At 62.0% G+C, this 45,987-nt stretch carries 43 protein-coding genes and 1 pseudogene (1 of these 44 only partly in view); 12 read left to right on the plus strand and 32 right to left on the minus strand.

Features of this window, described 5'->3' with window-relative positions:
• Positions 1 to 1,759 carry the 3' portion of an ABC transporter ATP-binding protein gene (locus N4Q37_RS04010; RefSeq protein ID WP_260955572.1) on the plus strand. The gene continues 74 nt to the left of window position 1, outside the view, so the window shows 1,759 of its 1,833 coding nt (coding positions 75–1,833); its start codon lies off the left edge, out of view; the stop codon is at positions 1,757 to 1,759.
• Between the two features lie 124 nt (positions 1,760 to 1,883).
• Here the strand turns inward: N4Q37_RS04010 and N4Q37_RS04015 are convergent, their stop codons facing one another.
• From N4Q37_RS04015 to aceK, 7 genes are all read right to left on the minus strand, one after another.
• A complete protein-coding gene (locus N4Q37_RS04015; RefSeq protein ID WP_260955574.1) occupies positions 1,884 to 3,008 on the minus strand; it encodes a GNAT family N-acetyltransferase in 1,125 nt (374 codons plus the stop codon).
• 205 nt (positions 3,009 to 3,213) lie between these two features.
• Positions 3,214 to 4,524 (minus strand): OprO/OprP family phosphate-selective porin, encoded by a 1,311-nt coding sequence (locus N4Q37_RS04020; RefSeq protein WP_260955576.1) that lies wholly within the window; start codon positions 4,522 to 4,524, stop codon positions 3,214 to 3,216.
• A 249-nt stretch (positions 4,525 to 4,773) separates the two neighbouring features.
• A complete protein-coding gene (locus tag N4Q37_RS04025) occupies positions 4,774 to 5,010 on the minus strand; it encodes an anti-sigma factor family protein (protein ID WP_260955579.1) in 237 nt (78 codons plus the stop codon).
• A complete protein-coding gene (locus N4Q37_RS04030) occupies positions 5,004 to 5,615 on the minus strand; it encodes an RNA polymerase sigma factor (protein ID WP_260955581.1) in 612 nt (203 codons plus the stop codon). The genes N4Q37_RS04025 and N4Q37_RS04030 overlap by 7 nt, the downstream gene beginning before the upstream one ends.
• 158 nt (positions 5,616 to 5,773) lie before the next feature.
• Positions 5,774 to 6,895 carry a beta-ketoacyl-ACP synthase III gene (locus N4Q37_RS04035; RefSeq protein WP_260955582.1) on the minus strand — a complete coding sequence of 374 codons (1,122 nt, stop codon included), beginning with the start codon at positions 6,893 to 6,895 and terminating at the stop codon, positions 5,774 to 5,776.
• A gap of 256 nt (positions 6,896 to 7,151) precedes the next feature.
• Positions 7,152 to 11,063, minus strand: coding sequence for an ATP-dependent RNA helicase HrpA (gene hrpA, locus N4Q37_RS04040; RefSeq protein WP_260955584.1), 3,912 nt, complete (start codon positions 11,061 to 11,063; stop codon positions 7,152 to 7,154).
• 173 nt (positions 11,064 to 11,236) lie between these two features.
• Positions 11,237 to 12,958 (minus strand): bifunctional isocitrate dehydrogenase kinase/phosphatase, encoded by a 1,722-nt coding sequence (gene aceK / locus N4Q37_RS04045; RefSeq protein WP_260955587.1) that lies wholly within the window; start codon positions 12,956 to 12,958, stop codon positions 11,237 to 11,239.
• Positions 12,959 to 13,088: 130 nt separating this feature from the next.
• Here aceK and N4Q37_RS04050 point away from each other — a divergent pair, with 130 nt between their 5' ends.
• Positions 13,089 to 13,997, plus strand: a complete 909-nt coding sequence (locus N4Q37_RS04050; protein WP_260955589.1) for a DMT family transporter — start codon at positions 13,089 to 13,091, stop codon at positions 13,995 to 13,997.
• 113 nt (positions 13,998 to 14,110) lie between these two features.
• On the opposite strand, the gene N4Q37_RS04055 is transcribed toward N4Q37_RS04050, so the two are convergent.
• Both N4Q37_RS04055 and cysK read right to left on the minus strand, forming a co-directional pair.
• Positions 14,111 to 15,049 (minus strand): aspartyl/asparaginyl beta-hydroxylase domain-containing protein, encoded by a 939-nt coding sequence (locus N4Q37_RS04055; protein WP_260955591.1) that lies wholly within the window; start codon positions 15,047 to 15,049, stop codon positions 14,111 to 14,113.
• A gap of 253 nt (positions 15,050 to 15,302) precedes the next feature.
• Positions 15,303 to 16,277 (minus strand): cysteine synthase A, encoded by a 975-nt coding sequence (gene cysK / locus N4Q37_RS04060; protein ID WP_260955593.1) that lies wholly within the window; start codon positions 16,275 to 16,277, stop codon positions 15,303 to 15,305.
• A 291-nt stretch (positions 16,278 to 16,568) separates the two neighbouring features.
• On the opposite strand from cysK, the gene N4Q37_RS04065 reads away from it, so the two are divergent.
• Positions 16,569 to 17,645 (plus strand): DUF748 domain-containing protein, encoded by a 1,077-nt coding sequence (locus N4Q37_RS04065; RefSeq protein WP_260955595.1) that lies wholly within the window; start codon positions 16,569 to 16,571, stop codon positions 17,643 to 17,645.
• A gap of 188 nt (positions 17,646 to 17,833) precedes the next feature.
• Here N4Q37_RS04065 and N4Q37_RS04070 read toward each other — a convergent pair whose 3' ends face one another.
• Together N4Q37_RS04070 and N4Q37_RS04075 are read right to left on the minus strand one after the other, a co-directional pair.
• Positions 17,834 to 18,331, minus strand: coding sequence for a DUF2442 domain-containing protein (locus N4Q37_RS04070; protein ID WP_260955597.1), 498 nt, complete (start codon positions 18,329 to 18,331; stop codon positions 17,834 to 17,836).
• A gap of 20 nt (positions 18,332 to 18,351) precedes the next feature.
• Complete coding sequence (locus tag N4Q37_RS04075; RefSeq protein ID WP_260955599.1) at positions 18,352 to 18,549, minus strand: DUF4160 domain-containing protein; 198 nt, start codon at positions 18,547 to 18,549, stop codon at positions 18,352 to 18,354.
• A gap of 200 nt (positions 18,550 to 18,749) precedes the next feature.
• Here N4Q37_RS04075 and N4Q37_RS04080 point away from each other — a divergent pair, with 200 nt between their 5' ends.
• Together N4Q37_RS04080 and N4Q37_RS04085 are read left to right on the plus strand one after the other, a co-directional pair.
• Entirely contained in the window at positions 18,750 to 19,595 is an 846-nt protein-coding gene (locus N4Q37_RS04080) for an AAA family ATPase (RefSeq protein WP_025212404.1), read from the plus strand.
• Between the two features lie 34 nt (positions 19,596 to 19,629).
• Positions 19,630 to 20,808 carry a vWA domain-containing protein gene (locus tag N4Q37_RS04085; protein ID WP_260955602.1) on the plus strand — a complete coding sequence of 393 codons (1,179 nt, stop codon included), beginning with the start codon at positions 19,630 to 19,632 and terminating at the stop codon, positions 20,806 to 20,808.
• A gap of 50 nt (positions 20,809 to 20,858) precedes the next feature.
• Here N4Q37_RS04085 and N4Q37_RS04090 read toward each other — a convergent pair whose 3' ends face one another.
• The 7 genes from N4Q37_RS04090 to N4Q37_RS04120 all read right to left on the minus strand — a co-directional run bounded on the left by N4Q37_RS04090 (position 20,859) and on the right by N4Q37_RS04120 (position 26,719).
• A complete protein-coding gene (locus N4Q37_RS04090) occupies positions 20,859 to 21,779 on the minus strand; it encodes a 5-oxoprolinase subunit C family protein (protein ID WP_260955603.1) in 921 nt (306 codons plus the stop codon).
• On the minus strand, positions 21,776 to 22,480 hold the full coding sequence (gene pxpB, locus N4Q37_RS04095; protein WP_260955605.1) for a 5-oxoprolinase subunit PxpB: 705 nt from the start codon (positions 22,478 to 22,480) through the stop codon (positions 21,776 to 21,778). Before pxpB ends, N4Q37_RS04090 begins: the two co-directional genes overlap by 4 nt.
• Entirely contained in the window at positions 22,477 to 23,229 is a 753-nt protein-coding gene (locus tag N4Q37_RS04100) for a 5-oxoprolinase subunit PxpA (RefSeq protein WP_260955606.1), read from the minus strand. The genes pxpB and N4Q37_RS04100 overlap by 4 nt, the downstream gene beginning before the upstream one ends.
• A gap of 64 nt (positions 23,230 to 23,293) precedes the next feature.
• On the minus strand, positions 23,294 to 24,580 hold the full coding sequence (locus N4Q37_RS04105; RefSeq protein WP_260955608.1) for an MFS transporter: 1,287 nt from the start codon (positions 24,578 to 24,580) through the stop codon (positions 23,294 to 23,296).
• 277 nt (positions 24,581 to 24,857) lie between these two features.
• Complete coding sequence (locus N4Q37_RS04110; RefSeq protein ID WP_260955609.1) at positions 24,858 to 25,400, minus strand: DUF2937 family protein; 543 nt, start codon at positions 25,398 to 25,400, stop codon at positions 24,858 to 24,860.
• Between the two features lie 12 nt (positions 25,401 to 25,412).
• Positions 25,413 to 26,189: a class II glutamine amidotransferase gene (locus tag N4Q37_RS04115; RefSeq protein WP_260955610.1), complete on the minus strand. Its 777-nt coding sequence runs from the start codon at positions 26,187 to 26,189 to the stop codon at positions 25,413 to 25,415.
• Positions 26,190 to 26,221: 32 nt separating this feature from the next.
• Positions 26,222 to 26,719, minus strand: a complete 498-nt coding sequence (locus N4Q37_RS04120) for an MFS transporter (protein ID WP_260955611.1) — start codon at positions 26,717 to 26,719, stop codon at positions 26,222 to 26,224.
• 90 nt (positions 26,720 to 26,809) lie between these two features.
• Between N4Q37_RS04120 and N4Q37_RS04125 the strand changes: the two genes are divergently transcribed.
• A complete protein-coding gene (locus N4Q37_RS04125; protein ID WP_260955612.1) occupies positions 26,810 to 28,864 on the plus strand; it encodes a S9 family peptidase in 2,055 nt (684 codons plus the stop codon).
• Between the two features lie 261 nt (positions 28,865 to 29,125).
• Positions 29,126 to 29,599 (plus strand): cyclic nucleotide-binding domain-containing protein, encoded by a 474-nt coding sequence (locus N4Q37_RS04130; protein ID WP_260955613.1) that lies wholly within the window; start codon positions 29,126 to 29,128, stop codon positions 29,597 to 29,599.
• Positions 29,600 to 29,631: 32 nt separating this feature from the next.
• Here N4Q37_RS04130 and N4Q37_RS04135 read toward each other — a convergent pair whose 3' ends face one another.
• Positions 29,632 to 29,919, minus strand: a complete 288-nt coding sequence (locus N4Q37_RS04135) for a hypothetical protein (RefSeq protein ID WP_260955614.1) — start codon at positions 29,917 to 29,919, stop codon at positions 29,632 to 29,634.
• Positions 29,920 to 30,042: 123 nt separating this feature from the next.
• Between N4Q37_RS04135 and N4Q37_RS04140 the strand changes: the two genes are divergently transcribed.
• From N4Q37_RS04140 to N4Q37_RS04150, 3 genes are all read left to right on the plus strand, one after another.
• Positions 30,043 to 30,417 carry a YajD family HNH nuclease gene (locus N4Q37_RS04140; protein ID WP_260955615.1) on the plus strand — a complete coding sequence of 125 codons (375 nt, stop codon included), beginning with the start codon at positions 30,043 to 30,045 and terminating at the stop codon, positions 30,415 to 30,417.
• 109 nt (positions 30,418 to 30,526) lie between these two features.
• Positions 30,527 to 30,997: an RNA methyltransferase gene (locus N4Q37_RS04145; RefSeq protein ID WP_003184248.1), complete on the plus strand. Its 471-nt coding sequence runs from the start codon at positions 30,527 to 30,529 to the stop codon at positions 30,995 to 30,997.
• Positions 30,998 to 31,074: 77 nt separating this feature from the next.
• Complete coding sequence (locus N4Q37_RS04150; RefSeq protein ID WP_260955616.1) at positions 31,075 to 31,449, plus strand: YgaP family membrane protein; 375 nt, start codon at positions 31,075 to 31,077, stop codon at positions 31,447 to 31,449.
• A 114-nt stretch (positions 31,450 to 31,563) separates the two neighbouring features.
• Here the strand turns inward: N4Q37_RS04150 and N4Q37_RS04155 are convergent, their stop codons facing one another.
• From N4Q37_RS04155 to N4Q37_RS04190, 8 genes are all read right to left on the minus strand, one after another.
• Entirely contained in the window at positions 31,564 to 32,793 is a 1,230-nt protein-coding gene (locus N4Q37_RS04155; protein WP_260955617.1) for a hypothetical protein, read from the minus strand.
• A gap of 32 nt (positions 32,794 to 32,825) precedes the next feature.
• Positions 32,826 to 33,275 (minus strand): YcgN family cysteine cluster protein, encoded by a 450-nt coding sequence (locus N4Q37_RS04160; RefSeq protein WP_260955618.1) that lies wholly within the window; start codon positions 33,273 to 33,275, stop codon positions 32,826 to 32,828.
• Positions 33,276 to 33,405: 130 nt separating this feature from the next.
• Positions 33,406 to 34,338, minus strand: coding sequence for a D-2-hydroxyacid dehydrogenase (locus N4Q37_RS04165; protein WP_260955619.1), 933 nt, complete (start codon positions 34,336 to 34,338; stop codon positions 33,406 to 33,408).
• A 120-nt stretch (positions 34,339 to 34,458) separates the two neighbouring features.
• Positions 34,459 to 34,752: a YcgL domain-containing protein gene (locus tag N4Q37_RS04170; protein ID WP_260955620.1), complete on the minus strand. Its 294-nt coding sequence runs from the start codon at positions 34,750 to 34,752 to the stop codon at positions 34,459 to 34,461.
• Positions 34,749 to 35,882 (minus strand): ribonuclease D, encoded by a 1,134-nt coding sequence (gene rnd, locus N4Q37_RS04175; RefSeq protein ID WP_260955621.1) that lies wholly within the window; start codon positions 35,880 to 35,882, stop codon positions 34,749 to 34,751. The genes N4Q37_RS04170 and rnd overlap by 4 nt, the downstream gene beginning before the upstream one ends.
• A gap of 119 nt (positions 35,883 to 36,001) precedes the next feature.
• A complete protein-coding gene (locus N4Q37_RS04180; RefSeq protein WP_260955622.1) occupies positions 36,002 to 36,643 on the minus strand; it encodes a class I SAM-dependent methyltransferase in 642 nt (213 codons plus the stop codon).
• A gap of 71 nt (positions 36,644 to 36,714) precedes the next feature.
• Complete coding sequence (locus N4Q37_RS04185; RefSeq protein ID WP_260955623.1) at positions 36,715 to 38,364, minus strand: phosphoethanolamine transferase; 1,650 nt, start codon at positions 38,362 to 38,364, stop codon at positions 36,715 to 36,717.
• 355 nt (positions 38,365 to 38,719) lie between these two features.
• Positions 38,720 to 40,102: a glutamine synthetase family protein gene (locus N4Q37_RS04190; protein WP_390897887.1), complete on the minus strand. Its 1,383-nt coding sequence runs from the start codon at positions 40,100 to 40,102 to the stop codon at positions 38,720 to 38,722.
• A gap of 440 nt (positions 40,103 to 40,542) precedes the next feature.
• Between N4Q37_RS04190 and N4Q37_RS04195 the strand changes: the two genes are divergently transcribed.
• Entirely contained in the window at positions 40,543 to 41,475 is a 933-nt protein-coding gene (locus N4Q37_RS04195; RefSeq protein ID WP_260955624.1) for a LysR family transcriptional regulator, read from the plus strand.
• A 3-nt stretch (positions 41,476 to 41,478) separates the two neighbouring features.
• Here N4Q37_RS04195 and N4Q37_RS04200 read toward each other — a convergent pair whose 3' ends face one another.
• Positions 41,479 to 41,844: a 5-carboxymethyl-2-hydroxymuconate Delta-isomerase gene (locus N4Q37_RS04200; RefSeq protein ID WP_260955625.1), complete on the minus strand. Its 366-nt coding sequence runs from the start codon at positions 41,842 to 41,844 to the stop codon at positions 41,479 to 41,481.
• A 96-nt stretch (positions 41,845 to 41,940) separates the two neighbouring features.
• Positions 41,941 to 42,855 (minus strand): LysR family transcriptional regulator, encoded by a 915-nt coding sequence (locus tag N4Q37_RS04205; protein WP_260955626.1) that lies wholly within the window; start codon positions 42,853 to 42,855, stop codon positions 41,941 to 41,943.
• A gap of 222 nt (positions 42,856 to 43,077) precedes the next feature.
• On the opposite strand from N4Q37_RS04205, the gene N4Q37_RS04210 reads away from it, so the two are divergent.
• Complete coding sequence (locus N4Q37_RS04210; protein ID WP_260955627.1) at positions 43,078 to 43,269, plus strand: YegP family protein; 192 nt, start codon at positions 43,078 to 43,080, stop codon at positions 43,267 to 43,269.
• Between the two features lie 76 nt (positions 43,270 to 43,345).
• Here N4Q37_RS04210 and N4Q37_RS04215 read toward each other — a convergent pair whose 3' ends face one another.
• The 3 genes and pseudogenes from N4Q37_RS04215 to N4Q37_RS27745 all read right to left on the minus strand — a co-directional run.
• Positions 43,346 to 44,092 carry a phytanoyl-CoA dioxygenase family protein gene (locus N4Q37_RS04215; RefSeq protein WP_260955628.1) on the minus strand — a complete coding sequence of 249 codons (747 nt, stop codon included), beginning with the start codon at positions 44,090 to 44,092 and terminating at the stop codon, positions 43,346 to 43,348.
• Between the two features lie 13 nt (positions 44,093 to 44,105).
• Positions 44,106 to 44,894, minus strand: a complete 789-nt coding sequence (locus N4Q37_RS27740) for a methyl-accepting chemotaxis protein (protein ID WP_390897889.1) — start codon at positions 44,892 to 44,894, stop codon at positions 44,106 to 44,108.
• A gap of 69 nt (positions 44,895 to 44,963) precedes the next feature.
• A pseudogene (locus N4Q37_RS27745) lies at positions 44,964 to 45,740 on the minus strand (MCP four helix bundle domain-containing protein); the annotation flags it as partial.
• Positions 45,741 to 45,987: the final 247 nt, after the last annotated feature.

A 45,987-nucleotide genomic window follows, 5' to 3' on the forward strand; every position in this document is an offset into this window, starting at 1 on the left:
CCTGCCCTTCTACACGTACTACCTGAAACAAGTCTGGCCCAGCTTCGCGGTGCTGCTGGTGGTGGGCCTGATCGGCGCATTGATCGAAGTGGCGCTGTTCAGCTACCTGAGCCGCATCATCGACCTGGCCCAAGCCACGCCCAACGCGGATTTCTTCAAGCTCCACGGCCTCGAGTTGGCGTGGATGGCGGCGGTGACGCTGATCCTGCGGCCCCTCTTCGTCGCCCTGCATGACCTGCTGGTGCACCAGACCCTGAGCCCCGGCATGACCAGCCTGATCCGCTGGCAGAACCACAGCTACGTGCTCAAGCAGAGCTTGAATTTCTTCCAGAACGACTTCGCCGGGCGCATCGCCCAGCGCATCATGCAGACCGGCAACTCCTTGCGCGACTCAGCGGTGCAGGCCGTGGACGCGTTGTGGCACGTGCTGATCTACGCCATCAGCTCCCTGGTGCTGTTCGCCGAAGCCGACTGGCGCCTGATGATCCCGCTGTTGCTCTGGATCGCCGCTTTCATCGGCTCGCTGTATTACTTCGTGCCACGGGTCAAGGAACGCTCGGTGGTGTCGTCCGATGCCCGTTCCAAACTGATGGGACGGATCGTCGACGGCTACACCAACATCACCACCCTGAAGCTGTTCGCCCACACTCACTTCGAACAGCAGTACGCCCGCGAAGCCATCGCCGAGCAGACCGAGAAGGCCCAGTTGGCCGGTCGCGTGGTGACCAGCATGGACGTGGTCATCACCAGCCTGAACGGGTTGCTGATCGTCAGCACCACCGGCCTGGCACTGTGGCTGTGGAGCCAGTCGCTGATCAGCGTCGGCGCCATTGCCCTGGCGACCGGGCTGGTGATCCGCATCGTCAACATGTCTGGCTGGATCATGTGGGTGGTCAACGGCATCTTCGAAAACATCGGCATGGTCCAGGACGGCTTGCAGACCATCGCCCAGCCCGTCAGCGTCACCGACCGCGAGCAGGCCAAGCCCTTGGTGGTGACTCGCGGCGAGGTGCGTTTCGAGCACGTGGACTTTCACTACGGCAAGCCAAGCGGCGTGATCGGCGACCTCGACCTGAGCATCCGGCCGGGGGAGAAAATCGGCCTGATCGGCCCATCCGGCGCCGGTAAGTCCACGTTGGTCAACCTGCTGCTGCGCCTCTATGACGTACAGGGCGGGCGCATTCTCATCGACGACCAGGACATCGCCGGCGTCAGCCAGCAAAGCCTGCGCGAACAGATCGGTATGATCACCCAGGACACCTCGCTGCTGCACCGTTCGATTCGCGACAACCTGCGGTACGGCAAGCCCGACGCCACCGATGCGCAACTCTGGGACGCTGTGCGCAAGGCCCGCGCCGATGAATTCATCCCGCTGCTGTCGGACGCCCAAGGCCGCACCGGCTTCGATGCCCACGTCGGTGAACGCGGCGTGAAGTTGTCCGGTGGCCAGCGCCAGCGCATCGCCATCGCACGGGTACTGCTCAAGGACGCGCCGATCCTGATCATGGACGAAGCGACCTCGGCCCTGGACTCGGAAGTCGAGGCGGCGATCCAGGAAAGCCTCGAGACGCTGATGCAAGGCAAGACGGTGATCGCCATCGCCCACCGCCTCTCCACCATCGCCCGCATGGACCGTTTGGTGGTCCTGGAGAACGGCCGCATCGCCGAAACCGGCAGCCATGCCGAACTGCTGGCGCTTGGGGGGTTGTATGCGCGGTTGTGGCGGCATCAGACGGGTGGGTTTGTGGGGATCGACTAAGCAGCCCGCTGTACTGTGGGGGCAAGGCTTGCTCGCGAAACAGGCGACTCGATTTATGAAAGACCGCGCCGCCTTCATCGCGGGCAAGCCTTGCTCCCACAGGCTTCGGTATCAGCAACAGATATCAGCACTGTCGATACGGCAGTGCTGTCTTGGCCTCTTCGGCATACGCCAATACCCCTTCTTGTTCGCGGACGAGAAAATCCGCGACCGCCGCCTTCAATCCCGGATGACGCAAGTAATGCCACGACCGGGTGATCACCGGCTCGAACCCGCGAATCAACTTGTGCTCGCCCTGGGCACCGGCGTCGAAGCGTTGCAAGCCATGGGCGATGGCGTAGTCCATGCCTTGGTAGAAACAGGTCTCGAAGTGCAGGCGGTCGAACTCCGCCAGGCAACCCCAGTAACGCCCATAGAAACTGTCGCCACCCACCAGGCTGAACGCCATCGCCACCGGCCGTGAACCTTGCTTGGCAAGCACCACGCGAATGGCCTCGGGCATGCGCTCGGCCAGCAGGCTGAAAAACGCCCGGGTCAGGTACGGCGCCTGCCGCCGCACCGCATAGGTATTGGCGTAACAGGCGTAGACAAAATCCCACTGTGCTTCGTCCAGCTGATGACCTTCAAGCCACTCGAACGCAATGCCCTGCCCCACCACTTGCTCGCGCTCCTTGCGCATCTGCTTGCGCTTGCGGGAACTGAGGGCATCGAGAAAATCCTGGAAGTCCCGATAACCGCGATTCTGCCAATGATACTGGCAGCCGATCCGCTGCAACCACCCCGCCTGCCCGGCCAGCGCCGTGTCGGTGAACGCATCGGTAAAGTTGATGTGGGCGCTGGACAGCCCTTCGATCTCTAGATACCCCGGCACGCTGCCCAGCAACGCCAACCCATCCTCCACCCGCGCCGCCAGCAGGCGCGGACCACTGACCGGGCTGAACGGCACCGCCGTCAGCAACTTGGGGTAATAGTCGATACCGGCCCGGGCACACGCGTCGGCCCAGCCGTGGTCGAACACGTACTCGCCGTAGGAATGCCACTTGCGGTAACTGGGCAAGGCGGCCAGCAGACGACCGTCTTCGATGTGCAGCAAATGCTCGGGCTGCCAGCCGGTTTGCGGGCCGAGGCTGGCACTGTCTTCCAGGGAGCTCAGGAAGGCGTGGCGCAGGAACGGCTGATTGGCGGGCACCAGCGCGTCCCATTCTTGCGGCGCGAGGGTGGACAGGTTGTCCAGGACGTGAAGCGGCATGCGGGTCCTCGATAGCCGGACGATGGATGGAGCGAGTATCGCCGATCCTGATCGGACGCACATAAAAAAACCCCGCCAGTGGCGGGGTCGAAATAAGGAGCTTTAACGGATGAAGAAAGAGCTCTGTATCAAATGCGCGATTGAGTGGCCTGTGTGGTCAATTCGTGCACTCAACTTCGAGTACCCGAATTAACCGTACAGGCCACTAGAACACGTACTGGGCACGGACAACCACGCCGCTGCCATCATCGTCGCCGTTGACGTTGGTGACTTTGTCGGTCTTGGCCTTGACGTAGGCGGCGGAGATTTTCACTGCTTCGTTGGCGTACCAGTTCACGCCGAGGTTGTGCACCTTGGCTTCGGCATCGCCCACGTCGCGGGTGGCGGTGGCCGTGGTGATGTTGTCGTCTTCGACGGTCATGCTGTCGTAGCGGTAGAACACTTCCCAGGCGCCAATGGATTTGTTCTGGGGCTTGATCGCGTCGAACTTGCCGACTTTATAGCCACGGGATTCACCGGTGAGGGTGTAGGCGCCCTGGACGTAGAAGCCATGGCCCTTGATGTCTTCGAAGCCATCAGCGTCGGCCTTGGTCTTGCGGGTGATGTATTCACCCTGGATCGACGCCGGGCCCATGGCGAAAGCGGCTTCCAGGCCGAACGCGGTATCGCGGTCGTAGGAACCGGCCGGCGAGTTGTTGGCGCCGCCCAGGACCGGACGGTTGCCGTTAGGGCCGGCGTCGTTGCCGCCCAGGGTTTCCACACCGCGCATGCCCAGGCGAGAGCGATAACGTGCGTCGAACACGGTGTCGGAAACGTCGCGCGAGGCCACGTTCAGACCGAAGTGCAACACGTTGCCGGCGTCATGCATCGGCGCGAACACGAAGCGACCGTTGACTTGCTTGACGCTGTTGCCGTCGGTGTCGTCGGTGTCTTTGCTGAACACACCGGCCGAGGCGTAGAACGAATCGGCGAAGGTGCTGGAAGCTTGCAGGCCCAGGCCGTTCTGGTGGCTGTTGGCCCAGTCGATCAGGTCGTAGGCGGCGTTACGCTCAGGCGCGGTCACCCACTTGGAGCTGGTGGCTTTTTCCAGGCCGAAGTCGGGGTCGAAACGACCGACCTTGATCGAAACTGGCTTGAAGCCGTTGTAGGCCAGGGACGCTTCGTCGAAGTAACCGTTGTCGGAGTCGCCGCTGTTGTGGGACATGTCGTAGTTGATGGTGTAGGCCCAATCCGTGTACAGCACGCCGGACAGTTCCAGGAAGGCGCGACGGATGTAAGCGGCGTCGGCCTTGTCGCCGTTGTCGGTGTAGATGCCGTCGAACTGGCTGTAGTCAGCCTGCAAACGACCGCCAAGCTTGAAGCTGAACTCTTTGTCAGTGGTGGCGACCTCGAGGCCGCCCTTGGTTTTGACCACGATATCGGCGCCGTCGGTGGTGACGGTGCCGGCGAAAGCCTGGGCGGTTACTGCCATCGCCAGTGCGCTGGCGGCAAAACCTGCGAAGTGCTTACGGATCATCGAAGAATTCCCCTGTTGGTAGTCTATGCGTTAGAAAACACGCGGAACTGGGCCCGCTGGTGTTGGGAGGGGATCTTGGCGATGGGTTGTGTCAGGGGAGTTGCTGGCGGATAAAGATTTTATGACAACGGAACTTTTTACTTCGAATGGGAATAACTGCAGCAGCCTGCGATCTTTTGATTCTTCGCTCGATATTCAATCGATAGGGGAAAGATCGCAGCCTCGTTACACTCGTCTGTTCCAACGGGTTTAGCGAATGTTCTTGCGGCGCTCCGCCGCAAGCTTCTCGGCGAGGTGATCCAGGTCGGGAACCGGCGATTTCGGCAGTTTCCTGAGGGTCGCCTGCATCAGGCGCATCTGGCGGATGAACCGACGGCAGTTGGGACAGAACAGCAGGTGATGGCGCACCAGCAGGCGTTCACGAAAGCTCAGTTGTCCGTCGAGATAGTCGCTGGAGCGCGCCACTTGTTCCTTGCAGGTCAGCATTCGCCGGTTTCCTCGAAATGTTCAACAGTCGCGAAGACCTTCAATCGGGCGCGATGCAATAGCACGCGTACATTGGAGAGCGAGATGTCCAGCAGATTACAGATTTCGTCCAGCTCCAGGCCCTGTTGTTCGCGCAAGGTCAGCACGCTGCCTTGCAGTTCCGACAGGCTGAGCAAGGTGTGCTCCAGGCAATCACGCAGTTCACTTTCCGTGAGCAGCGCTTCGGGCGTGTCCTGGTGCCAGGCGAACGGCGCGAGCAACCAATGACCATCGGCGGCGAAACGCTCATCGCCGATCGTGCCGTGGGGTGAAGGCAGGTCATCGAGCAGCACCTCGCGCCGGTTCTGCTTGTAGCGGCCCTTGGCGGTGTTGGCCGTGATGGTCAGCAACCAGGTCTTGAGGCTGGAACGGCCCTGGAACCCGCCGAGGTTGCGCACCACCGACAGCCAGGCGTCCTGCACCACTTCGTCGACATGGCGGTGGCCGACAATGGCATAGGCCACGGCGCGCATCGGCCCCTGGTAGGTGCTGACCAGTTCCTTGTAGGCCTGCTGCTCGCCGGCCAGGAGGCGTTGGAGCAGTTGTGTGTCGTCGGTGGCTGTCATTCAACGCCCTGGTTCTGGATAGATCGCTGTTGTGAGAACAAGACCTGTGGGAGCAAGGCTTGCCCGCGATGGCGATTTCAAGGATGCCATCGCGAGCAAGCTTTGCTCCCACATCCCAGCCTGAATCCCGTCGCCACAACAAACCCCATTGCCGACGATCAACGCTTGCGCAAAATCACACTGCCAATCGAATAACCGGCGCCAAACGAGCTGAGCACGGCCACCGAGCCGCTGGGCAGATCGTCCTGGTACAGGTGGAACGCAATCACCGAGCCGGCCGAACTGGTGTTGGCGTAGCGGTCGAGGATCACCGGCGCTTCCTCTTCGGTGGCTTCGCGGCCCAATAGTTTGCGCACGATCAGGTGGTTCATGCTCAGGTTGGCCTGGTGCAGCCAGAAGCGCTTCACTTCGCCGACGTTCAACTGGTTTTCTTCCAGGTGGACCCCAATCAGCTCGGCCACCATCGGGCAGACGTCGCGGAACACCTTGCGACCTTCCTGGACGAACAGCTTGTCGCGGCTGCCGATGCCCTCTTGCGCGGCGCGGTTGAGGAAGCCGAAGTTGTTGCGGATGTTGTTGGAGAACTGGGTAAGCAGCTTGGTGCTGACCACGTCGAACTGGTACGGCGAGGTCGCCTGGTCCGCGCGCTCGATGATCACCGCGGTGGCCGCATCGCCAAAGATGAAATGGCTGTCACGGTCGCGAAAGTTCAGGTGACCGGTGCAGACTTCCGGGTTGACCATCAGGATCGCCCGGGCCTGGCCCAGTTGCACGCTGTTGGCTGCGGCCTGGATACCGAACGTTGCCGAGGAACAGGCCACGTTCATGTCGAACCCGAAGCCCTCGATGCCCAGGGCTTGCTGGACTTCGATGGCGATGGCCGGGTACGGGCGCTGCAGGTTGGAACAGGCGACGATCACCCCATCGATGTCGGCGGCGCTGCGACCGGCGCGCTCCAACGCCTGCTTCGCGGCGCCGACGGCCATTTCGCACAGCACCGACCACTCTTCGTTGGAGCGCTCGGGCAGGCGCGGGGTCATGCGTTGCGGGTCGAGGATGCCGTCCTTGTCCATGACAAAGCGACTCTTGATACCGGAAGCCTTTTCGATGAACGCGGCGTTGGACTCGGTCAATGCCTCGACTTCGCCGCGCTCGATGGCCGCGGCGTTGTCGGTATTGAACTGCGCGACGTAGGTGTTGAAAGAGTGCACCAGCTCTTCGTTGGAGATGCTGTTGGCCGGGGTGTACAGGCCGGTGCCGCTGATGACAACGTTATGCATGGGTCGTGTCTCTGATCTGTTCAGGCAGAAAGCATTGGCACCGACGTACCAATACACAAAGGGTCTTTTCCCATCCAGGGGAAGCAGACCTGGCAGCGCTTTATTCCAGTCCGCCCGGGGAAGTGAAGCTCAAAACCACGAGGCCGGCATTTATAGCCGCGAAGTTTGCCATAAACGCGGGGGTTGGCCCATTGTCCATTCACGACACCACAAACCCCGCGGGAGCTTGCTCGCTCCCACGGCAGGCCAGTGGCATTCAAGCCTCCACCAACCCCCACTGCTTGCCCAGGCGCTTGTCCGAGATCGGCACCTTGGTGCCCAGTTGCTGGGCGAACAGCGATACGCGGTATTCCTCCAGCCACCAGCGGTACAGCTCCAGTTGCGGATCGCGCTTGCCTTCCTGGGCGTGTTTGCCGGCGCGGGCCTGGTATTGCGTCCAGAGGTTCGCCAGTTCGCCGCTCCAGACCCGGTCTTTCTGCACCTGGCTGCCGAGTTTCTCGAAGCGCTGCTCAATGGCCTTGAGGTAGCGCGGCAATTCCTTGAGCCACTGATGCGGGGTTTCACGGACGAAACCCGGGTACACCAGGTGACTGAGTTGCTGCTTGATGTCGTTCAGCGCCACGGCCTGGGCCAGGTCGATCTTGCCCTTGAAGCGTTTTTGCAAACCATGCCAGAGCTTGAGGATGTCGAGCGTCAGCTTCGCCAGGCGCTCGGCGTGTTCGGTCCAACCGCCACGCTTGCGCTCGGCCAGGGAAGCCAGCGCAGCGCCGTCCCGGGGCAGGCTCGCTTCGCCTTCGAGCACACAACTGTCGAGGCTGACCAACAGGATATCTTCCACCAGGCTGTCGACGCGACCCAGGTCGCGGTACAGCAGGCCCAGCTCCGTCAGCCCTGGCAGCTTGCCACGGAGGAACTTCGCCGATTCGGCCAATTGCTGCATCAGCAAGCGCTGCAAAGCGCGGCGATGCTGGAACTCGGCTTCGGCCGGCGTCGGGAAACGCCCTTCCTTGACCACGCCGCCCTCTTCCACCAACGCCGGGTAGACCGTCATCGACAGCCCGGCGATCTTCTGTTGGGTTTTCTCGGCCACCGGCGCGAACACCTTCGCCTCCACCGGCGCCTGGCTCTTCGCCGTTTGCGGCACGGCCAGGGCAGCCTGGCTGGCCTCGGCAAAGCGCGCCGTCAACTCGGCCAGGTCACGGCCCTCGCCGAGGAACTTGCCCTGGCCGTCGACAATCTCCAGGTTCATGCGCAGGTGGCTTTCCACCTGCTGCGCAGATTCTGCCCAGGCTTCGTCACTGACCCGCGCGCCGGTCATGCGCAGCAGCTCACGGCCCAGGGACTGCGGCAACGAACCCTCGGCGAAGGTGATGCGTTGCAGCGCCGCCTTGACGAAATCCGGCACCGGCACGAAGTTCTTGCGCAGGGCCTTGGGCAGGTTGCGCACCAGGGCGATGCACTTGGCTTCGATCATCCCGGGCACCAGCCATTCCAGCCGCTCGGGTGGCAGCATCGGCAGCAGTGGCGCCGGCACTCGCAACGTCACGCCGTCGCGCGGGTGGTTGGGCTCGAAGTGATAGCTCAGCGGCAAGGTCAGGTCGCCCACCCGCAAGGTATCCGGGTAGTGCGCGGCGGTGACTTCGCTGGCTTCGCGGGCCAGCACGTCTTCTTCGCGCATGATCAGCAATTGCGGGTCTTTCTGGCTGTTGATCCGGTACCAGCTGTCGAACGTCGCACTCTGGTGGATCTCGGCCGGCAAGCGCGCGTCGTAGAAGGCAAACAGGGTTTCCTCGTCCGCCAGGATGTCACGCCGCCGCGCCTTGGCTTCCAGCTCGTCCAGCTGTTCCAGCAAGCGGGTATTGGCGCCCAGGCACTTGGCCTTGGACTGGATCTCGCCGCGCACCAAGGCCTCGCGGATGAACAACTCACGGGACACCACCGGGTCCACCGGGCCGTAGTGCACCGGCCGGCGCCCGACGACGATCAGCCCGAACAGGGTGATCTGTTCATACGCCACCACTTGCCCGCGCTTTTTCTCCCAATGGGGTTCGAAGTGGTTTTTCTTGATCAGGTGGCCGGCCAACGGCTCGATCCAGTCCGGTTCGATCTTGGCCACCATGCGCGCGTACAGCTTGGTGGTTTCCACCAGTTCGGCGGTCATCAGCCACTGCGGACGCTTCTTGCCCAGGCCCGACGACGGGTGGACCCAGAATCGCCGCTGGCGCGCGCCGAGGTAGTCGCCTTCTTCGGTTTTCTGACCGATCTGGCTCAGCAGGCCCGAGAGCACCGCTTTGTGCAGTTTCGGGTAATCGGCCGGCTCTTTGTTGAGGCTCAACTGCAGATCGCGGCAGATCAGGCTCAACTGGCGATGGGAATCGCGCCACTCACGCAAGCGCAGGTAATTGAGGAAGTTCTTGCGGCACCAGTTGCGCAACGGGTTGGCGGTGAGGGCCTGGCGCTGCTCCTCGAAACCGCGCCACAGATTGACCAGCCCGGCGAAATCCGAGTCTGCGTCCTTCCATTGGGCGTGAGCCTGGTCGGCAGCCTGCTGGCGCTCGGGCGGACGCTCGCGCGGGTCCTGGATCGACATGGCGCTGGCGACGATCAGCACTTCCTGCAAGCTGCCCAGCTTCGCCGCTTCCAACAGCATGCGGCCCATGCGCGGGTCCACCGGCAGGCGCGCCAACTGCCGACCGAGCGGCGTCAGCTGGCTGTTGCGATCCACCGCCGAGAGTTCTTGCAGCAGGTTGAAACCGTCGCTGATGGCCTTGCCATCCGGCGGCTCAATGAACGGGAAATCGGTGATCTCGCCCAGGCGCAGGTGCAGCATTTGCAGGATCACCGCCGCCAGGTTGGTGCGCAGGATTTCGGGGTCGGTGAATTCCGGCCGGCCAAGGAAATCCTCTTCGCTGTACAGCCGCACGCAAATCCCCGGCTCGACCCGCCCGCAGCGGCCCTTGCGCTGGTTGGCGCTGGCCTGGGAAATGGCTTCGATGGGCAGGCGCTGGACCTTGGCGCGGTAGCTGTAGCGGCTGATGCGCGCGGTGCCGCTGTCGATCACGTAGCGGATGCCCGGCACGGTCAGCGAGGTCTCGGCAACGTTGGTCGCCAGCACCACGCGACGGCCCGGGTGGGACTGGAAGATCCGCTGCTGCTCGGCCGGCGACAGGCGCGCATACAGCGGCAGGATCTCGGTGTGCTTGAGCTGAGCCTTGCGCAGCATCTCCGCCGCATCGCGGATCTCGCGTTCGCCCGGCAAGAACACCAGCACATCCCCCGGACTGCGGCGCTCGCTGCGCTCGTAGGCGGCGATTTCATCGAGGGTGGCAAGAATCGCCTGGTCGATGGTCAGGTCGTCCTCGACCCGGTTGCCCTCCTCGTCCTGCTCCAGGGTCAGCGGCCGGTACCAGGTTTCCACCGGGAACGTCCGGCCGGAGACTTCAACGATGGGGGCGTTGCCGAAATGCTTGGAGAAACGCTCCAGGTCGATGGTCGCCGAGGTGATGATGACCTTCAGGTCCGGACGGCGTGGCAGCAGGGTCTTGAGGTAGCCGAGCAGGAAGTCGATGTTCAGGCTGCGCTCGTGGGCTTCGTCGACGATGATCGTGTCGTAGCGTTCGAGGTAACGGTCGTTCTGGGTCTCGGCCAGCAGGATGCCATCGGTCATCAGCTTGATCAGGGTGTTGGCGTCGCTCTGGTCCTCGAACCGCACCTGATAACCCACCAACGCCCCCAACGGCGTCGCCAGTTCCTCGGCCACACGACTGGCCACACTGCGCGCGGCGATCCGGCGCGGTTGGGTATGGCCGATCAAGCCGTGCTGGCCGCGACCGATTTCCAGGCAGATCTTCGGCAACTGGGTGGTTTTGCCCGAGCCGGTCTCGCCGGCGATGATCAGCACCTGATGCTTGAGCAACGCCTCCTTGATTTCGTCGCGCTTGGCGGCGATCGGCAAATTGTCGTCGTAGCGAATCAGCGGCAGGCTGGCCTTGCGCGCCTGCACCAGATCGCACGACGCCTGCATACGCGCCACCCACTGGGCCAGCCTGGCCTCGTCGGGTTTCTTGCGCAGCTCGAGCAGCTGGCGCCGCAACCGGTGACGGTCGGCGAGCATGGCGTGGTCGAGGTTCTTCAGCAGTTTGTCGATAGCGGGGGCTTGGTCAGTCATCAGGCAGGCAAGGGTCGTCGTTTTTGAGCAGGGGGCGATTGTCGCAGATTTGCGCACATGTAGGAGCAAGCCTTGCTGTGGAAGCAAGGCTTGCCCCAATGCCGGTCAGTTAAGCCGCAACCCGGTGGGAGCAAAGCTTTGCTCCCACCGGGGTCTTGCACAAATTCTAAAGGTCACTCGCTACCCCGATCCTTGCGCCGATACGGAAACACATCGATCACCTTGCCCGCCCGGATCGCCTCTTGCAGGCCTTTCCAGTAGTCGGCGTTGTACAGCTCGCCGTGCAACTGGTCGAACAGCTTGCGTTGTCCGGCGTCGGCGAACAGGAACGGCGGGAATTCTTCGGGGAAGACGTCCAGCGGGCCGATGGAGTACCAGGGCTCGGAAGCCATTTCGTCTTCTGGCGTGCGCGGCGCGGGGATGTGGCGGAAGTTGGCTTCGGTCAGGAAGCAGATTTCGTCGTAGTCGTAGAACACCACACGGCCATGGCGGGTCACGCCGAAGTTCTTGAGCAGCATGTCGCCGGGAAAGATATTGGCCGCCGCCAGTTGCTTGATGGCCAGGCCATAGTCTTCCAGGGCTTCGCGCACCTGGGCCTCGCTGGCGTTTTCCAGATAAAGATTCAGTGGTGTCATGCGCCGTTCGGTCCAGCAGTGGCGAATCAGCACGGTGTCGCCTTCCACCGACACCGTGGACGGCGCCACTTGCAGCAATTCTTCCAGGCACGCCGGCTCGAATTTGCTCAGGGGGAAGCGGAAATCGGCGAACTCCTGGGTGTCGGCCATGCGCCCGACCCGGTCGACGCTTTTCACCAGGCGGTACTTCTCGATCACCGTGGCCCGGTCGACGTTCTTCGACGGCGAGAAGCGATCCTTGATGATCTTGAATACCGTGTTGAAGCCCGGCAGGGTGAACACGCTCATGACCATGCCGCGTACGCCCGGCGCCATGATGAACTGGTCGTCGGTGTTCGCCAGGTGGTTGATCAGCGCCCGGTAGAACTCCGACTTGCCGTGCTTGTAGAAACCGATGGAGGTGTACAGCTCGGCAATGTGCTTGCCCGGCAGGATGCGCTTGAGAAAACCGATGAACTCCGCCGGCACCGGCACGTCCACCATGAAGTACGAACGGGTGAAGGAGAAGATGATCGACACCTGCGCCTCGTCGGTGATCAACGCGTCGATCTGGATGCCCCGGCCCTCGCGGTGCAGCAGCGGGATCACCAGTGGCCATTGGTCGCCCGGGGTGTAGATCCGCCCCACCAGGTAGGCGCCCTTGTTGCGGTACAGCACTGAGGAAAACAACTCCACCGTCAGTTCCGGATCCTTGCAGACCCAATCCGGCAGGTTCTCGCGCAGTTGGGCTTCGAGGCGCTGCAAGTCGCCTGGCAGATCGGCGTAGTCCTCGCTGAAGCGGTAATCGGCAAAGATGCTCGCGAGCATCCGGTCCAGTTGTCCCTGGGGCTTGTAGCTGCGGGTCTGGGCGGCGCGGGCCCGGCGCAGGCTCGGCCGGGTGGTGTGGATAAACATGGTGCCGTCGCTGATCAGGTCATGGCTGAACAGCCCGCAGAAGATCGAGTTGTACCAGGTCTCCGACAGTTCATCGTCGAAGCGCAGGTCGATCAGGCTGATGTAGGCGCTTTTGACCAGCGGCCAGCAACCGACGTCCATCAGTGTTTCGGCGTCGAAAGTCTTGTGCAGCCTGGCGACGGTTTCGAAGACTTTCTCTTCATACAAGTTGATGCGCGCCGCCGAGGCCGTTTGCGCTTCCAGCCATCGGGCCTGCTCGAACCGGGCGCGGGCGCCATCGGTGATCTGGCGGAAATGCTCACGATAATCGTCGAAGCCGTCGAGGATCGAGCGGGCGATATCGATGGCGGGCCATGGCTGCGGCATAGGGTTAACCTCGGCGGGTCATGCTTGTTATTGGCGACTGAGCTTAGAGGCCAATCACGCGGCAAGGCAACCATTGCCATCGCTATTGCGGACGGCGACACTTGCCGTCCCATCAAGGAAGGAGTGACTCGTGAACCTCATCGATTCCCTGCGTTTACTGTCACTGGCCGCCATCTGGGGCGCCAGCTTCCTGTTCATGCGCATCATTGCCCCTGTCCTTGGCACCCTCCCCACCGCGTTCTTCCGTGTGTCCATCGCCTTCGTCGGCTTGTTGGTGATCCTGGCGATGATGCGCATCGACTGGAATTTTCGCGGCAAGCTCAAAGTGGTGATGGGGCTGGGGCTGATCAACTCCGGTATTCCGGCCACCTTCTACTCCCTGGCGGCCCAGGTGCTGCCGGCCGGTTACTCGGCGATCTTCAACGCCACCACGCCACTGATGGGCGTGCTGATCGGTGGTTTGTTCTTCAGCGAAAAACTCACCACGGCCAAGGTCAGCGGTGTGTTCCTCGGGCTGCTCGGCGTCGGCATCCTCACCCGCGCAGGTCCGGTGGCCTTCGACCTGCCCTTGCTGATGGGCGCCCTCGCCTGCCTGATGGCCACCACCTGCTACGGCTTCGCCGGCTTCCTCACCCGCCGTTGGCTGGATCATCAAGGTGGGCTCGACAGTCGCCTTTCGGCCCTGGGCAGCATGTTGGGGGCCACGGTGTTCCTGTTGCCGCTGTTTGGCTACAGCGTCATCAGCCAACCGCCGGCCAGTTGGGGTGGCTGGAGCGTGTGGTTGTCGCTGCTGGGACTGGGGCTGGTGTGTACCGCGCTGGCGTACATTCTTTATTTCCGCCTGCTCAGTTCCATCGGCCCGGTCAAATCCATGACGGTGACCTTCCTGATCCCGCCGTTCGGCGTGCTGTGGGGCGCGTTGCTGCTGGATGAGCCGCTGGGGATGGCGCATCTGTATGGCGGCGTGTTGATCGCGGTGGCGTTGTGGTTGGTGTTGAAGCCTGCGGCGGTGGAGCCGGCTGAGGTGTCTGCCCGGTAGTCCATAGGTGTGGCTGAGGACGTCATCGCGGGCAAGCCTTGCTCCCACAGGGCATATGCGGTTCTTGTGGGAACAAGGCTTGCCCGCGATAGCGATATGACAGATGTCGGCGATTAACCGAACAACCAATAACCCAGCGCCGTCAGCACCGCCACCGCCAACACCGGACGCAACGCCCGGTACGCCTTGGGATGCTTGCGCTTGAATTGCTTGACCCGGCCGCTGATGCCATCACTGAACGACTTGCTCCAGGCGTACGCCCGGTTGATGCCGCCGACATGTTCATCATCCAGGTTCTGCGGCGCGGTGGCGCGACCGAGGAAAGCGCTGACGGTGCGGTTGATGCGGGTCATCAGCCGGTTACTCAATGGCCGCTCGACGTCGCAGAACAGGATCACCCGCGTCTGCGGCGTTTCGTTCTTGACCCAGTGCACATAGGTCTCATCGAACATGACGTCCTCGCCATCGCGCCAGGCATAGACCTGGCCATCGACGAAGATCCGGCAGTCATCGGAATTGGGTGTGGACAGCCCCAGGTGATAGCGCAACGAACCGGCGAACGGGTCACGATGTGGATTGAGGTGGCTGTCGCCCGGCAACAGGGCAAACATCGCCCCGCGCACGTTGGGAATACGGTTGACCAGCTCGACTGTCCTGGGACACAGCAGCTCGGCCGATGGCAGCGCTTTGTCGTACCACTTGAGGTAGAAGCGCTTCCAGCCTTTCTTGAAGAACGAGCCGAAACCAGCGTCGTTGTTCTTTTCAGCGGCGCGGATGTACCCCTCATCGAACAGGTGCATGGCCTCGTCGCGGATGACCTGCCAGTTGTCCTTGAGCACATCCAGCTCGGGGAATTTGCTGCGGTCCAGGTAGGGCTTGGACGGTACGCCGGAAAACAAATACATCAAGCTGTTATAAGGCGCGAACAACGCCGAATGGTTGACGAACTGGCGCAATACCGGCAACCGCGCCTTGCCGCGCAGGTGGACATAAAGCGTACTGCCCAGGAATAGCAGCAGTACCGAGGCCTTGGCGACAAACGAAACGGTCATTCACAACTCCTTGTTGGAAAACAACACACACGATGCCGACGACACGGCGCGAGGGGCGCTCATGTTATAGGTCGTGACCTGGCTGGGGAACCGCCGAGTCGAAACATTCACCTTTGAGCTGTGGAGCAGAGTTCGCTCGCGAAACAGGCGCCTCGATACTTCAGAGACCGCGTCGTCTTCATCGCGGGCAAGCCTTGCTCCCACAGATTGATCCCTGGCCACAAAAGCGCCTCTGCCCTCCTGCTTTAGGCGCTTACTGCTGAGTCTCCTGCTCGGTAAACAAATCACTGAACAGCATGCTCGACAAGTACCGCTCACCCGAATCCGGCAGTACCACCACGAGGGTCTTGCCCTGCATTTCGGGTTTTTCCGCCAGGCGCACGGCCACGGCCATCGCCGCGCCGCAGGAAATCCCGCAGAGAATGCCCTCCTCCTGCATCAAGCGCAGGGCCATGGCCTTGGATTCCTCATCGGTGACCTGCTCGACCTGGTCGACAATCGACAGGTCGAGATTCTTCGGCACGAACCCGGCGCCGATCCCCTGGATCTTGTGCGGGCTGGGCTTGATCTCCTGCCCCGCCATCGCCTGGCTGATCACCGGCGAGCTCTGCGGCTCCACCGCCACCGACAGGATCGGCTTGCCGCACGTGTTCTTGATGTATCGCGACACCCCGGTAATGGTTCCACCCGTACCTACACCTGCCACCAGCACGTCCACGGCGCCATCGGTGTCGTTCCAGATTTCCGGACCGGTGGTTTTTTCATGGATCGCCGGGTTCGCCGGGTTATCGAATTGCTGCGGCATGAAGTACTGGGCGGGGTCACCGGCCTGGATCTCGGCGGCCTTCTCGATGGCGCCTTTCATGCCCTTGGCCGGATCGGTGAGCACCAGCTCCGCGCCGAGGGCCTTGAGCACCTTGCGCCGCTCGATGCTCATGGACGCTGGCATCGTCAGCATCAGCTTGTAGCCACGGGCAGCGGCCACGAACGCCAGGCCGATACCGGTGTTGCCGGAGGTGGGCTCGATAATGGTCATGCCGGGCTTGAGCTTGCCCGAGCTTTCAGCGTCCCAGATCATGTTCGCGCCGATCCGGCACTTGACCGAATACCCCGGGTTACGTCCTTCGATCTTGGCCAGGATGGTCACCCCGCGCGGGGCGATGCGGTTGATCTGCACCAGTGGCGTATTGCCTATGGAATGGGCGTTGTCAGCGAATATGCGGCTCATGACTGGGGTCCTTGATGCAGTGGAATTCAGGCGTTCAAAGGTAAGCCTGTTGCCCATGGGCGTCCAGTTGCACCGAACGTTCCAGCGGCTACGACAGTCAATGGCTTTAGGCTTTGTACGAAAAGTGCCTGCGCGACGATCATGCTTCGTTGAAAACAGGCTCGTGCGCGAGTCCGATCGGAATGCTCATTGACAACCAGTCAACTCCGCTTCCTCGCCTGTTTTCGCCTTGCCTGATCGCCGCTCGGCGACTTTTCGTACAAACCCTAACAACGCTGGAGACTGACAAACATGAAGCGTCGATACAGCTGGCCACTGTGGATTTTCGCCGTCGTCGTTGCGTTGCTGGTGGCCCTGCATTTGAGCCTGCCCTATCTGGTACGCGACTACCTGAACGACAGGCTGGCCGACATGGGCGATTATCGCGGCCAGGTCACCGATGTGGACCTGGCGCTCTGGCGCGGCGCCTACCGGATCAACGGCCTGAAAATCGTCAAGGTCGAGGCCAAGATCCCGGTGCCGTTCGTCGATGCGCCGCGGGTGGATCTGTCCGTCAGTTGGCACTCCTTGTGGTACGACAATGCGGTCGTGGCCGAAGTGGAGTTCAGCCGGCCCGAAGTCAACTTCGTCGACGGTGGCGCCAATCGCCAGGACTCCCAGACCGGTCAAGGCACCAACTGGCGTGAGCAACTGAGCAAGCTGATGCCGATTACCTTCAACGAAGTGCGGATCCGGGACGGCAAGGTCACCTTCCGCAATTTCAACTCCAAGCCGCCGGTCAACCTGCGGGCCACCGAGGTCAATGCCAGCTTCTATAACCTGACCAACGTGGTGGACACCGAAGGCAAGCGCGACGCCCGTTTCGAGGGCAAGGCTTTGGTGGCCGAGCATGCACCGCTGGAAACACAGGCCACGTTCGACCCGTTGAGCGATTTCAAGGATTTCAGCTTCCGCCTGCGCGCCAGGAACATCGAACTCAAGCGCCTCAACGATTTCGCCGCGGCCTACGGCAAGTTCGATTTCAATGCCGGCCACGGCGACCTGGTGATCGAGGCAGAAGCCAACAACGCCAAACTCAGCGGCTACATCAAACCCCTGCTAAGGGACGTGGACGTGTTCGATTGGCAGCAGGATGTGGAAAACGAGAAAAAGAACATCTTCCGCTCAGTCTGGGAAGCACTGGTCGGCACGGGCGAAACAGCCCTCAAGAACCAACGCAAGAACCAGTTCGCCACCCGGGTGGAGCTGCACGGCAACGTTCATCAACAAGACATCAGTGCCTTCGAAGCCTTCCTGCAGATATTGCGCAACGGTTTCATCGAGGCCTTCAATGCCCGTTATGAGCGACCGGCGCCTTCGAACGACTAGGCTCTGTCTGAAAAGCCTTGATACTCGGTGATGCTGCGTTAAAAACCGCCTCGGAATGCTCATTTACTCCAGTAAACTCCGCTTCCTCGGCGGTTTTCGCCTTGCCTCACCTTCGTCTCAAGACTTTTCAAACAGAGCCTAGTGGCCTGTACGGTTAATTTGGATAAACGAATTAGCCACACAGGCCACTAGGGTTTGCGCGTGACGGTATAACGGCCCTTCTGCTCAGCCACCATACCCGCCTCTCGTTGCAGCGAATCCCAGCCCAGGCAAGCCAGGGCAAGCGAGCGTGGTACCGCTTCGCGACCACGGCTGTAGCGACTGATGCTGCGGGTACTGACCCCCAGCGCCTCGGCTGCCTTGTGCAAAGGCAACCCGGTGCGGGCGCGCCAATCGATGAAGATGCGGGTATTTTCATCCACGGCGCTCTGCGCCAAGGCGTCCAGGTACAAGGTATCGGCACCGATCTGGATGTCCAGTTCGGGCCATTCCACGCTCCAACCATCGTCGCCCAGCGCCGCGCATTCAAACGCGCCCGCGTCGAGCAGCGGCTGCAAGCCGGGAAAACGTTGCACATCGGCGCTCAAATCCAGCATCAGTCGCTGCCCGTCGATAAACGTCATATCCAGGCTGAAGGGCAGCAACGCCTGCACGGCCAGGAGCCTGGGTCGTTTCATGGGTAACATCGTTTCCAATCCTCCAACAGTTACACCTGGTGAATCCTGACCCAGTCCAGCGCTTCCTTGATGATCAACGGCGGCGCCCGGCCCATCATCACCTCGACGGTTTCCAGGCTCAACACCACATCCACCCCACCACCAGTGAGGTGGACATGGGGCGGCGGGTGATCCCTTTCGCGCAGTTGAATGCGGTAGGTGTTCTTGAATCGATATTTGGTAGACATGCCACCGAAACTATCGCCAAATTGGCGATATGCAATACTGGCAAGCGGCCGAGACTGAGTCAACATGTGACGCTCCATTCAGAGACTGAATACTGCGTCTGCGTTCACAGTCGGCGCGGCACCGCGTTATAGTCGGGCACGCTATTTATTTCGTACGCCCCGCCTCGCCAGGCCGGCGACACCGTTCGAGGAATTTGCAGATGAAGTTCGAAGGCACCCGCGCCTACGTCGCCACCGATGACCTGAAGCTGGCCGTCAACGCCGCCATCACTCTGGAGCGACCGTTGCTGGTCAAGGGCGAACCGGGCACCGGCAAGACCATGCTGGCCGAACAACTGGCCGAGTCCTTCGGCGCCCGCCTCATCACCTGGCACATCAAGTCCACCACCAAGGCTCACCAGGGCCTGTACGAGTACGACGCGGTCAGCCGCCTGCGCGACTCGCAACTGGGTGTGGACAAGGTCCACGACGTACGCAACTACCTGAAGAAGGGCAAGCTCTGGGAAGCCTTCGAGTCCGAGGAGCGGGTGATCCTGCTGATCGACGAAATCGACAAGGCCGACATCGAGTTCCCCAACGACCTGCTGCAAGAACTCGACAAGATGGAGTTCTATGTCTACGAGACCGATGAAACCATCAAGGCCAAGCAGCGGCCGATCATCATCATTACTTCCAACAACGAAAAAGAGCTGCCGGATGCGTTCCTGCGCCGCTGCTTCTTCCACTACATTGCCTTCCCCGACCGCGTCACCTTGCAGAAGATCGTCGACGTGCACTACCCGGACATCAAGAAAGACCTGGTCAGTGAAGCGCTGGACGTGTTCTTCGACGTGCGCAAGGTACCGGGGCTGAAGAAAAAACCTTCCACGTCCGAACTGGTGGACTGGCTCAAGTTGCTGATGGCCGACAACATCGGCGAAGCGGTCTTGCGCGAACGTGATCCGACCAAGGCCATTCCGCCGTTGGCCGGCGCCCTGGTCAAGAACGAACAGGACGTGCAGTTGCTCGAGCGCCTGGCGTTCATGAGCCGTCGCGGCACGCGCTGACCTTTTCGTCCCACAAGCGCGAGGGCCGACTGCCATGCTGCTTAACCTGTTCAATGAGATGCGCGCCGCCAAGGTGCCCGTATCGGTGCGTGAATTGCTGGACCTGATCAATGCGCTCGAACAGCGGGTGATCTTCGCCGACATGGACGAGTTCTATTACCTGTCCCGGGCGATCCTGGTGAAGGATGAACGGCATTTCGACAAGTTCGACCGGGCGTTCGCCGCGTACTTCAATGGCCTGGAGAAACTCGACGATCACCTCCAGGCACTGATCCCCGAAGATTGGCTGCGCAAGGAGTTCGAGCGCTCGCTGAGCGACGAAGAGCGGGCGCAGATCCAGTCCCTGGGCGGCCTGGACAAGCTGATCGAGGAATTCAAGAAACGCCTTGAAGAACAGAAGGAACGCCATGCCGGTGGCAACAAGTGGATCGGCACCGGCGGCACCAGCCCGTTCGGCTCTGGCGGTTTCAACCCCGAGGGCATCCGGGTCGGCGATGCCGGCAAGCGCCAGGGCAAGGCCGTGAAAGTCTGGGACCAGCGCGAGTACAAGAACCTCGACGATCAGGTCGAATTGGGCACGCGCAATATCAAGATCGCCCTGCGCCGCCTGCGCAAGTTCGCCCGCCAGGGCGCGGCCGAAGAGCTGGACATCGACGGCACCATCGACCACACCGCCCGGGACGCCGGACTGTTGAACATCCAGATGCGCCCGGAGCGGCGCAACACGATCAAGCTGTTGCTGCTGTTCGACATCGGCGGCTCGATGGACGCCCATGTGAAGATCTGCGAAGAGCTGTTCTCGGCCTGCAAGACCGAGTTCAAGCACCTGGAGTATTTCTACTTCCACAACTTCGTGTACGAGTCCGTGTGGAAAAACAACCTGCGCCGCACCTCCGAACGCACCTCGACCCACGACCTGCTGCACAAGTACGGCCCCGACTACAAAGTGATCTTCATCGGCGACGCCGCCATGGCCCCCTATGAAATCACCCTGGCCGGTGGCAGCGTCGAGCATTGGAATGAAGAAGCCGGCTATGTGTGGATGCAGCGCTTCATGGAAACCTACAAGAAGCTCATCTGGATCAACCCCTACCCCAAGGACACCTGGGGCTACACCGCCTCCACCAATATCGTGCGCGAACTGGTGGAAGACCGGATGTATCCGCTGACCTTGCGTGGGTTGGAGGAAGGGATGCGGTTTCTTTCCAAGTAAAGATCTGTGCTGATCATCCGGCCCGCATCGCGAGCCTGCTCGCGATGCGTCTAACGGTCCAGAAGTCCCCGCCAACATTCCACCTGCTGCCGATGCGCAACCGCCTGCACCATCGGCCGCAAGCGCACCTGCGCCCCTGGCAGGCATTGCGCCAAACGAGCCAGGGCCAATGGCGTCAAGGCACCCAGGCGTGGGTAGCCGCCGATGGTCTGACGGTCGTTGAGCAATACGATCGGCTGGCCATCCGGCGGCACCTGCACGGCGCCCAGGGGGATGCCCTCGGAAATCATGGGCGGGCCCTGATATTCCAGCGGCGTACCCAGCAACCGCATCCCCATGCGATCGGCGCGGCTGTCCAGCGTCCAGGGCGTATTGAACGCGTCGAACAGACTTTGCCCGCTGAACGCGCCGTTCTGCGCGCCCAGGATCAGGTCCAGCGGCTGCGCCTGCTGGAAATCGGGAATCCGCGAGCGCGGCATGGGCCGTGGCGCCGCCGAGCCGGCGTAGCTCAGGTGCTCGCCACGGCTCAACGCCCGCCCCCTGCCGTCCAGGCCGCCAAGCGATTCACGCACCACCGTCGAACGGCTGCCCAGCACCGCAGGCGCCTCGAACCCGCCGGGGGCCGCCAGGTAGGCCCTCGCGCCGCTCACCGGCTGGGTGAACGCTAGCACCTGACCTTTGCGCAGGCCAAAATAGCGCCATGACGCCACGGCCTGGCCATCCACCCGCGCCCCCAGGTCCGCCCCTGCCAGGGCCAGCACGCAATCGTCTTGCGCCACCACGGTGAAGCCACCGAGGGTAATTTCCACCACTGCCGCATCCAGGGCATTGCCCAACATCCAGTTGGCCCACGCCATCGACAGCCAGTCCACCGCGCCGCCCTGGGTCACGCCCAGATGCCTCACGCCGAAACGGCCCATGTCCTGCAACAGGCACAGCGGTGTGCTGGCCTCGATCAACAGACGGCTCATGCCGAAGCCTCCAGCGGTGTGTCATCGCCGCCCAACGAAATGAATTCGGCGTGGTCCACGGCGGCAAAGCGCACCGTATCGCCGGGTTGCATCAGGCTGTAGCCGTCACGCTCACGGTCGAACAGCTTGGTCGGGGTGCGGCCGATCAGGTTCCAACCGCCGGGCGAGACCAGCGGATACGCCGCGGTCTGGCGTTCGGCAATGCCGACACTGCCGGCCGCCACGCGCTTGCGCGGTGTGTCGAGGCGCGGCGCGGCCAGTTCCTCATCCACCAACCCCATGAAAGCGAACCCGGGGGCGAAGCCCAGGGCAAACACCTGGTATTCGCGCTCGCTGTGGCGGCGGATGACTTGGGCTACCGTCAAGCCGCTGCGACTGGCCAACAAATCCAGTTCTGGCCCGACGCTGGGGTCGTACCACACTGGTAGCACATGGCATTGGCCGCTTGAGCGGGCATCGGGTGAAAGGTTGTTCAGCGCCTCGCCGATCAGTTCGCGCGCCTGCACCGGGGTCAGGGCGAACAAATCGTAGTGCACCATCAGCGTGGTGTAGGACGGCACCAGGTCGATCAGACGCTCGGCGAATACCGCTCGCAGACGCTCGCTGGCAGCCAGCATCCACGGCATGTTGGCCTCGGCGATCTCATCGAACAGACGCACCATCAGGCAGTCCACCGCCACTACTTCCAAACGTGGTTTCATGATGCAGTCTGCCGGTCCAGGGCTTCGCGGATGCGTTGCACGGCCGCCACGGAACTGGCGTTGTCACCGTGTACGCACAAGGTGTTGGCCTCAAGGTGCAAGGCGCTGCCGTCGCTGGCGGTCAACGCTTCGCCGCGAGCGATGCGCAGGGCCTGCCCGATAATCACCTCGGGGTCGTGGTGCACCGCGCCCGGCAGTTGTCGCGAAACCAGGTGGCCGGCGCTGTCATAGGCGCGATCGGCGAAAGCCTCGAACCACAGGGTCAGGCCGTACTCGTCGCCCAGGGCCTGGGCGGCGCTGTTGTCCCGGGTCGCCATCAACATCAACGGCAGCGTCCGGTCATAGGCGGCCACGGCCTGGATCACCGCACGCAATTGCGCCGGGTTGGCCATCATGTCGTTGTACATCGCGCCATGGGGTTTGACGTAGCTGACCCGTCCGCCCTGGGCCCGGCAGATACCGTCGAGCGCGCCGACCTGGTAGTGCAACAAGTCCTGCAATTCCTGGGCACCGTAGGCCATGGAGCGGCGGCCGAAGCCCGCCAGGTCCTGGTAGGCCGGGTGTGCACCGATCCGCACGCCATGGCTCAAGGCCAGGCTGACGGTCTTGCGCATGATGCTCGGGTCGCCGGCGTGAAAGCCGCAGGCGATGTTGGCGCAATCGATGAAGGGCATCACCTCGGCGTCCAGACCCAGGGTCCAGTGACCGAAGCTTTCGCCGATGTCGCAGTTCAGTAGCAGGCGGTTCACGGTGAACGCTCCTGTAGGTTCTTTCTTTGTTTAACTGTGGGACATACGCCCCACAGGTTATCAGTTACTCAGCTTCCAGCTGCTTGCCTTGGGTTTCCGGCAGGCTCAAGGCTGCCAGGATCACCACGCCGTAGGACACCGCCGCGAACGCCCCGATACCCACGCTCAACGGCACTTTCTGGCTGAGCAGGCCGATCAGCAGCGGGAACAGTGCCGCCACCGCCCGGCCGATGTTGTAGCAGAAGCCCTGGCCCGAACCACGAATGCGCGTAGGGAACAGTTCGGTGAGGAACGAGCCCATGCCGCTGAACATGCCCGAGGCGAAGAACCCCAGGGGAAAGCCCAGCCAGAGCATCACGTTATTGCTCACCGGTACCTGGGTGTACAGCAAGACGATGGTGAACGAGCCGACGGCGTACAGGATGAAGTTCTTCTTGCGGCCCAGGATGTCGGACAGGTATGCACTGATGACGTAACCCACGTAGGAACCGACGATCACCATTGCCAGGTACCCGCCGGTGCCCAAGACGCTCAGGCCTCGTTCATTCTTCAGGAAGGTTGGCAGCCAGGACGTGATGGCGTAGTAACCGCCCAGGGCACCGGTGGTCAGCAAAGAAGCGCGAACGGTGGTGAAGAGGATGCCGGGGGCGAAGATCTCGTAGAACTTCGCCGGGTGTTCCGGCGTCAGGCGGGCCTTGGTCTGGCTGTAGACCTCCGGGTCCTTGACCAGCCGCCGGACGAAAATCACGAACACCGCCGGCACAATGCCGAGGATGAACAAGGCGCGCCAGGCATCTTCCGGCGGCAACAGCGAGAACAGCAGCGAATACAGGATCGCGGTCAAGCCCCAGCCCAGCGCCCACCCCGACTGGACCATGCCCACCGCTTTGCCGCGGTCCTTGGCGCGGATCACTTCGCCCATCAGCACCGCACCGGCGGTCCACTCGCCGCCAAAACCGAAACCCATCAGCGTGCGGGCGATCAACAGTTGTTCGTAACTTTGGGCAAAGCCGCAGAGGAAGGTGAAGAAGGCGAACCACAGCACGGTCAGTTGCAGGGTGCGTACGCGACCGATGCGGTCCGAGAGTATCCCGGCCACCCAGCCGCCAATGGCCGAGGCGATCAACGTGCTGGTGTGGATAAGTCCTGCCTGCCCGGTGGTGATGCCCCACATCGCGATCAGGGTCGGCACCACGAAACTGAGCATTTGCGTGTCCATGCCGTCCAGGGCGTAGCCGATCTTGCAGCTCCAGAATGTGCGGCGCTCCTGCCGGTTGATGTCGCGGTACCAGTCGAACGGGCCGGAGCGGACCTGGTGTTTTGGGACGTCGAGCGTGTCGGGTGCACTCATGGTGGTGTTCTCCACGGTTTTTGTTGTTTTGAGCCTCGACGATGCGCGTGGAGGCCGGTGTCCAGATTCTTGAGCGCGCGCGTCATGGCGTCCAACGAATAAAACACCGGCTGGGTCATAAGAAAAAATTGATTGGGGGGGGTATCACAGAACTGGTGGACAGGCCCCTGTGGGAGCAAAGCTTGCTCGCGAAACAAGCGCCTCGTTTTCTGAAAGACCGCATCGGCTTCATCGCGGGCAAGCCTTGCTCCCACGAGAAGCCCTTTGATCGGCGGTGTCAGAGCCCGCGCAGATCCCGCTCTTCAATTGGTCGGCTCTGGCGCAAGCGCTTGCCGCCCAGCACCACCCAGTCGATCAGGCGGAACAGGCATTCCAGGCCGAACGACAGCAGCATTGCGCCGCTGATGCCCCAGATCATGGCTTCGGGGGTCAGCAGGATCTGGTAGCTGTAGCCGTTCCAGGTTTCCTTGCGGATGTCCGGATCGGCCGCCAGCGCCACTTGCAGCAGGCGGATGTACCACGGGCCCTGCATCGCCTGAAATTGCTTGTCCAGGGCCTGCTGGCGCACCAGCAGCGCGTTCAGGCTCTCGGCATCGCTGCGAAAGATCGGGTCTTCACTGGCGCGGTAATGGGCCACCAGCGCCTGCATATCGCCCTTGAAGAACTGGTTGGCGGTGCCCTGGAAACCTTGCAGGCCGGTCTGCGCCTCGATCAGGTGAGCTTCGACCCGCTTGGCGTAGTCGTTGATGAAGCCCGGCACCTGGACCCCGACCAGCAGGCCCACCGCGAACAACACCAGGCGTAGATAACTGAGCAACATAACGGGACGTCCTTATTCGGTGCGGCCGTGGCTGACGCATTCACCGCGTCGCCACAAGCTCCATTGGCCCGGTTCGTAGCGGGTCCAGGTTTCGTTTTCGGTCAAGGGTTCGGTGGCGATCACCGTGACCACGTCGTCGGGCGTGGTTTCTGCCTGGAAATCGACGATCACGTCCACGTCCTTGAGCCGCGCCGGGCCGAACGGCGCACGACGGGTGATCTGGGCCAGTTTGGTCGAGCAATAGCAGAACAGCCAATCGCCATCGCTGAGCAAACAATTGAACACGCCTTGGCTGCGGTATTCGCTGCAGGCCTCGAGCAGGGATGGCAACAACCGCTCGACCTCCACCGGCTCCGGGAAAGCCTGGCGCACACGGTTGAGCAGATCGCAGAACGCCGCTTCGCTGTCGGTGTCGCCCACCGGGCGGTAGAAACTTGCAGTCGGATAGAAATCCTTGAGCTGGCCGTTATGGGCAAAACACCAGTTACGCCCCCACAACTCCCGCACGAACGGGTGGGTGTTGGACAGGCAGACCTTGCCGACGTTGGCCTGGCGAATATGCCCGATCACCACTTCGCTCTTGATCGGATAGCGCTGCACCAGGTTCGCCACTTCCGACTCGCTGCTGGCGGCCGGGTCCTGGAACAGGCGCAGGCCACGGCCTTCATAGAAGGCGATGCCCCAGCCGTCCCGGTGCGGGCCGGTCTTGCCGCCGCGCTGCATCAGCCCGGTGAAGCTGAACACGATGTCGGTCGGCACATTGGCGCTCATGCCCAGTAACTCACACATGCTCGAACCCTCGCTTCAATGGGCAGGCCCGGTCACAGACGCGGTTCGATGCGCGAACGCTGGGGGTTGCTCGGCACCGGCGGGCGACCGTAGCGGTCATCCCCGGCCACGCCGAACGGCGGCTCGTCCTCGGGCTCATCGGCCGCGGCGGCGGCTTTCGCGGCAGCGGCGCGTTCCTTGCGAGCGTTGGCGGCACGCTCGATAGGAAAGCGGATCACCACCAGCAACAAGTAGAGCCCAAAGGCGATCATGCCGTACATGAGCAGGTCCGAAGCCGCCCGCCAGACGTTGTTGCCCACCTTGAACAGCACGTCCAGGGCGACGATGGCCACCGCCGGGGCCACCTTGTCCTTCACCGGGTCGACAACGGTCGGGCTGAACAGCAGCACCGCCACCAACAGCCGCAGCGGCTCGCGCAACCAGCGCCACATCCAGCGGGTCAGGCGCATCCACACCAGCAGGCAGCCCAAGGCGGCGAAGGCGTAGAGGCCCCAGGCGATCAGATAGTCGTTCTCGGTCATGGTGTCCATGGCAAGGCAGGCAAAGAGGCGCTTATAGTAACGGCTTTTCGCTCGCCAGGCTGCCCCGGCGTCTGCCCAGTCAATGTCCGAGAGTTTTTCATGCCCCTATCTGCCCCCGTTTCCAACGCTCCGGTTGCCCGCAGGGACGCCGGGGTCGACCCGTACGCCTGGCTGCAAGAACGCGACACCGACGCCGTGCTCGATTACCTCAAGGCGGAAAACGACTACCAGCAGGCCCGACTCGCCGACCAGGCCGGCCTGCGCGAAACCCTGTTCCAGGAGATCAAGGGCCGGATCCTCGAAACCGACCTGTCCCTGCCCTCCCCCTGGGGCCCGTACCTGTATTACACGCGCACCACGGCCGGCGACGAATACCCACGGCACTATCGCTGCCCACGTCCGGCCGACGACAGCCTGACCGTCGACGAAAGCCACGAGCAATTGCTGCTGGACCCGAACGCATTGGCCGGCGGCGGCTTCTTTTCCCTGGGCGCCTTCAGCATCAGCCCCGACCACCAGCGCCTGGCCTACAGCCTGGACACCACGGGCGACGAGATCTACACCCTGTTCGTGAAGGAATTGTCCAACGACAAAGTCAGCGAACTGTCGTTCGAGCAGTGCGACGGCAGCATGACCTGGGCCAATGACAGCCTGACGCTGTTTTTTGGCGAACTGGACGACACCCACCGCCCCCACAAGCTCTGGCGCTATCGCCTCGACGGCACCGCCGCCGAAGAAGTGTTCCATGAGCCGGACGGACGATTCTTCCTGCACTGCTACCGCTCGAGCTCCGAACGTCAACTGATCCTGTCCCTGGGCAGCAAGACCACCGGCGAAACCTGGGTGCTGGACGCCACGCAACCGCAGCAACCGTTCACCTGCCTGGCGCCACGGATCGAAAATCATGAATACGATGTTGACCATGGCCTGCTCGACGGGCAATGGACCTGGTTGATCCGCAGCAACCGCGACGGGATCAACTTCGCCCTGTATCAGGCGCCCGACACCGGCGTCGCGCCCACCGAGGCCGACTGGCAGAACCTGATTCCCCACAGCGACACGGTGATGATCGACGGCCTGAGCCTGAACGCCGGCGCCATGACCTTGAGCCTGCGCGAAGGTGGCCTGCCGATCATCGAGGTTCATCCACAGGGCCTACCGGCGTATCGGGTGCAATTGCCGGACGCGGCCTACAGCCTGCATGTGCAGAACAGCCTGGAATTCGCCAGCGATCGTATTCGCCTGCGCTATGAAGCCTTGAACCGTCCGGCGCAGATCCGTCAACTGGACCTCGCGAGCGGCACGCAGGTGGTGCTCAAGCAGACCCCGGTGCTGGGGCCGTTCGACGCCGACGCCTACGTCAGCCAGCGGCTGTGGGCGACGGCACCGGACGGCACCCAGGTGCCCATCAGCCTCGTGGTCAAGCGCGAAGCCCTCGGCCAACCGGTGCCGCTGTATCTGTATGGCTACGGTGCCTACGGCGAAAGCCTCGACCCGTGGTTTTCCCATGCGCGGCTGAGCCTGCTCGACCGTGGCGTGGCGTTCGCCATTGCCCATGTGCGCGGCGGCGGTGAGCTGGGCGAAGCCTGGTACCGCGCCGGCAAACAGGAGCACAAGCACAACACCTTCAGCGATTTCATCGCCTGCGCCGAGCATTTGATCGCCCACGGTTTCACCACCTCCGACCAGTTGGCGATCAGTGGCGGCAGCGCTGGCGGCCTGCTGATCGGTGCGGTGCTCAACCAACGCCCGGAGCTGTTCAAGGTGGCGATTGCCGAAGTGCCGTTCGTCGACGTGCTCAACACCATGCTCGATCCGGACCTGCCATTGACCGTCACCGAATACGATGAATGGGGCAACCCCGAGGAGCCAGACGTCTATGATCGGATCCGGGCCTACGCCCCTTACGAAAACGTGCGTGCCCAGGCCTATCCGGCGATGCTGGTGATCGCCGGCTACAACGACAGCCGCGTGCAGTACTGGGAAGCGGCCAAGTGGGTGGCGAAACTGCGCGCCACCAGGACCGACGACAACCCCTTGCTGCTCAAGACCGAACTGGGCGCCGGACACGGCGGCATGAGCGGGCGTTACCAGGGATTGCGTGACGTAGCGCTCGAATATGCATTTGTCTTGAAGGTTTTGGGGGCGGCTTGAGGAACTCTGCGCGATGGCCGGGTCTTAGCTGGGGCGTAGGCTCTGATGCAATCCCGGCTCCAATGTGAGAGCAAGATTTTGTGGAGGCACAATTCTGTGGAAGCAAGGCTTGCCCGCGATACAGGCGGCTCGGTCTGCCTATAAGACCCAGCTGATGCTATCGCGGGCAAGCCTTGCTCCCACAAGAGCCTATCCTGGGAGTTTTCCTACACCAGAACCCAACTGAAACCGCAACAAACACAAGAAAAAGACCGTGACGACATGCCAGAACCGACCTTACTGAACAAAGAAATCCGCGACTGGCTGATGGACTGTGGACTGTTCGACCAACTGCTGCCTGTCGACTTCGCGGCGGCGTCGGGTTATTTCAGCATCAGTGCCATCGCCCAGGGCGAGACGATTTTCCATGAGGGCGATGCCGGCAGCTTCATGTGCATCATCCACACCGGCCAGGTGGCCGTGCAGAAAACCGGTCCCGATGGCCAACCCGTGACCATCGCCACCCTGCGCAGCGGCCGGGCGTTCGGTGAAATGGCCGTGCTCGACGGCGAACGGCGCTCGGCCAGTTGCATCGCCGCCAGCGACTGCCAGTTGCTGAACCTGGGCAAGGACTCGCTGGAAAAGATGCTCAACGACGCCCCCAAGGTCGCCGCCAAGATCATCCGCGCCCTCGCCGTCTCGCTGTCCAAGCGCTTGCGCATGGCGGATGGGCAGTTGTTGTCGCAGCAGGTCTAGCCAGCTTCTGACCGTTGAAATACAAACCCTGTCTACCCGCCCGGTGACTTGGCCCTGGGCACCTGCGACTCCATACCCGGTATCGGCTGGTCCTTGGGCGGCCTGGGCATTTCGATCGGCGGCAGCAACGGCGGCCCGTTGCTCTCCGGCCCGGGCTTGGGCACGGCTCCTGGCGCGACCGGCGGGTACGGCATGGGGGTGGGGGTGCCGGGTGACCCGGGAATGCTCGGCGGGTTGACCGGGATCGTCGGTTGCTGGGCCTGCGCGCAACTCATCGAGAGCATCGCCAGCGCTATGGCCGGTAGAATGACGCACTTCATCAATGGCTCCACGGCTATCGTCTGCTTTCAGGCTAGTCCCTGACGCGCCGGTTTGCCCTCCCGTGCAAGGGCTGAGCTAAACTTTGTCCAACCGTCATCCGTCTTTTCTACAAAGGTGAACCCATGAGTTCGTCAACGCCACCGTCCAACACCGCCAAGCTGGACCGCATCCTCGCCGACGCCCAGCGTGACCGGGAGATGGGCTACCGCGACAAAGCCCTGAAAATGTACCCCCACGTCTGCGGCCGCTGCGCCCGTGAATTCTCCGGCAAGCGCCTGAGCGAACTGACCGTGCACCACCGCGACCACAACCATGACAACAACCCGCAGGACGGCTCCAACTGGGAGCTGCTGTGCCTGTACTGCCACGACAACGAACACTCGCGCTACACCGACCAGCAGTACTTCGGCGAGGGCTCCCTGAGCACCCCGAAAACCGCCAAGGCAACCCACAACCCCTTCGCCGCGTTGGCCGGGATGATGAAGAAAGACGAGTAGCCAGCCATTCTGTGGGAGCAAGCTTTGCTCCCACAGAACTTCACCCGAATCGAGCTCAGTCCGAGCATTCCCCGTATAATCGCGCCTTTTCCCCAAAGGCATCCCGCCCGTGGCCAACAAACGCTACAGCTGCATCGGTCTGTTCAACCCCAAGTCACCGGAAAACGTCGGTTCGGTCATGCGTGCCGCCGGCTGTTATGGCGTGGCGTCGGTGTTCTACACCGGCAAGCGCTATGAACGCGCCGCCGATTTCGTCACCGACACCAAGAAAGTCCACTACGACATCCCGCTGATCGGCATCGACGACCTGAAGAAAATCCTGCCCCTGGGCTGCGTACCGGTGGCCGTGGAACTGGTGGACGGCGCTCGTCCCCTGCCGGAATACACCCACCCGGACCGGGCGCTGTATATCTTCGGCCCCGAAGACGGTTCGCTGGATAAAGACATTCGCGACTGGTGCGAGGACGTGGTCTACATCCCCACCACCGGCTGCATGAACCTGGCGGCAACGGTCAACGTCGTGCTGTACGACCGCATGGCCAAGGGCAACAACACCCGCTCGGGGCCGCAATTTCGCTGAATGGCGCGAAATCCGATGGAACGCGGCCAGCGCTCCGGCAGTCAGCTTTATACCCCTTCTCACCCTGGAGACAGATCATGCGCGATAACAATCCGTTCGAGCCGATCGAAACGCCTTTCCAATCGCATCCACCGCAGAACGTACACGGTTGGGAACGCATTGGCTCATTGGCGGGCGGTGTGTTGATGATGGGCAAAGGCTTGCGCCGAGGCGGTGTGATCGGCCTGGCGCAACTGGCCGTAGGTGGCCTGGCGCTCGCCCGGGGCATCACCGGGCACTGCTCGGCCAAGACCCTGCTGGAAAAGAATCGCCAGAACCTCAGCGCCGCCCGCGCGCGGATCGAACAGGCCGGTGACGAACTGAGCCGGATGAAAGCCAATGCCGAGGCGGCGACGGGCACGGCTACGGTGACGGGGAATGATTCGCTGAATTCACCCAAGGTTGGGCTTTGATTTTTTGCGATGGGGTTGATGGCCTCATCGCGGGCAAGCCTTGCGTCCATACTGAGTCTTCACTGGAGGTACGACTCGATCCTGTGGGCGCAAGGCTTGCCCGCGATGGCAGTATTACTGAAGTAACCGGCTATTCAGCACAGTCGAACTCCCACCCAGGACACTTTCACTGAGCTGCACAAACGCCTGGGTATCCACCGTCTCCAAGCGCATCGCCCCTTGCAGCACATCATCGAGGGAGCGCTTGTTGCGGGTTTTCAGGCGGATCTCACGATCCAGTTCCTGCAACAGCAACACCGCCTTGGCCACCATGGCAGGGCTGGCCTGCGTGGCGCGCAACGTCGTCACGCCCTGGCTGTCCTTGGCGAGACGGTCGTTGTAGGCCTGGTAGCGTTCGTCACTCATGCCACCGGCGCGGCGCAGCAGTTCGACGGCGTAGTACTCGGCCAGCCCCTCGCTGATCCAGTCACTGCGCTCACGGTCATGGACCCGCGCCAAAACCTGCACCAATTCGCGCAACAATGGGCTCGAACCGCGCTCGCTGACCAGCGGCGCACGGCTGTGCAGGTAAATCGACTCATGACCGGCCTGGACGCCCCGCCACATCGGATCGCCGGCACCCACCACCAACAGCTTGGCCGGATGACGCGGCACCAGCGCCTGCACCTGCGGCCAGACGAACGTCAGCAGCGTCAGCACATCCATCCGCCGCATGCCCTGGCCTTGGGGCGAGGCGACTGTCACCTCGGTCTCCCCCAGGCGCGTGCGGCGGCTGCCGAGCTTGCCGGCGAGGATCCAGCCCGTCGGGCGGTCAAACAGACGCGCGGGGTTGTCGATGCGAAAACGTTGCTTACCGATGCGTGGCCAGGCGGTTTCGACGCTTTTCCAGCCATCGGGCAACTCGATGTCCAGGCGGGCCACCAGTTCGACGCCGTCCTGCTGGTCGAGCCGGGCCGACGGCACCAGGTCATTGCCGTTGAACAAGGCCCAGCCCGGGGTCATGCGGGTCTCGAATGCGCCCTTCTTGCGGGCGTGGCTGATGTGCACGCGGTAACTCAGGCTCGCCTTGTCGGCCGCCGGACGCCATACCCCTCGCATCGCCTTACCCGGCGTGAGCTGCCACTGGCCGTCCGCCTTGAAGTCGCTGTAGCGGCTGCCGTCGCCAAGGTCGAAATCCAGGCTGCGCACCGCCGAACCCCGAGCCAGGGTCAGACGCACCTCGGCCTGGTCGCTCTGCGGCAACAGGTGCACGTGATAATCCAGATCGACTTTCTGCGCTGCCCACAACGGCCCGCACACCGCGAGCAGCCCGGCCGCCAGCATCCGTTTCAATCCTGCCGCCATGGGTTCTCCCTGGTGGTGCGGCGCCCGGCGGTTCAGCCTGCGCGGAAAATCAGATGGTCTTCCCAATCCTCTTCCGGCACGCTGCCCTCGGCCAGCATGCGCCCGGACTGGGAAATGCGTTCGTGGTGTACCGCATCGCGGTCACCGCAAACCAAGTGGTGCCACAACGGCAAGTCCTTGCCCTCGCTGACCAGCCGATAGCCGCAGGTCGGCGGCAGCCATTTGAACTCATCGGCCTTGCCCGGGGTGAGTTGGATGCAATCGGGGACAAACTCGCTACGCCGGGGATAATTGGTGCACTGGCAGGTCTTCAAGTCCAGCAGTTTGCAGGCGATGCGCGTGTAGTAGACGCTGTTATCGTCTTCGTCCTCGAGTTTTTGCAGGCAGCACAGGCCACAGCCGTCGCACAGCGATTCCCATTCCTGCGGGTCGAGCTGATCGAGGGTTTTGCGTATCCAGAACGGTTCGACTTTGGCGGCCATGGCTCAAGCATCTACATCACGTGGTGAAAAGGCCGACAGTCTAGTGCTGGGGCCGCTCCAGGCCAAGCACTGGCGACTGTCGGTAGGATCGTAGATCGGCATGCGCTCCCACTACTGTTTTGCACGGGCCTCAATAGCCTCGGGCAAAATCCACTTCCCCGCGCAGCGCTTCGCCAGCCTGGTAAGCCCGCAGGTTTTCCAGGAACAACTGCGCCATCATCGGCGGCGACGTCGGTGCCGAGCTGTGCCCGGTCAGCAGCAGGCCCCAGGCCGTCCAGAAGGGATGGCGCTGCGGCAAGGGCTCTTGGCGGCAAACATCGATCACCGCGCCGGCCAGGTGCCCGTCCTTCAAGGCTTGCACCAGGTCCGCATCGACCACGGCCACGCCGCGCCCGACATTGATGAACAGCCCGGTCGGCTTGAATTGCTTGAACAGCGCCGCGTCGTACAAGTCATGGGTGCGAGGGGTGTTGGGCAACAGGTTGATGACGTAGTCCACTTCACCGACCAGGCGCGGCAGGTCCTCCAGCGTCCCGACCTCTACAAAGGACGGCAATGCCCGGGCTTCGCTGGCGATGCCATAGAGTTCCACACCAAACGGCACCAGGAACTGCGCCACACGCTGGCCGATATCACCGGTCCCGACGATCAGCACCTTACGCCCCGCCAGGCCTTGTCCCTGGCGGTTATCCCACTTGCGCTCGACCTGGCTGACCAAGCGCGCCAACACCTCGCGCTCATGGCCCAGCATGTAGGTGAGCACGTACTCGGCCATGACCTGGCCAAAAATGCCCACTGCACGGGTCAGGCGGTAGTCGCGGGTCAGGCCCTCGGCCAGCAACGGCGTGATGCCCGCCCAGGTCGATTGCAGCCAGCGGGGTTGATGCCCCTGGCGCAACAGGGTGGCAAGCAGGTCGGGTTGGCCGAGCCAGACCGGGCAATCCGTGGCCAGTCGCGACAGTTCGGCGGAATCGCCGCTGGTCAGCACTTCAATATCGGGGGCAGCCTGGCGCAGCAGCTTGGCATAGACCGCGTGGCTGTGTTCGGCAATCAGAACGCGCATGAATCAACCTTTCAAAAACAGTGCAGACGACCGCCGACAGAGTATCGCTCCATCCGTGCGGTCATCATCAACAAAATCCAGTGTTACAGGGGGCCCAGGACGGGCGCCCCGGAGCATTCGTCAAACCGGGTCGTTGCGTCGCAGCAACTCTTCGGGCAGATGCTCGATGTATTCGTCTTCGGCGGGCGGCATTTGCAGGTGATAGCCCTGGGTGTCGAGGTTTTCCAGCACCTTGTTGATGTCTTCCCGGGACAGTTGCCGCTCCGGGCTCAGCACCAGGTCGAAGACGTGGGTCGCCTTGCCAAAGGCCGCCAGCAATGGCTCAGGCACGCGGGCCAGCGCCTCGCTCTTGAGCACATACAAGTACATTTCGTTTTTCTTCGAGCTTCGATAGATGGAGCAGATACGTTTCAAGGCTGTTCTCCGGCAGAGGCCAGGCTGTCGAGCAATGCCTGGCCCATCAACTCGCGGCGCCAGCCACGCAGCGAATCGGGCAATTGGTAGGGCCCCTCGGGAAAGCCGCTCTTGATCAGCGCCTCGAGGGTTTTCTTGCGCAGCATCAGCTCCGGGGCGATTCCCAGGCGCTCGGCCTCAGCCTGCCCCAACGCCCGCAGGCGCTTGACCAGCGCCGAGGCCTCGATGGGCAGTGGCTCGGCCACGGCCGGCGGCCATTGCTCGGGTGGGATACTGGCGGCGCGTTGGATCAGGTCTAGCAGAAACTGGCCGTCCTGGCGCACGGTGCGTGGGTGCATGTCTTCGATTTTCGCCAGCGCGCCGAGGTTATCCGGTTGCGTGCGGGCCAGGGGCCACAGCGAATGCTCGCGGATAATGCGGTTGCGCGGCAGGTCACGGGCCCGCGCCTCCCGCTCACGCCAGGCGCACAGCTCGCGCAGTACGGCCAACTGGGCACGGGACAACTTCCAGGCCAGCTTGGCTTCGCGATACACCTCATACGGATCGACTTCGCGGCGCAGGTTGCTCACCAACTCGGCGCCGTCCTCCAGGACCCAGGCGAATTTTTCATCAGAAAGCTTCGGGCGCAGTTGTATGAAAACCTCCGCCAGGTGCACCGCATCTTCGGCGGCGTAGCTGATCTGGGTCTCGGATAATGGCCGCTGCAACCAATCGGAACGTGTCTCGCCCTTGGGCAGTTCGATCCCCAGCACTTCCTGCACCAGCCGTGAGTAACCCATGGAGAAACCCAGGTTCAGGTAAGCGGCTGCCAATTGGGTATCGAACAACGGCGAAGGCAGGCTGCCCGTCAGTCGCAGCAACACTTCAAGGTCTTCACTGCAGGCATGCAGCACCTTGAGCACCGCCGGGTTTTCCAACAGGGCGGCCAACGGTTGCCAGTCGTCGATGGTCAAGGGGTCGATCAGATAGGCACGCTTGCCGTCACCGATCTGCAGCAAACCGGCGATGGGGTAGAAGGTATCGACCCGCATGAATTCGGTGTCGAGGGCAACGAATGGCAACTGCTGCCATTCGGTGCAAAGCTGACCGAGGCTATCGTTGTCGCGAACCCAGTGAATATCGATGGCCACACGGCTCTCCCTTGAAGAATGGCGCGCAGTATATCGCCGCCGGCGATTGCGAGCATCCGTAAAGCAAGAGCCTGAGAGAAATCGCCTGCGCAGATGCCAGAATAGTCCTACATCAGGAATTAGTTCTTCTTACGCAATACATAAACCCGCGTCAGCACAAAGCCGGGCAGGAAATCCTGATGCCACAACACACTGAAACCCGCCTGGCGAAACTCGGCTTCGACATCCGCCTTGCCGACCAGGCTGCCTCGTGGCGGCTGGCCGATTTTAAGGCGGGTCTCCAACTGCACCGAGACGATGACCGTGTCGCGGCTGACCCGATGAAATTCGCGCAGCAACGCCAGGCGGAGCTCGCTGGCGCTGACGTGCCGAAACAGTTGCAGACAAAAAATACAATCCACCGCGTTGGCCGACAGGCCGATGGTGAAGGCGGAACTGGGAAACGTCTTGACCCGCTTGAGCACCGCGCCGCCATGGTGGGTCAGCGCATGCTCGAGCATGTCGGGCGACGGGTCCGCCGCCAGGATCACTCGGTTGGCGTGTTCGGCCAGCACCGGCCAGAACCGCCCTGCCCCGCACGCCACATCCAGCACCAGCCCCGGCTCGCCGGCCACTTTCAAGGCGTTGCGGACCATGTGCTCGTCACGCCAGAACGTAAAGCGCAGCCGTCGAGGCGCCGGCTGGCAGCAGACTTGCGCATGCTCCTGGTCCAGATGCCTGGCAAACTCGAGCTCGACATTGGAAGGGGTTAAGCCGGACATACGAACAGCTCTTGAAAGTGGGAAATGGATGACAGATTAACCGGCGGCGCGTGAAAAAAAGGTGCAGGTGATCATTGACGGGCCAACACGCCGTCGACCACCGCGCCGCGACAACCGGAAAACATGTCCAGGTCCGGGTTGTAGACCTTGCTGTTGACCTCCAGCAGCCCGAGCATCGAGTGAAACAGGTTGTCCTGGCTCAAAGGCTTTTCCCGGCTCAATTGCAAGCAATGGGTGTCGACCGCGAAGGACTTCTGATAGCTATCGGAAAACCACGCCAGCATCGCCACGTGCTTTTGTTGCTCCGGGGCCAGCATGTACGGCGTGCCATGGAGAAACAGGTTGTATTCCCCCAGGGACTCGCCGTGATCCGACAGATACAGCATGGCCGTGTCGACCTTGTCCTGGTTGGCCCGCAGCAGATCGATCAGGGTCGACAGCACATGATCGGTGTACACCAGCGTGTTGTCGTAGCCGTTGACGATGCTCTCGCGGCTGCAATTGTTCAGCGCGTTGCTTTCACACACCGGGGTGAAATGCTCGTATTCCTTGGGGTAGCGCTTGTAGTACTCCGGCCCGTGACTGCCCATCTGGTGCAGCACCAACACCGTATCCTTGTCGAGGGTGTCGATGAAATGCTGCAGCCCCTGGAGCAGGATTTCGTCGCGGCACTCGCTGTTGGCGCACAGGGCCGGATCCTTGAGGTTGCTCACGTCCTGCAGGGTGACCCGATCACACGTGCCCTTGCAGCCAGACTGATTGTCACGCCAGATCACCTCCAGTCCGGCGCGCTTGAGCACATCCAGCAGGCCTTCTTCATTCTTGGCCTTACTGGCGTCATAGTTCTTGCGGCCCATGTTGGAGAACATGCAGGGCACCGATACCGCTGTTTCGGTTCCGCAGGAATGCACGTCGGTGAAGGCGATCAGGCCAGCCTCTTTATTCAATTGCGGCGTGGTATCGCGGTTATAGCCCAGGATGCCGAAGTTCTCGGCCCGGGCGCTCTCCCCCACCACCAGCACGGTCAGGGACTTGCGGGCGTGGGTTTGCCAGGCCGGGTTACGACTCGCATCTTCGCCCAGCGCGATGAACGGTTGCTTGGCCGAGGCCACCTGCTCGCGCAAGTAGCCGAACGAAGCACCGATATAGTTGCTCGGCACGACCATCAGGCGCAGTTCATGATGGTTGCGAAACAGTGAGGCCAACCCTTGATAGTTGACCAACGCGACGACGCCAATGACCGCCGCCGAGGCGACGCCAACCATCAATTTACTTAACAGCTCCTTGGGCCAGCGACGGTAGTTGATGGGCGTCTTGAACAATAACCAGGACGGCAATACGCCTAGCAAACCAAGGTAGGCAAATAACTTCAGCGACAACAGGTCGCGAACTTCCGTTGCGTTAGTTTCAGCGAAGTTGCGAAACATGCCGGCATCGATCAGCACGCCATACTGGGACATGAAATACGCCACGCCGGCGCTGATCAGAAACAGCAACATCAACAGAGGTTTGAGTAACGGACGGAAGGCCACCAGCGTCAACACCAGGTTGAACGCGCAGAAAATCATCAGACCGAAAGCCAGGCTCAACAACACACCCCGACCGTCAGCCGCCGTGATAGTGAGCAAGTGCTGCCACAGTACAACGTTGAAGCCCACTAAAAAAAAGGCACTGGCGACCAGTGTCACCCACTCCGGGCGCACGGCTTTGATAGTCAGCATAATGGTTGGCGGATTCCTGAAAGTTGCTCTTTTAAAAAGAAATGCCACAAGAAGAGAGGGAAATTTCATGTCCCACGGCAGCACGGACTCTAGTGTCCTGTTTCGCAAATACGTTCCTTTTTTACGAGTGGCTGTTGTCGTCAGGCAAGGCGCCGCGACGAGTCATAGCCCGCTATGGCGAGGAGCGGCAACGCAGCATGGCGACAACAGACACCGTCAAAAAGGAACAGTATTTGTGATACAGGACACTAGACAGCCCACCATCAATTTTTCGTGAAAAAGTTGCTATTAAAATATTATTTAAGGGGCAGGCCACACGCTGGAACGAGTCGCCAGCGTGTGGCTTTCAATCGCATCAGGCCTGATGCAGATACCAGCGCCAATCCTGCTCCCCGACCTCCCCCATGAATTGACGATATTCGGCGCGCTTGACCGCCAGGTAGACACCCAGGAACTCCTCGCCAAAGGCTTCCCGTGCCCAGGTCGAGGCTTCGAGGGCACGCAGGGTGGTCAGCCAATCGGTCGGTAACAATGCGCTCGCCTGGGCATAGCCATTGCCCTCGACAGGCGGTCCGGGGTCACGCTGCTCACGGATGCCGCGATGGATGCCGGCCAGTATCGCCGCCGCAGCCAGGTACGGGTTGGCGTCGGCGCCGCAAATGCGATGTTCGATGTGCCGTGACGAGGCCGGGCCACCCGGCACCCTCAGGCTCACGGTACGGTTGTCCACACCCCAGGTCGCCGCCAGCGGTGCGTAGCTGTTGCTTTGAAAGCGCCGGTAGGAATTGGCGTTCGGGCAGAACATCAGCAGCGCATCGAGCAGGGTGTCGAGCATCCCGCCCACGGCCTGGCGCAACAGCGGCGTGCCATCGGCGGCTTCGCTGGCGAACAGGTTGTTGCCCTGCGCATCCGCCAGGCTGACATGCATGTGCAGGCCGGATCCGGACAGGTGATCGAACGGCTTGGCCATGAAACACGCCGTCATGCCATGCTTGTGTGCCACGCCCTTGACCAATCGTTTGTAGCGCACTGCTTCATCCATGGCCTGCAAGGCATCGCTGCGGTGCTCGAGGGTGATCTCCACTTGCCCCGGTGCGTATTCGGAAATGGCGGTGCGGGCCGGCAGGCCCTGCAGCTTGCACGCAGCGTACAGGTCGGCCAGGAACGGTTCGATCTGCTCCAGTTCACGCAAACCATAGACCTGAGTAGCGTGCGGTCGCCCACCATCGGCGTCCCGCGCCGGCTGTGGCCGGCCTAGGCTATCGCGCTGCGCGTCCAGCAGATAAAACTCCAGCTCCGCCGCCATCACCGGGTAATAGCCATCCGCTTGCAGCGCTGCGATCACCCGGCCGAGCAAATGACGCGGATCGGCGACGGCCGCCGGCAGGCCTTCTTGCGGGTGCATGCTGACCTGCAAGGCAGCCGTGGGAATCAACCGCCACGGCAGGCGTTGCAAGCTGTCAGCGATGGGATAGGCACGGCAATCGATGTCACCGACCTCCCACACCAGGCCGGAATTTTCCACGTCTTCGCCATTGAGGGTCAGGCCGAGGATGGTGCTGGGCAAGGGTCGGCCACTTTCGTAGACCGCCAGCAATTCGTCGCGATGCAACAACTTGCCCCGAGGGACGCCATTGTTGTCGAGAATAAACAACTCGAACAGATCGATATCGGGGTTCTGTTCCAGGAACGCCCGGGCTTGTTCCACGGGCGCGAAAGAGATTTTGGCAAGGTCCATGGGAACACTCGTATTTCCTTGTAGGACGGACGAAAAGACGCCGTCAGCCAGTGTTCGTCGTCGACAAACACTCTGGAAAACTCAACAGAAAATACAGCTATCTGGAGGTCGCGCATGGCGGCAATGCCAGAGCGCCCAGAACGCCAGTTCGCACGGCAATGTCCAGAGCGAAGGAGGGATGACGCGCATGAAGCTACCGACCGGACCGGGTGCGGTAGACGACGGGTACTGCAATGCCAGCGGCCAACCGTCCATGAGCGCATCACAAAAGAAAATACACTTGGGAGCGTCCCACGACGCTCCGAGTCGTTAAACCTCGATTTGATAACCCATGGATCAGCGCGCGCTAAACAATGGCTGATTGAATCAAGCGTTGATCGACAGGCGCGTTCGCTACATTATCCGCCTCCGCGCATGGAGCACAGCAAGAGACAGAACGGATGCTAAACAGCAATGCCCTTAGAAAGCTCGACATGCAAGACCTCATGGTGTTCAGCGCCGTGTACGAACAAAACAGCGTCACCGGCGTGTCCGAAGCGCTGTGTGTGAGCCAGTCCACCGTCAGCTACTGCTTGAAGAAACTGCGGACCTGTTTCGAAGACGAACTGTTCATCAACACCCGCACCGGCATGCGCCCCACCTACAAGGCCCAGGGCATGTACGAGCATGTCCGTAGCATCCTGCAGAGCATCAACCTGTGCCATGCCAGCACGCCCGCTTTCGACCCGAGCCGCCAGGCCGTCACGTTCGACATTTGCGCACCGGAATACTTCGAACACCTGATCCTGCCGACCCTACTGCAAAGCTTCGACTACGCCGACCTGCCGGTGGTGGTGAACGTACGCAAGCTCGAAGCGGACATCCCCGCCGAACAACTGCGCGACGGCAGCCTGGACCTGGTGATCTGCTTCGGTCCGAACTTCCACAGCAACCACGCCGATCTGAAATCCCGGTCGCTGCTGGAAGAAGACCTGGTTTGTGTCGTGGACAAACGGGCGACGCCGCTGGAACCGCGGTTGAGCCTTGAGTCGTTCATCCAGCGCCGCCACGTTTTCCCTACGCCTTGGAGCTCTACCCTCAACATGGTGGATGGCTGGCTGTCACAGCAGGCCCTCCAGCGCCAGATCGCCGCCCGGGCCAACAGCTACGGCGCGGCACTGAAGATGATCACCGGCACCGACTTCATCCTGACCCTGCCCCGGCGCATCCAGAAACTGCTGGCCAGCGAGGCGACCTTCAACCACCACGAAGCGCCCAAGGGCCTGCCGGGTTTTACCCTGGACATGCAATGGAGCCAGGCGGCCGAGCAGGACAGCGCCAATGCCTGGTTGCGCGAACAGATCATCAAGGCCTGCGCCGGGCGAGACGCCTGACCGTTACTGGCCGATCAGCGCCTTGGCGTAAGGGCCCCGATCGATGTCGAGGAGTTCTACGCACAGCTGCACGCTGACCTCAGCCGGCCATGGGCCCAGTTCCTGAAGCACGGCCAGCAGGCTGTCGGCCAATTGCTTCTTGATTTCCGGCGAACGTCCGCTGAGCAAGGCCAGCTTGACGTGCACGAAACCACGCTCGCCCAAACCTGTGCCTACCCGGAAAGTCTCGACTTTCACGGCGCGGCTCTTGATGTCCAACTCATCGGCGAACTGACCGGACGCCACCAGCGCATTGTTCAGGCGCAGCAACGCGACATCGGCATTGAGCCCAGGCAGATTGGCGGTGTACTCCATGTGCAGATGCGGCATGTGTTCGACTCCCATTCGAAATACGACAATGTGGTTTCAGCGGTGGCAACCATACCCCGACTTTCCCGTTTCAGGCAGATTTGTTTTCAAGGCGCGCTACAGAGCCCCGCGCTCCCCCATGAACGCCTCCAGCCGGGACCGCAACCAGCGCTCGGCCGGGTCGCTGTCGACATGGCTCAACCAGACCATGGACAGATCCAGCGTCGGTGTCTTGAAGGGAAAAGGCTCGCTGAACAGCTGGCCCGAGGCCGCCATGGCACTGGCGGTATAGTCCGGCAAGCTGGCGATCAGGTCCGTGCCGGCCAGCAATGCCGGTAACGCGCTGTATTGCGGCACGGACAGCACCACCTGGCGCGTTCGCCCCATTTCGGCCAGCCATTCGTCAGCGAGCCCGGCGACGTTGGCGGTATGGGACACCAGCACATGGGGCCTTGCGCAGTATTCATCCAGGGTCAACGGCCTGTCCGACGCATCGGCGCGCAACACGCGGGGCTGGATATGGCGCAACAGTTTGCGCTTGGCGTTGGCCGGCAACCCCCGGGTCTGGCTGATGCCCACGGTGATATCCCCCGACGCCAACAGATCGGGAATGCGCCAGTAATCGACATGCTGGACCACGAACACGATGTTCGGCGCTTCCTGGCGCAGGCTGCCCAACAGGGGCGGCAGCAAGCCGAACTCGACATCGTCCGACAGACCGATGCGAAAGGTCATGGTGCTGCTGAAGGGGTCAAAATCATGGGTCAGGCTCAGGGCCACCGACAGCGAATCCAGCGCCGGCGATAAATGCCGGATGATCTCCTCGGCCCGGGCCGTCGGCTCCATGCGATGGCCGACGCGAATGAACAGCGGATCGTTGAACATCTTGCGCAATCGATTGAGGGCCGAACTGATGGTCGGCTGGCCCAGGAACAACTTTTCCGCCACCCGTGTCACGTTTCGCTCGAGCATCAGCGTTTCGAACACCACCATCAGGTTGATGTCGGCCTTGCGCAATTCGTTGCGGTTCATCCATTGCCCCCGGTCGCTGAACGGGGCCCAGTGTAGAAACAACGCAGGCCCTGCGTCTATGCGCAAAAAGTCCAAGCGTCTGTAGGAACAGTGAACCGTATCAGCGCCGCTCGATCATCAATAGAAACGAATTTTTCGTAGCCAAAACCATCAGCTTGGCTAGGCTTGCGGCCACATGTCCAACGCATGTCTTGATTGAATGAATCGCAGGGAGCGAACCCGATGTACTTTGAAATCTATCGACAGACCCGAGGCACCCACAGCAGCGGAAAAGGCCAATGGCGCTGGCGCCTGCGGGCAGGCAACCACGAAACGATCGCCAGTGGCGAATCCTACGTGAACAAGTCCGACTGCCTTCACGTTATCCAACTGATCAAGAGCGCCCACGGCGAGACGCCTGTGAAGGAGATCTGAACAGCGCCGCCGCGACTCGCCGGTCCTTGAGCAGCATGGCCCCCTCGATCCGCTCAAGGACCTGACTGAGCCAAGCTCAATCGTATTCCGCTTCCTGGTGATCCCCCAACAACCGCCGCTGACGAGGTGTCGCGGCAGCCAGGACAACAGGGTTGAACTGCCAGTGCAGATAAGGCGAGAACTTCTGCGCGACCATCCGCCGGCCATAATGCACCTGGAGCAGATACCGCGTGCGGTCGGCGGTCCGGTTGTCGCTGCCGGCATGCCATAACTCGCTGCGCAGGATCAGCACGTCACCCGCACGGCACAAGATCGGTTGGGCCGTACGCCCCTGCCATTGTGTCTCACCGGCAATGGGCGTCCGCCCTGCCCGATGACTGCCAGGGATGACCCGGGTCGGGCTCAAGTCGGCGTCGATGTCATCCAGGTAGAATTGCGCGGTAAAAACGTGCATCGGAAGTTCAAAGGCCGAATCGGCCAACAGCCCAGGCGGCAATGGCATCGGCAGATAGTCCAGATGCAACGGCGGTGCGACGTAGCCGGGATGGCAGCGCCAGGCGGTCTGCCCAATGATGTGACAGTCCTCTCCCAACGCGGCTTCGGCCAGCTCGACCACCCCTTCCACGTCCAAAAATGGCAGCCAGAACGGATCACGATTGAACACACACTTGTAATGATCGATGAGCCCGCTGTAGTCCCAATGCTGGGGCTTCAACTGGTCGATGGCATGACGCAGAGCGGCAATTCGCACGGCATCCAACACCCCAGGCACCAGGACGAAACCGTCCTGATGCAGGGCCCGCAGGCTATCTTGGGTGGACACGAGCGCACCGTTCTCAGGTCCGGAAGCGGCCCGTCAGTTCCGCCAGGCTCCTCGACAGGCTCGACAACTGCTGGCTGGCATGCATGCTCTGGGCGGAATTCTCTGCCGCTTCGTTGGACAGGTCGCGGATGTCGGAAATGTTGCGAGCGATTTCCTCGGTGACACTGCTCTGCTCTTCGCACGCGTTGGCAATTTGCGCAGCCATGTCGTTGATACGCTGTATCGAACCACTGGTGCCGCTGAGCACCTGATCGACGCCCGCCGCGCGCTCGACACTGTCGCGGGCTTTGCTGCTGCCAACCTGCATGGCCTGCACGGCCTTGGCGACGCCGGCCTGCAAGCGCTCGATGCGGACCTGGATGTCCTTGGTCGAATCCTGCGTCCGCGCCGCCAGGGCCCTGACTTCATCGGCCACCACGGCGAAACCACGGCCCTGTTCGCCGGCCCGCGCGGCCTCGATGGCGGCATTCAATGCCAGCAGGTTGGTCTGTTCGGCGATGCCCCGGATCACCTCCAGCACCGCACCGATACTGGAGGTCTCCTGGGCCAAGGCCTCGATCGTTCCGGAGGCACTTTCCACTTCCTGGGCCAGTTGGCGAATGGACTCGATAGTGCTGCTAACCACCTCGGCGCCATCGCGGGACTGGCCACTGGCCTGCTGCGCGGCGTCCGAAGCGCTGACGGCACTGTGCGCCACCTCATGCACCGCAGCACTCATCTGCGTCGCCGCCGTACTGACCTGGTCGAGCGCGGCATGCTCGCTGCTGATCAACTGATCATTGGTCGCGGCCATATTCGCCATGGCGCGGGCCGCGGCATCGACCTCCCCGGTCACCCGCCCCACTTCGGCAATCAACGGTTGCAGCTTATCGAGAAAGCGGTTGAAAGCGCTGCCAAGTTGCCCCAACTCATCCGCCGAACGCACCTCCAGACGCGCCTTCAGATCACCACCGCCCTCGGCAATCTGCTCGACACGGTGCAACAATCGACGCATGGGACGCAGCACGACCATGGGCAAAGCCACAATCAACAGAATGCATCCCAACAGACCGACCAACAGGATGCCGCCCTGCTGCATGCCTACTGATTCACCATGATCGATCGCCGCCTGGCCCTCACCCTGTGCCGCGCCGTCTTCCAGCTCACCGAGCTTGTCGATGGCATCGCGCATGGTGTCGAACTTGCTTTCACCCTCACCAAAACTCAGCGCACTGGCGGCCTGCGGATTACTCACGGCCTGCTCGACCACCTGCCGCGAAACCTGCGACCACTGTGCAAAACGATCATTGAACTGACTGACCAACGCCAAGGCTTCGGCGCTCGGGTGCATCGCGGCATATTTCTGCACGCGATCATAAGCCTGCTTCAGGTTTTCCCCATGACTGGCGCGCAACGCTTCCAAATGATTCCCCACGCCGCCGCCCAGCAGGCTGCGTTCGGCAACGAAAGCCTGGTAGAGATCCCGGTCGGCATTGAGCAACAAGCTGATCGCCGGCAGATAACGGTTGGTCAACTGCGTACTCGACTCCGTCACTTGCCCGATGCCCCGCATGCCCGACCATCCCATCAACACCAGCAGCAACGCCAGGAACGCAACGGGCAAGGTGATTTTCCAGCGGAAGCCCAGATCGGCGAAAAACCGTGGCATGGGTGCTACTCCTTTTCGAGGGTATGTCTTTAGCTATCGGCAGAGGTGGGGGTCTGCTAGAGAGACGGTAGACCAAATTGTCACGGGTTGGTGACATGCGGTGGAGAATCGCGCCGAAACTGCTTGGCTTGCTTGACGTGGCGTGAGAGCTTGCTCCCGATTGACCGGGCGGGACTGTCAGATTTTTTGTGTTCGGGCCGGTAGCGGCCTGCCGTCAGGCAGGCCTTGATTTCACCAGGTCGGCCTG

Origin of the sequence: Pseudomonas citri (assembly GCF_025336485.1) — a bacterium.
Taxonomy (GTDB): Bacteria; Pseudomonadota; Gammaproteobacteria; order Pseudomonadales; family Pseudomonadaceae; genus Aquipseudomonas; species Aquipseudomonas citri.

What these genes read in the sequence shown, in the direction of transcription:
- N4Q37_RS04015 (WP_260955574.1), bottom strand. Translation starts at nt 3,008, where the DNA reads ATGCCGCTTCACGTCCTGGACAACCTGTCCACCCTCGCGCCGCAAGAA.
- N4Q37_RS04020 (WP_260955576.1), bottom strand. Translation starts at nt 4,524, where the DNA reads ATGATCCGTAAGCACTTCGCAGGTTTTGCCGCCAGCGCACTGGCGATG.
- N4Q37_RS04025 (WP_260955579.1), bottom strand. Translation starts at nt 5,010, where the DNA reads ATGCTGACCTGCAAGGAACAAGTGGCGCGCTCCAGCGACTATCTCGAC.
- N4Q37_RS04030 (WP_260955581.1), bottom strand. Translation starts at nt 5,615, where the DNA reads ATGACAGCCACCGACGACACACAACTGCTCCAACGCCTCCTGGCCGGC.
- N4Q37_RS04035 (WP_260955582.1), bottom strand. Translation starts at nt 6,895, where the DNA reads ATGCATAACGTTGTCATCAGCGGCACCGGCCTGTACACCCCGGCCAAC.
- hrpA (WP_260955584.1), bottom strand. Translation starts at nt 11,063, where the DNA reads ATGACTGACCAAGCCCCCGCTATCGACAAACTGCTGAAGAACCTCGAC.
- aceK (WP_260955587.1), bottom strand. Translation starts at nt 12,958, where the DNA reads ATGCCGCAGCCATGGCCCGCCATCGATATCGCCCGCTCGATCCTCGAC.
- N4Q37_RS04055 (WP_260955591.1), bottom strand. Translation starts at nt 15,049, where the DNA reads ATGACCGTTTCGTTTGTCGCCAAGGCCTCGGTACTGCTGCTATTCCTG.
- cysK (WP_260955593.1), bottom strand. Translation starts at nt 16,277, where the DNA reads ATGAGCCGCATATTCGCTGACAACGCCCATTCCATAGGCAATACGCCA.
- N4Q37_RS04065 (WP_260955595.1), top strand. Translation starts at nt 16,569, where the DNA reads ATGAAGCGTCGATACAGCTGGCCACTGTGGATTTTCGCCGTCGTCGTT.
- N4Q37_RS04070 (WP_260955597.1), bottom strand. Translation starts at nt 18,331, where the DNA reads ATGTTACCCATGAAACGACCCAGGCTCCTGGCCGTGCAGGCGTTGCTG.
- N4Q37_RS04075 (WP_260955599.1), bottom strand. Translation starts at nt 18,549, where the DNA reads ATGTCTACCAAATATCGATTCAAGAACACCTACCGCATTCAACTGCGC.
- N4Q37_RS04080 (WP_025212404.1), top strand. Translation starts at nt 18,750, where the DNA reads ATGAAGTTCGAAGGCACCCGCGCCTACGTCGCCACCGATGACCTGAAG.
- N4Q37_RS04085 (WP_260955602.1), top strand. Translation starts at nt 19,630, where the DNA reads ATGCTGCTTAACCTGTTCAATGAGATGCGCGCCGCCAAGGTGCCCGTA.
- N4Q37_RS04090 (WP_260955603.1), bottom strand. Translation starts at nt 21,779, where the DNA reads ATGAGCCGTCTGTTGATCGAGGCCAGCACACCGCTGTGCCTGTTGCAG.
- pxpB (WP_260955605.1), bottom strand. Translation starts at nt 22,480, where the DNA reads ATGAAACCACGTTTGGAAGTAGTGGCGGTGGACTGCCTGATGGTGCGT.
- N4Q37_RS04105 (WP_260955608.1), bottom strand. Translation starts at nt 24,580, where the DNA reads ATGAGTGCACCCGACACGCTCGACGTCCCAAAACACCAGGTCCGCTCC.
- N4Q37_RS04110 (WP_260955609.1), bottom strand. Translation starts at nt 25,400, where the DNA reads ATGTTGCTCAGTTATCTACGCCTGGTGTTGTTCGCGGTGGGCCTGCTG.
- N4Q37_RS04115 (WP_260955610.1), bottom strand. Translation starts at nt 26,189, where the DNA reads ATGTGTGAGTTACTGGGCATGAGCGCCAATGTGCCGACCGACATCGTG.
- N4Q37_RS04120 (WP_260955611.1), bottom strand. Translation starts at nt 26,719, where the DNA reads ATGGACACCATGACCGAGAACGACTATCTGATCGCCTGGGGCCTCTAC.
- N4Q37_RS04125 (WP_260955612.1), top strand. Translation starts at nt 26,810, where the DNA reads ATGCCCCTATCTGCCCCCGTTTCCAACGCTCCGGTTGCCCGCAGGGAC.
- N4Q37_RS04130 (WP_260955613.1), top strand. Translation starts at nt 29,126, where the DNA reads ATGCCAGAACCGACCTTACTGAACAAAGAAATCCGCGACTGGCTGATG.
- N4Q37_RS04135 (WP_260955614.1), bottom strand. Translation starts at nt 29,919, where the DNA reads ATGAAGTGCGTCATTCTACCGGCCATAGCGCTGGCGATGCTCTCGATG.
- N4Q37_RS04140 (WP_260955615.1), top strand. Translation starts at nt 30,043, where the DNA reads ATGAGTTCGTCAACGCCACCGTCCAACACCGCCAAGCTGGACCGCATC.
- N4Q37_RS04150 (WP_260955616.1), top strand. Translation starts at nt 31,075, where the DNA reads ATGCGCGATAACAATCCGTTCGAGCCGATCGAAACGCCTTTCCAATCG.
- N4Q37_RS04155 (WP_260955617.1), bottom strand. Translation starts at nt 32,793, where the DNA reads ATGGCGGCAGGATTGAAACGGATGCTGGCGGCCGGGCTGCTCGCGGTG.
- N4Q37_RS04160 (WP_260955618.1), bottom strand. Translation starts at nt 33,275, where the DNA reads ATGGCCGCCAAAGTCGAACCGTTCTGGATACGCAAAACCCTCGATCAG.
- N4Q37_RS04165 (WP_260955619.1), bottom strand. Translation starts at nt 34,338, where the DNA reads ATGCGCGTTCTGATTGCCGAACACAGCCACGCGGTCTATGCCAAGCTG.
- N4Q37_RS04180 (WP_260955622.1), bottom strand. Translation starts at nt 36,643, where the DNA reads ATGTCCGGCTTAACCCCTTCCAATGTCGAGCTCGAGTTTGCCAGGCAT.
- N4Q37_RS04185 (WP_260955623.1), bottom strand. Translation starts at nt 38,364, where the DNA reads ATGCTGACTATCAAAGCCGTGCGCCCGGAGTGGGTGACACTGGTCGCC.
- N4Q37_RS04190 (WP_390897887.1), bottom strand. Translation starts at nt 40,102, where the DNA reads ATGGACCTTGCCAAAATCTCTTTCGCGCCCGTGGAACAAGCCCGGGCG.
- N4Q37_RS04195 (WP_260955624.1), top strand. Translation starts at nt 40,543, where the DNA reads ATGCTAAACAGCAATGCCCTTAGAAAGCTCGACATGCAAGACCTCATG.
- N4Q37_RS04200 (WP_260955625.1), bottom strand. Translation starts at nt 41,844, where the DNA reads ATGCCGCATCTGCACATGGAGTACACCGCCAATCTGCCTGGGCTCAAT.
- N4Q37_RS04205 (WP_260955626.1), bottom strand. Translation starts at nt 42,855, where the DNA reads ATGAACCGCAACGAATTGCGCAAGGCCGACATCAACCTGATGGTGGTG.
- N4Q37_RS04210 (WP_260955627.1), top strand. Translation starts at nt 43,078, where the DNA reads ATGTACTTTGAAATCTATCGACAGACCCGAGGCACCCACAGCAGCGGA.
- N4Q37_RS27740 (WP_390897889.1), bottom strand. Translation starts at nt 44,894, where the DNA reads ATGGCGAATATGGCCGCGACCAATGATCAGTTGATCAGCAGCGAGCAT.